65 protein-coding genes (1 of these 65 only partly in view) are annotated in these 54,309 nt (G+C 70.3%); 22 read left to right on the top strand and 43 right to left on the bottom strand.

The window, feature by feature from the left end:
* The 3 genes from aceB to ACFUTX_RS15505 form a co-directional block, all read left to right on the top strand.
* Window positions 1-520 carry the final stretch of a malate synthase A gene (gene aceB, locus ACFUTX_RS15515; RefSeq protein ID WP_378866661.1) on the top strand. Its footprint begins 1,145 nt before the window's first position, so only the last 520 of its 1,665 coding nucleotides appear in the window; its start codon lies beyond the left edge, outside the window; its stop codon occupies window positions 518-520.
* Window positions 521-739: 219 nt separating this feature from the next.
* Window positions 740-1,939, top strand: coding sequence for a pyridoxal phosphate-dependent aminotransferase (locus ACFUTX_RS15510; RefSeq protein WP_378866659.1), 1,200 nt, complete (start codon window positions 740-742; stop codon window positions 1,937-1,939).
* 250 nt (window positions 1,940-2,189) lie between these two features.
* Entirely contained in the window at window positions 2,190-3,074 is an 885-nt protein-coding gene (locus tag ACFUTX_RS15505) for an endonuclease domain-containing protein (protein ID WP_378866656.1), read from the top strand.
* Window positions 3,075-3,281: 207 nt separating this feature from the next.
* Here ACFUTX_RS15505 and ACFUTX_RS15500 read toward each other — a convergent pair whose 3' ends face one another.
* From ACFUTX_RS15500 to ACFUTX_RS15465, 8 genes are all read right to left on the bottom strand, one after another.
* Window positions 3,282-4,418: a UDP-N-acetylmuramate dehydrogenase gene (locus ACFUTX_RS15500; protein WP_378866654.1), complete on the bottom strand. Its 1,137-nt coding sequence runs from the start codon at window positions 4,416-4,418 to the stop codon at window positions 3,282-3,284.
* Window positions 4,415-4,822, bottom strand: coding sequence for a MaoC/PaaZ C-terminal domain-containing protein (locus ACFUTX_RS15495; protein ID WP_378866651.1), 408 nt, complete (start codon window positions 4,820-4,822; stop codon window positions 4,415-4,417). Before ACFUTX_RS15495 ends, ACFUTX_RS15500 begins: the two co-directional genes overlap by 4 nt.
* Window positions 4,819-5,268 (bottom strand): MaoC family dehydratase N-terminal domain-containing protein, encoded by a 450-nt coding sequence (locus tag ACFUTX_RS15490; protein WP_378866648.1) that lies wholly within the window; start codon window positions 5,266-5,268, stop codon window positions 4,819-4,821. Before ACFUTX_RS15490 ends, ACFUTX_RS15495 begins: the two co-directional genes overlap by 4 nt.
* A gap of 149 nt (window positions 5,269-5,417) precedes the next feature.
* On the bottom strand, window positions 5,418-6,212 hold the full coding sequence (locus tag ACFUTX_RS15485; RefSeq protein WP_378866645.1) for a sulfite exporter TauE/SafE family protein: 795 nt from the start codon (window positions 6,210-6,212) through the stop codon (window positions 5,418-5,420).
* Between the two features lie 4 nt (window positions 6,213-6,216).
* Window positions 6,217-7,098: a DUF2510 domain-containing protein gene (locus ACFUTX_RS15480; RefSeq protein WP_378866642.1), complete on the bottom strand. Its 882-nt coding sequence runs from the start codon at window positions 7,096-7,098 to the stop codon at window positions 6,217-6,219.
* A 112-nt stretch (window positions 7,099-7,210) separates the two neighbouring features.
* Window positions 7,211-8,212: a sugar phosphate isomerase/epimerase family protein gene (locus ACFUTX_RS15475; RefSeq protein WP_378866639.1), complete on the bottom strand. Its 1,002-nt coding sequence runs from the start codon at window positions 8,210-8,212 to the stop codon at window positions 7,211-7,213.
* 24 nt (window positions 8,213-8,236) lie between these two features.
* Window positions 8,237-9,385 carry a Gfo/Idh/MocA family protein gene (locus ACFUTX_RS15470; protein WP_378866828.1) on the bottom strand — a complete coding sequence of 383 codons (1,149 nt, stop codon included), beginning with the start codon at window positions 9,383-9,385 and terminating at the stop codon, window positions 8,237-8,239.
* 97 nt (window positions 9,386-9,482) lie between these two features.
* The gene (locus ACFUTX_RS15465) at window positions 9,483-10,523 is read right to left on the bottom strand and encodes a substrate-binding domain-containing protein (RefSeq protein ID WP_378866636.1); all 1,041 of its coding nucleotides are present in this window, start codon (window positions 10,521-10,523) and stop codon (window positions 9,483-9,485) included.
* Between the two features lie 315 nt (window positions 10,524-10,838).
* Here ACFUTX_RS15465 and ACFUTX_RS15460 point away from each other — a divergent pair, with 315 nt between their 5' ends.
* The 3 genes from ACFUTX_RS15460 (at window position 10,839) to ACFUTX_RS15450 (ending at window position 14,679) form a co-directional block, all read left to right on the top strand.
* Complete coding sequence (locus tag ACFUTX_RS15460; protein WP_378866633.1) at window positions 10,839-12,314, top strand: sugar ABC transporter ATP-binding protein; 1,476 nt, start codon at window positions 10,839-10,841, stop codon at window positions 12,312-12,314.
* Window positions 12,311-13,375: an ABC transporter permease gene (locus ACFUTX_RS15455; RefSeq protein WP_378866630.1), complete on the top strand. Its 1,065-nt coding sequence runs from the start codon at window positions 12,311-12,313 to the stop codon at window positions 13,373-13,375. Before ACFUTX_RS15460 ends, ACFUTX_RS15455 begins: the two co-directional genes overlap by 4 nt.
* 125 nt (window positions 13,376-13,500) lie before the next feature.
* Window positions 13,501-14,679 carry an ROK family protein gene (locus tag ACFUTX_RS15450; RefSeq protein WP_378866627.1) on the top strand — a complete coding sequence of 393 codons (1,179 nt, stop codon included), beginning with the start codon at window positions 13,501-13,503 and terminating at the stop codon, window positions 14,677-14,679.
* 122 nt (window positions 14,680-14,801) lie between these two features.
* On the opposite strand, the gene ACFUTX_RS15445 is transcribed toward ACFUTX_RS15450, so the two are convergent.
* Window positions 14,802-15,686 carry an SDR family oxidoreductase gene (locus tag ACFUTX_RS15445; protein ID WP_378866624.1) on the bottom strand — a complete coding sequence of 295 codons (885 nt, stop codon included), beginning with the start codon at window positions 15,684-15,686 and terminating at the stop codon, window positions 14,802-14,804.
* 122 nt (window positions 15,687-15,808) lie between these two features.
* On the opposite strand from ACFUTX_RS15445, the gene ACFUTX_RS15440 reads away from it, so the two are divergent.
* The 5 genes from ACFUTX_RS15440 to ACFUTX_RS15420 all read left to right on the top strand — a co-directional run bounded on the left by ACFUTX_RS15440 (window position 15,809) and on the right by ACFUTX_RS15420 (window position 18,646).
* Window positions 15,809-16,606, top strand: coding sequence for an SDR family oxidoreductase (locus ACFUTX_RS15440; RefSeq protein ID WP_378866621.1), 798 nt, complete (start codon window positions 15,809-15,811; stop codon window positions 16,604-16,606).
* 82 nt (window positions 16,607-16,688) lie between these two features.
* Entirely contained in the window at window positions 16,689-16,988 is a 300-nt protein-coding gene (locus tag ACFUTX_RS15435; RefSeq protein WP_378866618.1) for a hypothetical protein, read from the top strand.
* A gap of 16 nt (window positions 16,989-17,004) precedes the next feature.
* Entirely contained in the window at window positions 17,005-17,733 is a 729-nt protein-coding gene (locus tag ACFUTX_RS15430) for a DUF72 domain-containing protein (RefSeq protein WP_378866615.1), read from the top strand.
* Window positions 17,734-17,843: 110 nt separating this feature from the next.
* A complete protein-coding gene (locus tag ACFUTX_RS15425; protein WP_378866612.1) occupies window positions 17,844-17,966 on the top strand; it encodes a hypothetical protein in 123 nt (40 codons plus the stop codon).
* Between the two features lie 5 nt (window positions 17,967-17,971).
* Window positions 17,972-18,646, top strand: a complete 675-nt coding sequence (locus ACFUTX_RS15420; RefSeq protein WP_378866609.1) for a DUF6766 family protein — start codon at window positions 17,972-17,974, stop codon at window positions 18,644-18,646.
* A gap of 158 nt (window positions 18,647-18,804) precedes the next feature.
* Here ACFUTX_RS15420 and ACFUTX_RS15415 read toward each other — a convergent pair whose 3' ends face one another.
* The 8 genes from ACFUTX_RS15415 to ACFUTX_RS15380 all read right to left on the bottom strand — a co-directional run bounded on the left by ACFUTX_RS15415 (window position 18,805) and on the right by ACFUTX_RS15380 (window position 25,557).
* Complete coding sequence (locus ACFUTX_RS15415) at window positions 18,805-19,020, bottom strand: CDGSH iron-sulfur domain-containing protein (RefSeq protein ID WP_378866606.1); 216 nt, start codon at window positions 19,018-19,020, stop codon at window positions 18,805-18,807.
* Window positions 19,017-20,015, bottom strand: coding sequence for a glycosyltransferase (locus ACFUTX_RS15410; RefSeq protein ID WP_378866603.1), 999 nt, complete (start codon window positions 20,013-20,015; stop codon window positions 19,017-19,019). The genes ACFUTX_RS15415 and ACFUTX_RS15410 overlap by 4 nt, the downstream gene beginning before the upstream one ends.
* A gap of 4 nt (window positions 20,016-20,019) precedes the next feature.
* The gene (locus ACFUTX_RS15405) at window positions 20,020-21,069 is read right to left on the bottom strand and encodes an iron-containing redox enzyme family protein (RefSeq protein WP_378866600.1); all 1,050 of its coding nucleotides are present in this window, start codon (window positions 21,067-21,069) and stop codon (window positions 20,020-20,022) included.
* A gap of 53 nt (window positions 21,070-21,122) precedes the next feature.
* Window positions 21,123-21,950 (bottom strand): glycosyltransferase family A protein, encoded by an 828-nt coding sequence (locus tag ACFUTX_RS15400; RefSeq protein ID WP_378866597.1) that lies wholly within the window; start codon window positions 21,948-21,950, stop codon window positions 21,123-21,125.
* Window positions 21,951-21,976: 26 nt separating this feature from the next.
* On the bottom strand, window positions 21,977-22,945 hold the full coding sequence (locus ACFUTX_RS15395; RefSeq protein WP_378866594.1) for an LLM class F420-dependent oxidoreductase: 969 nt from the start codon (window positions 22,943-22,945) through the stop codon (window positions 21,977-21,979).
* 115 nt (window positions 22,946-23,060) lie between these two features.
* Window positions 23,061-24,044, bottom strand: coding sequence for a DUF389 domain-containing protein (locus tag ACFUTX_RS15390; protein WP_378866591.1), 984 nt, complete (start codon window positions 24,042-24,044; stop codon window positions 23,061-23,063).
* A 317-nt stretch (window positions 24,045-24,361) separates the two neighbouring features.
* On the bottom strand, window positions 24,362-24,913 hold the full coding sequence (locus tag ACFUTX_RS15385; RefSeq protein ID WP_378866588.1) for a cysteine hydrolase family protein: 552 nt from the start codon (window positions 24,911-24,913) through the stop codon (window positions 24,362-24,364).
* On the bottom strand, window positions 24,910-25,557 hold the full coding sequence (locus ACFUTX_RS15380) for a TetR/AcrR family transcriptional regulator (RefSeq protein ID WP_378866586.1): 648 nt from the start codon (window positions 25,555-25,557) through the stop codon (window positions 24,910-24,912). Before ACFUTX_RS15380 ends, ACFUTX_RS15385 begins: the two co-directional genes overlap by 4 nt.
* Window positions 25,558-25,623: 66 nt before the next feature.
* Between ACFUTX_RS15380 and ACFUTX_RS15375 the strand changes: the two genes are divergently transcribed.
* Entirely contained in the window at window positions 25,624-26,667 is a 1,044-nt protein-coding gene (locus tag ACFUTX_RS15375; RefSeq protein WP_378866583.1) for an agmatine/peptidylarginine deiminase, read from the top strand.
* A gap of 74 nt (window positions 26,668-26,741) precedes the next feature.
* Window positions 26,742-28,454 carry an amidase gene (locus ACFUTX_RS15370; RefSeq protein ID WP_378866579.1) on the top strand — a complete coding sequence of 571 codons (1,713 nt, stop codon included), beginning with the start codon at window positions 26,742-26,744 and terminating at the stop codon, window positions 28,452-28,454.
* 43 nt (window positions 28,455-28,497) lie between these two features.
* Here ACFUTX_RS15370 and ACFUTX_RS15365 read toward each other — a convergent pair whose 3' ends face one another.
* Entirely contained in the window at window positions 28,498-29,001 is a 504-nt protein-coding gene (locus ACFUTX_RS15365) for an ImmA/IrrE family metallo-endopeptidase (protein WP_378866576.1), read from the bottom strand.
* Window positions 29,002-29,011: 10 nt separating this feature from the next.
* Complete coding sequence (locus ACFUTX_RS15360) at window positions 29,012-29,548, bottom strand: helix-turn-helix domain-containing protein (RefSeq protein ID WP_378866573.1); 537 nt, start codon at window positions 29,546-29,548, stop codon at window positions 29,012-29,014.
* A 111-nt stretch (window positions 29,549-29,659) separates the two neighbouring features.
* Here ACFUTX_RS15360 and ACFUTX_RS15355 point away from each other — a divergent pair, with 111 nt between their 5' ends.
* The 4 genes from ACFUTX_RS15355 to ACFUTX_RS15340 all read left to right on the top strand — a co-directional run bounded on the left by ACFUTX_RS15355 (window position 29,660) and on the right by ACFUTX_RS15340 (window position 30,724).
* Entirely contained in the window at window positions 29,660-29,854 is a 195-nt protein-coding gene (locus ACFUTX_RS15355) for a multiprotein-bridging factor 1 family protein (RefSeq protein ID WP_378866570.1), read from the top strand.
* 29 nt (window positions 29,855-29,883) lie between these two features.
* Window positions 29,884-30,144: a hypothetical protein gene (locus ACFUTX_RS15350; RefSeq protein WP_378866568.1), complete on the top strand. Its 261-nt coding sequence runs from the start codon at window positions 29,884-29,886 to the stop codon at window positions 30,142-30,144.
* Between the two features lie 197 nt (window positions 30,145-30,341).
* Window positions 30,342-30,494, top strand: a complete 153-nt coding sequence (locus tag ACFUTX_RS15345; protein ID WP_378866567.1) for a hypothetical protein — start codon at window positions 30,342-30,344, stop codon at window positions 30,492-30,494.
* Window positions 30,495-30,568: 74 nt separating this feature from the next.
* Window positions 30,569-30,724: a hypothetical protein gene (locus ACFUTX_RS15340; RefSeq protein ID WP_378866565.1), complete on the top strand. Its 156-nt coding sequence runs from the start codon at window positions 30,569-30,571 to the stop codon at window positions 30,722-30,724.
* 3 nt (window positions 30,725-30,727) lie between these two features.
* On the opposite strand, the gene ACFUTX_RS15335 is transcribed toward ACFUTX_RS15340, so the two are convergent.
* The gene (locus ACFUTX_RS15335) at window positions 30,728-31,045 is read right to left on the bottom strand and encodes a hypothetical protein (protein WP_378866564.1); all 318 of its coding nucleotides are present in this window, start codon (window positions 31,043-31,045) and stop codon (window positions 30,728-30,730) included.
* Between the two features lie 51 nt (window positions 31,046-31,096).
* A complete protein-coding gene (locus tag ACFUTX_RS15330) occupies window positions 31,097-32,041 on the bottom strand; it encodes an SDR family oxidoreductase (protein WP_378866561.1) in 945 nt (314 codons plus the stop codon).
* Window positions 32,042-32,181: 140 nt separating this feature from the next.
* Here ACFUTX_RS15330 and ACFUTX_RS15325 point away from each other — a divergent pair, with 140 nt between their 5' ends.
* A complete protein-coding gene (locus tag ACFUTX_RS15325) occupies window positions 32,182-33,033 on the top strand; it encodes a helix-turn-helix domain-containing protein (RefSeq protein ID WP_378866558.1) in 852 nt (283 codons plus the stop codon).
* Window positions 33,034-33,517: 484 nt separating this feature from the next.
* Here the strand turns inward: ACFUTX_RS15325 and ACFUTX_RS15320 are convergent, their stop codons facing one another.
* The 7 genes from ACFUTX_RS15320 to speB form a co-directional block, all read right to left on the bottom strand.
* Window positions 33,518-33,694, bottom strand: a complete 177-nt coding sequence (locus ACFUTX_RS15320) for a hypothetical protein (RefSeq protein ID WP_378866556.1) — start codon at window positions 33,692-33,694, stop codon at window positions 33,518-33,520.
* Window positions 33,695-33,820: 126 nt separating this feature from the next.
* A complete protein-coding gene (locus tag ACFUTX_RS15315; RefSeq protein ID WP_378866553.1) occupies window positions 33,821-34,657 on the bottom strand; it encodes a DUF1206 domain-containing protein in 837 nt (278 codons plus the stop codon).
* Entirely contained in the window at window positions 34,650-35,381 is a 732-nt protein-coding gene (locus ACFUTX_RS15310) for a phosphatase PAP2 family protein (RefSeq protein WP_378866550.1), read from the bottom strand. The genes ACFUTX_RS15315 and ACFUTX_RS15310 overlap by 8 nt, the downstream gene beginning before the upstream one ends.
* Before the next feature lie 221 nt (window positions 35,382-35,602).
* Entirely contained in the window at window positions 35,603-36,268 is a 666-nt protein-coding gene (locus ACFUTX_RS15305; RefSeq protein WP_378866547.1) for a cyclase family protein, read from the bottom strand.
* Window positions 36,258-37,634 carry a purine-cytosine permease family protein gene (locus ACFUTX_RS15300; protein ID WP_378866544.1) on the bottom strand — a complete coding sequence of 459 codons (1,377 nt, stop codon included), beginning with the start codon at window positions 37,632-37,634 and terminating at the stop codon, window positions 36,258-36,260. The genes ACFUTX_RS15305 and ACFUTX_RS15300 overlap by 11 nt, the downstream gene beginning before the upstream one ends.
* A 40-nt stretch (window positions 37,635-37,674) precedes the next feature.
* Window positions 37,675-38,064, bottom strand: a complete 390-nt coding sequence (locus ACFUTX_RS15295) for a YybH family protein (RefSeq protein WP_378866541.1) — start codon at window positions 38,062-38,064, stop codon at window positions 37,675-37,677.
* An 11-nt stretch (window positions 38,065-38,075) separates the two neighbouring features.
* Window positions 38,076-39,053, bottom strand: coding sequence for an agmatinase (gene speB / locus ACFUTX_RS15290; RefSeq protein WP_378866539.1), 978 nt, complete (start codon window positions 39,051-39,053; stop codon window positions 38,076-38,078).
* 88 nt (window positions 39,054-39,141) lie between these two features.
* On the opposite strand from speB, the gene ACFUTX_RS15285 reads away from it, so the two are divergent.
* Window positions 39,142-39,726, top strand: coding sequence for a helix-turn-helix domain-containing protein (locus ACFUTX_RS15285; RefSeq protein WP_378866537.1), 585 nt, complete (start codon window positions 39,142-39,144; stop codon window positions 39,724-39,726).
* On the opposite strand, the gene ACFUTX_RS15280 is transcribed toward ACFUTX_RS15285, so the two are convergent.
* Window positions 39,723-40,067 carry a hypothetical protein gene (locus ACFUTX_RS15280; protein ID WP_378866534.1) on the bottom strand — a complete coding sequence of 115 codons (345 nt, stop codon included), beginning with the start codon at window positions 40,065-40,067 and terminating at the stop codon, window positions 39,723-39,725. The genes ACFUTX_RS15285 and ACFUTX_RS15280 overlap by 4 nt on opposite strands.
* A gap of 273 nt (window positions 40,068-40,340) precedes the next feature.
* Between ACFUTX_RS15280 and ACFUTX_RS15275 the strand changes: the two genes are divergently transcribed.
* The gene (locus ACFUTX_RS15275; protein ID WP_378866531.1) at window positions 40,341-40,685 is read left to right on the top strand and encodes a hypothetical protein; all 345 of its coding nucleotides are present in this window, start codon (window positions 40,341-40,343) and stop codon (window positions 40,683-40,685) included.
* A 54-nt stretch (window positions 40,686-40,739) separates the two neighbouring features.
* On the opposite strand, the gene ACFUTX_RS15270 is transcribed toward ACFUTX_RS15275, so the two are convergent.
* The 13 genes from ACFUTX_RS15270 to ACFUTX_RS15210 form a co-directional block, all read right to left on the bottom strand.
* Window positions 40,740-41,168 (bottom strand): nuclear transport factor 2 family protein, encoded by a 429-nt coding sequence (locus ACFUTX_RS15270; protein WP_378866528.1) that lies wholly within the window; start codon window positions 41,166-41,168, stop codon window positions 40,740-40,742.
* A gap of 32 nt (window positions 41,169-41,200) precedes the next feature.
* Entirely contained in the window at window positions 41,201-42,223 is a 1,023-nt protein-coding gene (locus ACFUTX_RS15265) for a zinc-binding dehydrogenase (RefSeq protein ID WP_378866525.1), read from the bottom strand.
* Window positions 42,220-43,137 (bottom strand): SMP-30/gluconolactonase/LRE family protein, encoded by a 918-nt coding sequence (locus ACFUTX_RS15260; RefSeq protein ID WP_378866522.1) that lies wholly within the window; start codon window positions 43,135-43,137, stop codon window positions 42,220-42,222. Before ACFUTX_RS15260 ends, ACFUTX_RS15265 begins: the two co-directional genes overlap by 4 nt.
* Window positions 43,138-43,167: 30 nt before the next feature.
* On the bottom strand, window positions 43,168-44,883 hold the full coding sequence (locus ACFUTX_RS15255) for an IlvD/Edd family dehydratase (protein ID WP_378866519.1): 1,716 nt from the start codon (window positions 44,881-44,883) through the stop codon (window positions 43,168-43,170).
* A 60-nt stretch (window positions 44,884-44,943) separates the two neighbouring features.
* The gene (locus ACFUTX_RS15250; protein ID WP_378866516.1) at window positions 44,944-45,297 is read right to left on the bottom strand and encodes a DUF2834 domain-containing protein; all 354 of its coding nucleotides are present in this window, start codon (window positions 45,295-45,297) and stop codon (window positions 44,944-44,946) included.
* A complete protein-coding gene (locus ACFUTX_RS15245) occupies window positions 45,294-46,247 on the bottom strand; it encodes a hypothetical protein (RefSeq protein ID WP_378866513.1) in 954 nt (317 codons plus the stop codon). The genes ACFUTX_RS15250 and ACFUTX_RS15245 overlap by 4 nt, the downstream gene beginning before the upstream one ends.
* Complete coding sequence (locus ACFUTX_RS15240) at window positions 46,244-46,882, bottom strand: MerR family transcriptional regulator (protein WP_378866510.1); 639 nt, start codon at window positions 46,880-46,882, stop codon at window positions 46,244-46,246. The genes ACFUTX_RS15245 and ACFUTX_RS15240 overlap by 4 nt, the downstream gene beginning before the upstream one ends.
* A 115-nt stretch (window positions 46,883-46,997) precedes the next feature.
* Window positions 46,998-47,792: an SRPBCC family protein gene (locus tag ACFUTX_RS15235; RefSeq protein WP_378866507.1), complete on the bottom strand. Its 795-nt coding sequence runs from the start codon at window positions 47,790-47,792 to the stop codon at window positions 46,998-47,000.
* Window positions 47,793-48,057: 265 nt separating this feature from the next.
* Entirely contained in the window at window positions 48,058-48,474 is a 417-nt protein-coding gene (locus ACFUTX_RS15230; RefSeq protein ID WP_378866504.1) for a hypothetical protein, read from the bottom strand.
* 41 nt (window positions 48,475-48,515) lie between these two features.
* Entirely contained in the window at window positions 48,516-48,737 is a 222-nt protein-coding gene (locus ACFUTX_RS15225) for a hypothetical protein (protein ID WP_378866501.1), read from the bottom strand.
* Between the two features lie 43 nt (window positions 48,738-48,780).
* A complete protein-coding gene (gene ppk2 / locus ACFUTX_RS15220) occupies window positions 48,781-49,608 on the bottom strand; it encodes a polyphosphate kinase 2 (protein ID WP_378866498.1) in 828 nt (275 codons plus the stop codon).
* A 57-nt stretch (window positions 49,609-49,665) separates the two neighbouring features.
* Window positions 49,666-50,187, bottom strand: a complete 522-nt coding sequence (locus ACFUTX_RS15215) for a GNAT family N-acetyltransferase (protein WP_378866495.1) — start codon at window positions 50,185-50,187, stop codon at window positions 49,666-49,668.
* 734 nt (window positions 50,188-50,921) lie between these two features.
* Complete coding sequence (locus tag ACFUTX_RS15210; RefSeq protein WP_378866492.1) at window positions 50,922-51,239, bottom strand: hypothetical protein; 318 nt, start codon at window positions 51,237-51,239, stop codon at window positions 50,922-50,924.
* A gap of 740 nt (window positions 51,240-51,979) precedes the next feature.
* Here ACFUTX_RS15210 and ACFUTX_RS15205 point away from each other — a divergent pair.
* Window positions 51,980-52,498 carry a Type 1 glutamine amidotransferase-like domain-containing protein gene (locus ACFUTX_RS15205; RefSeq protein WP_378866825.1) on the top strand — a complete coding sequence of 173 codons (519 nt, stop codon included), beginning with the start codon at window positions 51,980-51,982 and terminating at the stop codon, window positions 52,496-52,498.
* Window positions 52,499-52,697: 199 nt separating this feature from the next.
* Here ACFUTX_RS15205 and ACFUTX_RS15200 read toward each other — a convergent pair whose 3' ends face one another.
* Entirely contained in the window at window positions 52,698-53,000 is a 303-nt protein-coding gene (locus tag ACFUTX_RS15200; protein ID WP_378866822.1) for a YciI-like protein, read from the bottom strand.
* Between the two features lie 235 nt (window positions 53,001-53,235).
* Here ACFUTX_RS15200 and ACFUTX_RS15195 point away from each other — a divergent pair, with 235 nt between their 5' ends.
* Window positions 53,236-54,114: an aminoglycoside phosphotransferase family protein gene (locus ACFUTX_RS15195; RefSeq protein ID WP_378866489.1), complete on the top strand. Its 879-nt coding sequence runs from the start codon at window positions 53,236-53,238 to the stop codon at window positions 54,112-54,114.
* Window positions 54,115-54,309: the final 195 nt, after the last annotated feature.

Genomic DNA, 54,309 nt, shown 5'->3' with positions numbered 1-54,309 from the left:
CGGGTTCGACGGCACGTGGGTCGCGCACCCCGACCTGATCCCGGTGGCCCGCGCCGAGTTCGACGCGGTGCTCGGAGACCGCCCGAACCAGCTCGACCGGCAGCGGCCCGAGGTGGAGGTCGACGCCGCGCAGCTCATCGACGTGCACATCGGCCGGCCGATCACGGCAGCGGGGGTGCACGCGAACGTCTCGGTGGCGATCCGGTACCTCGAGGCATGGCTGCGGGGCCTGGGCGCCGTCGCGATCGACAACCTCATGGAAGACGCCGCCACTGCCGAGATCAGCCGCAGCCAGGTGTGGCAGTGGATCCACCAGGACCGCACCACCGAAGACGGAACGCCGATCACCCGCGGCTACGTCGAGGGGCTCATCGAGCGGGTCCTCGGCGAGGTCGACCGCCGTGACGGCGACCGGTTCGACGACGCCGCGTCGGTGTTCCGCGAGGTCGCCCTGGGCCAGGACTTCCCGGCCTTCCTGACCCTGCCGGCCTACTCGCGGTTCCTCGTCGAGACCGACTGAACGACGACGGATGCCCCGGCCCTGCCCTTCGCGGTGGGCCGGGGCACCCGTCTTCGCCACCCGTCGAGGTGAAAGCGCGGGGATGAGATGAGTGTTTCGTGGCCTGCGGCACCGCCCGAGCAGGTTTCGTCCCCGCGCTTTCACGCCCGGCACGGTCTGTCGCCGAGGTCTTCGCAATCCGGACAGTCCCCCGCGGGCGCGCGGGCTACGCTCGAAGGCGTGACAGAACGCGCCCCGCTCTCCCGCAAACTCTCCGCCATCGCCGAGTCCGCGACGCTGAAGGTCGACGCCAAGGCGAAGTCGCTCCAGGCTGCCGGCCGCCCCGTCATCTCCTATGCCGCCGGCGAGCCCGACTTCCCGACGCCGCAGTTCATCGTCGACGCCGCCGCTGCCGCCCTCACCGACCCGGCGAACTTCCGCTACACCCCGGCGGCCGGCCTCCCGGTGCTGCGCGAGGCCATCGCCGCGAAGACGCTGCGCGACTCGGGCCTCGAGGTCGACCCTTCGCAGATTATCGTCACCAACGGCGGCAAGCAGGCCGTCTACCAGGCGTTCCAGGCCGTGCTGAACCCGGGCGACGAAGTCCTGCTGCCCGCGCCGTACTGGACCACCTACCCCGAGGCCATCGCGCTGGCTGACGGCGTCCCGGTCGAGGTGTTCGCCGGCGCCGACCAGGACTACAAGGTCACGATCGAGCAGCTCGAAGCGGCCCGCACCGACCGCACGACCGCGCTGGTGTTCGTGTCGCCCTCGAACCCGACCGGCTCGGTGTACACGCCCGAAGAGACCAAGGCCATCGGCGAATGGGCGGTCGAGCACGGCATCTGGGTGATCTCCGACGAGATCTACCAGAACCTGGTCTACGAGGGCGTGCGCGCCGTGTCGATCGTCGAGGCGGTTCCGGATGCCGCGGCCCAGACGATCCTCGTCAACGGCGTCGCCAAGACCTACGCCATGACCGGGTGGCGGGTCGGCTGGATGGTCGGCCCGAAGGACGCGATCAAGGTCGCCGCCAACCTGCAGTCGCACCTCAGCAGCAACGTCAACAACATCGCGCAGCGCGCGGCGCTGGCCGCGCTGTCGGGCCCGCAGGCCGAGGCCGAGCAGATGCGCCTCGCCTTCGACCGCCGTCGGCGTCTGATCGTGTCGGAGCTGTCGAAGATCGAGGGTGTCACGGTGCCGAACCCGCTCGGCGCGTTCTACGCCTACCCCGACGTGCGGGGCCTGCTCGGTCGCGAGTGGCGCGGCAAGACGCCGACCACGACGCTCGAGCTCGCCGACCTCATCCTCGAAGAGGCAGAGGTCGCGGTCGTGCCGGGCGAGGCGTTCGGACCCAGCGGGTACCTCCGCCTGTCGTACGCGCTCGGCGACGACGCGCTCCTCGAGGGCGTGCAGCGACTGCAGCGGCTCTTCGCCTAGCGCGCGAGTCGTGGCATCCGTTCGCCTCTCGGTCCTCCTCGCTCGACCTGGCGAGTCGCCAAGACACGCCGATCGGATCGCTCCGTCTTCCTGAGTCGCCAAGACACGCCGGTCGCGTCGCTTCAGACCGGCGTGTCTTGGCGACTGGCGGTTTGGGGAGGTTCCTCCACAACGGGCATGTGCGCAGGCCTTTCCGCCGTCGGCGGCAGACCGAGACGACGGATGCCTGGGCCAGAGCAAGCTCGTACCCGTGCGCCGCAGCGAGTTGCCTCAGGACCTCGGAGACGCGTTCACCGTTGCGGCCGCCCGATCCTCCGGGGTCTCGTCGGGTCGCCTTCAGGCGCGATCTCTGTCCGCGCCCTTCCACGGCGCCCGCACGACGCGCCGTCTGACGCAGCACGAGCAGCTGCAACTGCTCATCGACACACTGCCGGACCATGCGTTCGCCTGCGGTCCCACCGCCGCGGTGCTCCACGATCTCCCACTGCCTGCTCCGCTCCAGCTCACAGCCTTCACGGAACCGACCATCGGCGTTCCTCTGCCCCACAACCGCATACGTCGCCCCGCGGTGACGGGCCGCGCGCTCCGAGTGACCCCACAGCAGCTCACCGAAGTCCGCGGCATCCGCTGCACCGGCCTCACTCGCACGTCGGTTGATCTCGCGCCCGCGCTCGATCTCGCGCGGCTCGTTGCGGTCACGGACCACCTCATCGCCCGGCGAGGCGGCCGGCTGACGCTCGGCGCGCTGCACGAGGCGCACCGGCAAGCCGGGTCCGGACGCGGTTCACGCACGCGGGCCGACGCGTTGGCCCTGTGCGTCGGTGGCTCGGAGTCGCCTCGAGAGTCGGAGACGCGGGTCGCACTCGTTCTCGCCGGACTTCCCACTCCCGAAACGAACGTCGAGATCTGGGACGGCGGTCGCTTCGTCGCGCGCGTAGACATGCTCTATCGCGACCGCAAGATCGTGATCGAGTACGACGGCGAGTACCACTTCACCCACGCCCAATGGCAGAGAGACCGATCCCGACGCGCTGCCCTGGCGGAACTGGGTTATCACATCGTCGTCGTCGCCTCCGCCGATCTGGCGGACCCCGCATCGTTGACCGCTCGCATCCGGCGGCTTCTCGGCGGGTGACTCCCGGCACGCAAGACCGACTCGCCAAGACACGCTGGTCCGCGGGCGGATCGTCGGCGTGTCTTGGCGACTCGCGGTGTCCGCGTCGCGGTGCTGCGTCCATGCAAGACCGACTCGCCAAGACACGCCGGTCCGCGGGCGGATCGTCGGCGTGTCTTGGCGACTCGCGGGCAGACGGCGGAACGAAGGGCGAGCGGATGCCTCGGGCTACAGCTCGACGTTGACCAGCACGGGTTCGGGCTGCAGCACGAGGCCGAACTCGGCCTGCACCCGACCCTGGATGTAGCGGGCGAGCTCGGCGAGCTCGGCCGCGGTCGCGCCGCCGCGGTTCGTCAGCGCGAGGGCGTGCTTCGACGACAGCGCGGCGCGGGAACGCGGCAGCTTGAACCCCTTGCGCACGCCGGCGTGCTCGATCAGCCACGCCGCGCTGACCTTGACGTCGGACTCGACCGACGCCGGCGGCGGGACGTTCCCGTCGTACGCGGCGAGCGGGATCACGAGCACCGGGTCGAGGTCGGGGGCGACCGGCCAGCGCGGGCAGGCGGCCGGGAGGGTCCGCGCGAAGGCGGCCGACACCACGGCGTTCTGGAAGAACGAGCCCGCGCTCCACGTGTCGCGGTCGTCGTCGTCGAGCACCATGCCCTTGCGCGCGCGCGTCTCGAGCACGTGCTCACGCACCCAGGCGACCGAGACGGTGTCGTCGACGCCGAGTCCGAGCGCGTTGCGCAGCTGCTCTCCGCCGATCCGGCGCTGGTCGTGGCCGACCTCCGCGAGCTCGAGCGTGACCGAGAGGATCACGGCTCGCCGCGCGGGCACCGACCCGTAGTGATGCTTGAGCGCCGACGTGCGGAAGCCCAGCCCGAGATCGGCGGCGGCGACCGTCGAGACCTCGCCGGTCGACTCGTCGATGAGGTCGATCTCGACGAGCGTCTGCACGATCTCCTGCCCGTAGGCGCCGACGTTCTGCACCGGCGCGGCACCGACCGTGCCCGGGATGCCCGACATCGCCTCGATGCCGGCGAGACCCTCCGACACCGCGTAGGCGACGAGGTCGTCCCAGCCGTGGCCCGCCTGGACCCGCAACCGCGTGAATCCCGGGCGGGGGGACGGCAGGCGCTCGATGCCCCGGGTGAGGATGCGGACGACGGTGCCGTCGAAGGGCTCGTCGCCGACGAACAGGTTCGATCCTCCGCCGAGCACGAACCAGGGTTCGCCGTCGGCCCACACGTCGCGGAGCGCCGCAACGAGCTCATCGGCGCTGGCGGCCTCGATCATCCGGGCGGGCGCGCCGCCGGTGCGGAGGGTCGTCAGCCGGGAGAGCGGAACGGGAGCGACCTCGGTCATGCCAGCCGCACGCGCACCTGCGCCTTGCCGAGCACCGTGGTGTCGCCGTGCGACACGGTGAGGTCGATGCGGGCGTTTCCGTCGTCGATCGCCCCGACCTTGGCGACCACGGTCACCTCGGCGCCGGTCTCGGCGTCGACGACCACGGGCCGCGTGAAGCGCACGCCGTACTCGACGATCCGCCCCGCATCGCCGAGCCACGGCACGATCGTCTCGACCGCGAGCCCCATCGTCAGCATGCCGTGGGCGAGCACCCCGGGCAGTCCGACGGCGGCGGCGACGTCGTCGCGATAGTGGATGGGATTGAAGTCGCCGGATGCCCCGGCATACCGCACCAGCGACTCACGAGTCAGGTGCACCGTGCGTTCGGCGACGACGTCGCCGACGGTCAGCGTCTCGCTCATGCGGCGCCCTCTCCCACCAGCAGGACGGACGTCGCGGTGACGACGTGGTCACCCGCGGCATCCGTGATCTCGGCATCGCTGGTGACCATCGCGTTGCCGCCGAGGGTGCGGATGCCTGTCACCGAGAGCCGGGCGGTCAGCTCGTCGCCCGCGACGATCGGACGCGTGTAGCGGAAGCGCTGCTCGGCGTGCAGCACGTTCTGCAGCACGATGCCGGAGTCGGGCTCGCCCAGCAGCTGCTGGAGCGTCAGGTCTTGGACGACCATCGCGAAGGTCGGCGGGGCGACGACGTCGGCGTAGCCGAGCGCCTGGGCGGCGGCGGGGTCGGTGTGCTGGGGGTCGGTCGCGAACACGGCGCGGGAGAACTCGCGCACCTTCTCGCGACCCACGAGGTAGGGGGCCGTCGGCGGGAAGTCGCGGCCGACGAGCTCGGGGTTCACTGGCACCGTGCCATCCTACCGAGCGGCCCGACCGCCTACTCTCGTGCACTCATTCGCCAAGACACGCCGGGCCGGAGACGGCGCGTCCGGCGTGTCTTGGCGACTCGACGCCGCGGCGAACCCGCGCTACGCCCGGCGGCCCCGGCGCACCCGCGCTAAGCCCGGCGGCCGCGGACGGCCCGGATCGCCATCTGGATCGCGATGAAGACGAGGAACCCGGCGAACAGCACGTTCCCGAGGAACGGGTCGACGAGCGTGGCGATCCACGCGCCGAGCGCCGTCGTCGTGCACGCGGCGATGCCGATCGTGGCCGCGGCGACGAGGTCGACGTTGGCGCGGCGGAGGTTGCCGATCGTGCCCGAGACGGCCGTCGGGATCATCATGAGCAGCGACGTGCCCTTGGCGATGAGGTCGCTGGTGCCGAAGAGCAGCATGAGCGCGGGCACCACGATGATGCCGCCGCCGACGCCGATGAGTCCCGCGACGACTCCCGTCACGAGCCCGAGCACGACGAGGCCGATCCCGGTCAGCCACGTGAGGTCGAGGTCGGCGTCTCGCGAGGGGATGACGATGAAGAGGCTCACGATCACGGCGACGAGGAAGCCCACGAACGCCCACCGCAGGAAGGTGATCGACACCCTCGGCAGCAGCCAGGTGCCGAACTGCGCGCCGACGACCGCGCCCGCGGCGAGGAGCAGCGCCGGGATCCAGGCCACGGCGTCGTTCAGCGCGTACGACACCACGCCGACGGTCGCCGTCGGGATGATCGCGGCGAGGGAGGTGCCCGAGGCGAGCCGCTGATCGTACGCGAGTGCGAGCACGAGCAGCGGCACGATCACGGTGCCGCCGCCGACGCCGAACAGCCCCGACATCAGACCGGCGAGGAGGCCGACGACAGCGCACGTCAGAAAGAAGCGCGCGTCTCTCTCGCGCGCGATGGCGGACGTCACGGAGTTACTCGAGGTCGTCGATCGCCCAGCCGCCGTCGACCGGGACCACCGTGTAGGAGTACTCGTATTCCTGCGGTTCCGGCTCGTCGAGCGGCTCGCCGCTCTCGTCGAGGAGCGCGTCGTACGTCTCGACGGTCGACACGGTGATGGCGTCGCCGTCGGGCTCGATCCCGGTCACCGTGAGGACGTAGTCCTCCGCGCCGGCCATGAATTCGATCGCGCTCTCCTCGAAGTCCGCGCAGTCCTCGAACCCGTAGTAGCCGACGCGGAAGTCCTCGGTCGTCGTCGCCTCGAACGCCTCGCAGTCGGCGCTCTGCCACGCGTCGTCGAACAGCTCGACCGCAGCGACGGCAGCCTGCTGGTCGGCGCCCTGCGGCTGGACCGCGTCCGCGCCGGCGGCCCCGCCCGCACCTCGGGCCAGGTTCAGGAACAGCAGCGGGATGACGATGGCCGCCGCGATGACGATGCCGAGCAGGACGACGCCGAGCACGACCCACAGGATCCAGAGCTTCGACCGGCGCGGCTCGGTCGCGGCGGCGAAGGCGCCGGGCGCGGCATCCGGTCCCGGGTATCCCGCCGGATATCCTGCCTGCTCGGGCGCGACCGCCTGAGCCGTCGGCACGCCGTAGGGCTGCCCGGCGGAGTACTGCGGGAACTCGGGGCCACCGGCCGCCGGCGGCACACCGATTCCCAGCGCGACCGCCGGATCCACCTCTGCCCGCTCGGCGTCCGCCGCCTCGTTCGCTGCCACGATGTCGGCCTCGCTCGGCGCGGACGCGTCGGGCACGGGGTCGGGGGTCGCGACGTGCTCGGTCCAGCTCGTGCCGTCCCACCAGCGCATGGCGCCGTGTCCGTCGTCGTACCAGCCGGGAGGTGTCGTCGCCATGGTGAAACCCTATCCCCGGGGATCGCGAGCGGAAGTCCCCGTCGCGGCCGCGCGAGCACACGACAAGGGGACGGATGCCTCGGGCCGAGGCATCCGTCCCCTCATGGTCTGGTCAGCGCGTGCTGAAGGCCGCGTCGAACGCCGCCTCGGGCGGCGTGATGGCGTTCAGCTTGCGGACGAAGGCGAGCGCCTCGGGGGCGCCGTGGAGGCGGTCCATGCCGGCGTCCTCCCACTCGACCGAGGTCGGACCGCTGTAGCCGATCGCGTTCAGCGCGCGGAACAGCGGCTCCCACGGCACGGCGCCGTGCCCGGTCGACACGAAGGTCCAGCCGCGACGGGGGTTGGCCCACGGCAGGTGCGAGCCGAGCACGCCGTTGCGGCCGTCGAGGGCCGTCACCGACTCCTTGACGTGCACGTGGAAGATGTGGTCGGCGAAGTCCAGCACGAAGGCCACCGGATCGAGCTGCTGCCACATGAAGTGCGACGGGTCGAAGTTCAGCCCGAAGGACTCCCGGTGGCCGATGGCCTCGAGCGTGCGCTTGGCGGTCCAGTAGTCGTACGCGATCTCGGACGGGTGCACCTCGAGGGCGAACCGCACCCCGACCTCTTCGAACACGTCGAGGATGGGGTTCCAGCGGTCGGCGAAGTCCCGGTACCCGGCGTCGATCCATTCGTCCGACGCCGGCGGGAACATCGCCACCGCCTTCCAGATGGACGACCCGGTGAAGCCGTTGACCGTCTTCACGCCGAGCTTCGCGGCGATCCGGGCGGTGTTCTTCAGGTCTTCGGCGGCGCGCTGACGCACGCCCTCCGGGTCGCCGTCGCCCCACACCCGGTCCGAGAGGATGTCGCGGTGACGGGCATCGATCGGGTCGTCGCACACCGCCTGGCCGGTGAGGTGATTCGAGATCGCCCACACCTTCAGGTTGTTGCGCTCGAGAATGTCGAGGCGGGACTGGACGTACTCCTCGTCGTCCCATCGCGACACGTCGAGGTGGTCGCCCCAGCAGGCGATCTCGAGGCCGTCGTAGCCCCACTCGCCCGCCAGCCGCGCGACTTCCTCGAACGGCAGATCGGCCCACTGGCCTGTGAAGAGAGTGATCGGTCGCGCCATCGCGCCATCCTTTCCGTGAGAGGTTTATCCGTCGACGGCCGAGACCCAGGCGCTCCCGCTGGCGGAGCTGCGCTCGACCGCTTCGAGCACGCGCTGCACGTGCAGGCCGTCCTCGAACGAGGGACGCGGCTGCGCACCCTCGTCGATCGCCGTGACGAAGTCGAACACCTGGTGGCTGAACCCGTGCTCGTAGCCGAGCATGTGCCCGGCGGGCCACCAGGGGGCGAGGTAGGGGTGGTCGCTCTCGGTGACGAGGATGCGCCGGAAGCCCTGCTCCGTCGCGGGGAGCGTGGCGTCGTAGTACTCGAGTTCGTTCAGGCGCTCGAGGTCGAACGCGATCGCGCCCTTCGAGCCCGACACCTCGATGCGGAGGGCGTTCTTGCGCCCGGTGCGGAAGCGGGACGCCTCGAACGAGGCCAGTGCGCCCGACTCCAGGCGCCCGGTGAACAGGGCGATGTCGTCGACCGTGACCTCGCCGCGCTCGGCGGTCGCGGTGCCCGAGAGCCCGGAGCCCTGGCCCAGCAGCGGCCGCTCCGAGACGAGCGTCTCGATGATGCCCGACACGCCGGTGACGCGCTGGCCGGTGATGTACTCGGTGAGGTCGACGGCGTGCGCACCGATGTCGCCGAGCGAACCCGAGCCCGCGCGGTCCTTCTGCAGACGCCAGGTGAGCGGCGCCTCGGCGTCCATGAGCCAGTCCTGGAGGTACTCCGCGCGCACCTGGCGGATCTCGCCGAGGCGACCGGCAGCGACGAGATCGCGCGCAAAGGTCGTGGCGGGCACGCGCCGGTACGTGAAGCCGACCATCGAGCGGATGCCGCGCTCCGCCGCGCGGGCGGCTGCGGCCGCCATCTGCTCGGCCTCGGCGACGGTGTTCGCGAGGGGCTTCTCGCAGAGCACGTGCTTGCCGGCCTCGAGCGCCGAGATGGCGATCTCGGCGTGGGTGTCACCCGGCGTGACGACGTCGACCACGTCGATGTCGTCACGGGCGATGACCTCGCGCCAGTCCGAGGCGGACTCGGCCCAGCCCCATTTGCGGGCGGATGCCTCGGTCGCGGCCTGGTCGCGGCCGACGACGACGGTCATCTCGGGCGCGAGCGGGAGGTCGAAGAATCGGGGGGCGACACGCCAGCCCTGCGAGTGGGCGGCACCCATGAATCCGTGGCCGATCATGGCGACGCGGAGCTTGTCGGTCAACGCGGTCTCCTCTCTGGGAGGGTCGGCGCGGGGCGCCCGCCGTGCGACGGGCGCCCCGCGGTGATCGTGAGGCTTACTCGAACGAGAGGTCGATGTACTGGTCGACGTTCTCCTTCGTGACGACCGGCGCATCGAGCACGATGCGGTTCGGCACGCTGGGGGTCACGATGTCGCCGAGCGTCTTCGACTGGGCGATGAGGCGTGCCAGCGCCACACCGTCGGCGGCCTGCGTCGACGGGTAGATGACCGTCGCCTTGAGCACCGAGTCGTCGGCCTCGATGGCCTCCATCGCGGACTTACTGCCCGCGCCGCCCATCATGAAGAACTCGTCGCGACCGGCGGCCTCGATCGCGGCCAGCACACCGATGCCCTGGTCGTCGTCGTGGTTCCAGATGGCGTCGATCTGCGGGTTCGCGGCGAGCAGCTGCGATGCGGCTGCCTCGCCGCCGGCGACGGTGAAGTCGGCGGCGACACGGGCGTTCACTTCGAGACCGCAGTCCTCGAGGGCGTCGGCGAAGCCCTGCGAGCGGTCCTGGGTGAGGGGCAGCGAGTCGATGCCGGCGATCTCGGCGACGAAGCCCTCACCGCCGAGCTGCTCGCAGATGTAGGTGCCGGCGCTGACGCCCATGCCGTAGTTGTCGCCCAGGATCGTGGTGCGGGCGGCGAAGGGGCTCGAGAACTCGCGGTCGACGTTGATGACCGGGATGCCGGCCTCCATCGCGGCGATGGCCGCTTCGGTGAGGGCCGCGCCGTCCGTCGGCAGCAGCACGATCGCGTCCACGCCGTCGTTGACGAAGGTCTCGACCGCGGCGATCTGGGCGATCGGGTCGTTGGTGCCTTCGGCCACGCGCAGCTCGACGTCGTCGAAGCTGTCCGCGGCGGCCTGGGCGCCCGAGTTGATCGCGCCGAGCCAGCCGTGGTCGGCCGCGGGGCCCGAGAAGCCGATGACGACCGTGTCGCCGGACTCGGCGTTCTCCTCGGTGGTGGTGCCCTGGTCGACGACGCTGTCTTCGTCGGCTCCCGAGCCCGTACATCCCGCGAGAAGTCCGATGGCTGCGACGACCGCGGTGCCGGTGAGCACGAGTCGGGTACGCGCCTTCAGGTGTGAGCGCATTGTTTTCCTCCTTGAATGTGATGCAGCTTCGACAGCGCGGTTCCGAGAGGGAAGCTGCCCGCACTCGAGGAGTCCACGCTGACGGGGATCACCGTAGCAGAACCATGCGCAGATTTGTCATCTTTTGATTTTCGACCGACAGAAGTCCTTACAACGATGAAGATCCGCGCTTTCCTGCGGAGATAGAGGAAACTGCGGGAAAGACAACATTTCGCGGGGCGCGGCAAGAGGGGCTCGGCAAGCCCTGGAGGATCGTGTTATGTTCACCCCGTGATCAAAGTTGACCATGGATCGGCATTACTCGACGTCAGAGGCGTGACGAAGTCCTTCGCGGGGGTGAAGGCCCTGCGCGGTGTCGACCTGCAGGTGCTCCCCGGCGAGGTGCACTGCATCCTCGGGCAGAACGGGGCGGGCAAGTCCACGCTCATCAAGACCCTCGCCGGCGTCCACCGCCCCGACGACGGCGAGATCTCCTGGCTGGGCGAGCCGGTGGTCATCCCCGATCCGGATGCCGCCATCGAGCTGGGCATCGCGACGATGTACCAGGAGCTCGACGTCGTCGACGGCCTGACCATCGCCGAGAACATCTTCCTCGGCCACGAGCTCTCCCGCGGCGGCTTCACCCGCCGCTCCGAGGCCGCGAAGCAGACGCGCGAACTGCTGCGCCGGCTGGGGCATCCGGGGCTCTCCCCGCACGCCGAGGTCGGCAGCCTCAGCGCCGCGAACAAGCAGATCGTGAGCATGGCGCGGGCGCTGTCGCACGACATCAAGCTCATCATCATGGACGAGCCGTCGGCCGTGCTCGACACCGAGGAGGTCAAGAACCTCTTCCACGTCGTGAACGAGCTGACCTCGCAGGGGATCGCGGTCGTCTACATCACCCACCGTCTCGAGGAGATCCGCCAGATCGGCGACCGAATCACCGTGCTGAAGGACGGCCGCACGACCGCGGTGGGCCTCCCCGTCGCCGACACCCCGACCTCGGAGCTGATCCGCCTCATGACCGGTCGCGAGATCGCCAACGTCTTCCCGCCGCCCGTCCCTATCCCGGCGGACGCGCCCACCGTCCTCGAGGTGCAAGGGCTGGGAGTCGCGGGCCTGTTCGAGGACGTCTCCTTCACGGTGCGCGCGGGCGAGATCGTCGGCCTCGCCGGACTCGTCGGCTCGGGCCGGTCGGAGATCCTCGAGACCGTGTACGGCGCGCGGCGATCGACGTCGGGCTCGGTCTCGGTGGGCGGAGACGTCCTCCCCCGCGGATCCGTCGTCAAGGCCGTGTCCGCCGGCATCGGCCTCTCTCCCGAAGAGCGGAAGAGCCAGGGCCTCGTCCTCGACGAGCCGGTCTCCTTCAACGTCACGCTCGCCTCGATGAAGCGGTTCGCGAAGGCCGGCTTCCTCGACGACCGCGCGGCCCGCGCCGCGACCCGGTCGCAGATCGAGTCCCTCGAGCTGCGCCCCGCCGACCCGGATCGGCCGACGATCACCCTCTCGGGCGGCAATCAGCAGAAGATCCTCCTGGCCCGCTGGCTCGTGCACGGCACCAGGGTGCTGCTGCTGGACGAGCCCACCCGCGGCGTCGACGTCGGCGCACGCGCCGAGATCTACGCCCTCATCCGAGAGCTCGCCGCCGCCGGCAACGCGATCGTCGTCGTCTCCAGCGAGATCGAGGAAGTGCTCGGCCTCGCCGACACCGTCCTCGTCATCGCCGACGGGCGCGTGCTCGAAACCCTTCCCGCCTCCCAGATCGACGAGCACGGCGTGCTCGATCTCGTTATGAAAGGAACCGCCGCGTGAGCGAGCAGACCACTCAAGGAACGGCAGGTGTCCCCACCGCCAGCGAGGCACCGCCGCCCACCGGCTCGCTGGACACCACACAGCCGACCGGCATCCGGCGTGTGCTCTCGGGGTCCGTGGGGCGCAATCTCGGGCTCGTCGTCGCCCTGCTGCTGCTCGTGATCGTCGGGGCGGTGACCGCGCCCGACACGTTCCTGAGCGTGAGCAACACCCTCACGATCCTGCGTCAGGCCTCGATCCTCGGCGTGGTCGCGGTCGGCATGACGCTCGTCATCACGGCCGGCGGCATCGACCTCTCGGTCGGCTCCGTGCTCGGTCTGGCCTCCGTCGTCGCGACGATCGCCGCCGTGCAGGACCTCGCCGACCAGCTGCACTGGAGCATCATGATCCTCATGGCGCTGCTCGTCGGCGTCGGGGCCGGGCTCATCAACGGCATCGTCATCGCGTACGGCAAGGTGGTCGCCTTCATGGCCACCCTCGCCATGCTGATCGCGGCGCGAGGACTGGCCGAGGTGCTCGCCGAGCGGCGCACGCTGCAGGTCGGCGACCGCGACTTCATCGTCTTCCTCAACCAGGACATCATCGGCGTCGACATCCTCATCTGGATCTTCGCGATCGTCGCCGTGATCGGGTGGGTCGTGCTCAATCGCACGACGTTCGGCCGCCGCACCGTCGCGATCGGCGGCAACCGCGAGGCCGCGCGTCTCGCCGGCATCAACGTGAGGCGTCACACCATGTGGCTGTACGCCATCTCGGGTCTGTGCGCCGGCATCGCGGCCATCATGTACCTGGGTCGCACGACCGCGGGCACGTCCACGCACGGAACGCTCCTCGAGCTCGACGCGATCGCGGCGGTGGTGGTGGGCGGCACGCTGCTCGTGGGCGGCCGCGGGACGATCACGGGAACCGTGTTCGGCGTCCTCATCTTCACGACGCTCACGAACGTGTTCGTCCAGAACAACCTCAACTCGTCGATCCAGGCCGTCGTGAAGGGCGTCATCATCGTGATCGCCGTGCTGCTGCAGCAGCGGTTCGCGAAGCCGACCGGACGAGCGACCTGATCGGATGCCGCGGCCCGGCCGCGCGCGGACTAACGACGATCCGCGGGCGCCGGGCCGCAGCATCCCGTCAAAAGTTCTTGGACTTCGGCACACTTCTCCCGCCGATACACTGAAATGTGGCGAAAATGAGCATCGAGACGTCGACGAACGTGTCGGGAGTGGGTCAGCTCTTCCAGCTTCTCCGTGACGGCGTGCCCCGCACGCGCGCCGAACTGGCGAAGTCGACCGGGCTCGCGCGGTCGACGATCGCGGCCCGGGTGGACGAGCTCATGCGCATGGGGCTGGTCACGCCGATCGCAGAGACGGTCTCGACCGGGGGCCGTCCGCCGTCGCAGTTCGCGCTGAACCCTAGCGCACGCCTCGTGCTCGCCGTCGACATCGGCGCGTCGCACGCCACCATCGCCGTGACCGACCTCGCCGGCAGCATCATCGCGCAGCACAGCGAACCCCTCGATGTGACCCTCGGCCCCGAGCCGGTGCTCACGTGGCTGGTCGAGAACGCCGCCGCCCTGCTGGAGCGGATCGGACGGTCACGGGCCGACCTCGCCGCCATCGGCGTCGGCATCCCCGGGCCCGTCGAGCACTCCACGGGCCAGCCGGTCAATCCCCCGATCATGCCCGGATGGGACAGGTTCGACGTGCCCGGCTGGGTGCAGCAGCACCTCGACGTGCCGGTGCTCGTCGACAACGACGTGAACATCATGGCCCTCGGCGAGCGCGCGACGGCCTACCCCGGCGTCGACCACCTGATGTTCGTGAAGGTCGCGACCGGCATCGGCGCGGGCGTCATTTCGGGCGGTGCGCTGCAGCGGGGCGCGCAGGGCATCGCGGGCGACATCGGTCACGTGCGGGTCGCCCGCGGCGCCGGGGTGCCGTGCCACTGCGGCAACCAGGGTTGCCTCGAAGCGCTGGCGTCGGGTCCGGCGATCGCCCGCGCCCTGCGCGCTCAAGGGGTCGCGGCCGAGAACGGCAACGACGTCATCGACCTCGTCAAGCGGGGCAACATCGACGCCATCCAGGCCGTCCGCCAGGCCGGCCGCGACATCGGCGAAGTGCTCACGACGTGCGTGAGCCTCGTCAATCCGTCGGTGATCGCGATCGGGGGGTCGATGGCCCGCGTCGGCGAGCACCTCATCGCCGGCGTGCGCGAAGTGGTCTACACGCGCTCGATCCCGCTCGCCACCGAGCACCTGTCGATCGTGCAGTCCACGGCGGCCCACAACGCGGCCGTGCTGGGGGCGAGCATGCTCGCGATCGAGTACGCCCTCTCCCCCGAGACCCTCACCTCGTTCGTCTCCGCCTGACCGCGTTGTCCGTCCGCAGGCGCGGGCGTGAACGACGGAGACGTGCAAGATGACGGATGCCTCGGCCCCGAAGCATCCGTCATCGCGCACATCCCCGTCATCAGCTGTTCGCGGCACGCGGCTCAGAGCGGCTTGCCTCCCGTGACGGGCAGCACCGCCCCCGACACGTACGACGCCGCCTCGGACGCGAGGTACACGTACGCGCCGGCCAGCTCGGCTGGCTGGCCCGGCCGGCCCAGCGGCGTGTCCTTGCCGAAGGTCGCGAGACGCTCCTCGTCCCATCCGGTCGCCGGGATGAGCGGGGTCCAGATCGGGCCCGGTGCCACCGCGTTCACGCGGACGCCCTTCTCGCCCAGCTCCTCGGCCAGCGCCTTCACGAAGGCGACCTGGGCCGCCTTCGTCATGGCGTAGTCGATGAGACCCGGCGAGGGGTTGAACGCCTGCACCGACGAGGTGACGATGATCGACGCGCCCGGCTCGAGGTGGGGCACGGCCTGCCGGGCCGTCCACAGCATGCCGTAGAGGTTGGTCTTGAAGACGCGGTCGAACTCGGCGGTCTCGAGGTTCTCGATCCCCTGCCGATCCTTCTGGTAGGCGGCGTTCAGCACGACGATGTCGAGTCCTCCGAGCGCCTCGATCGCATCGTCGACGACCGAGGTCGCGAACGACTCCTCGCGCACATCGCCGGCGAAGGCGACCCCGGTGCGCCCCGCCTCGGTGACCTGCGCGATGGTGTCGTCGGCGTCCTCCTTCTCCTCCGGCAGGTGCACGAAGGCGACGTCCGCCCCCTCGCGGGCGAACGCGATCGCCACCGCGCGGCCGATGCCGGAGTCCCCGCCCGTGATGAGCGCGCGGCGCCCCGTCAGGCGACCCGCCCCGACGTAGGTGTCCTCCCCGTGGTCGGGTTCGGGCATCGTCTCGTCGGTGAGGCCCGGCTGCTCCTGCTCCTGCGCGGGGAAGCCGCCCTCGTCGTGCTTGTCTCGCGGGTCCTTCTGGGTATCCGACATCGTGTCGCTCCTTTCGCTCTGCCTCGACGGTAGGAACGGCGCGATCGTGGCGGACAGGGGGTTGACGGCATTCCCCTGTCAACCCCGTTCCGGATGCCTCGACCGCCGGTCAGGGTCGAGACATGACCTTCACACCCACGCGCGCCATCGTCACCGGTTCCGACTCCGGGATCGGGAAAGCCACCGCCGTCGCCCTCGCAGAAGCGGGCATGGACGTCGGCATCACCTGGAACTCCGACGAAGCCGGAGCCCAGGACACGGCCGAGCAGGTGCGCAGGCTCGGCCGCACCGCCGTCGTCGAGCGGCTCGACCTCACCGACGTCCCGGCCTGCGGGGACGTCGTCGACAGTCTCATCTCGCAGCTCGGCGGCGTCGACGTGTTCGTCAACAACGCCGGCACGGGAGACAACGCCCCATTCCTCGAGCTCACCCTGGACCAGTGGCGCCACACCGTGACCGTCGACCTCGAGGCGGCGTTCGTGTGCCTCCAGCGGGCCGCGTCGCACATGGTGGATCGCGGCCAGGAGGGTCGTCTCATCGCCATCACCAGCGTGCACGAGCACCAGCCGCGCGTCGGCTCCGCCGCATACGACGCCGCCAAGCACGGACTCGGCGGGCTCATGAAGACCCTCGCGCTCGAGCTCGGATCGGACGGCATCACGGCGAACTCGGTCGCGCCGGGCGAGATCGCCACCCCGATGACCGACCAGGACGACGTCGATCCGCACGGCGTGAAGCGGCCGGGCGTGCCGCTCGGCCGACCGGGCCACGCGCGCGAGATCGCAGCCGTCGTCGCCTTCCTCGCCTCCCCCGCGGCCTCGTACGTGACCGGCGCGTCGTGGGCGGTCGACGGCGGCATGCTCCAGATGGGCCCGCAGGCGGGCTCGCACCTCACCTCCGACGACTGGCGAACGCCCTAAACCCGACGGCGGGGGATGTCAAGGGTGTGGGAAAGGGCCTGCACCGCGACGCATGCTGAGGGGGCCGCTCGAAGAGGAGTTGATGACGGTGAACACGCTCGAACTGCGCAAGATCGCACCCTTGGAATGGATCATCCAGGATCTGACGTATCCGATCGACGACTCGCGCAACGTCGTGGCCCACATCACCGAGACGGAGGACGACCTCGTCGAGGTGGTCTGGCTGCAGAACCTGGCGCTGCCCACGCTGTACCTCTTCGCGACGGACGTGCTCGAGGACGTGGTGCGTCACCGCACGGCCGGAGGCCGTTCGCGGCGGCCGTCCGAGATCCCCCACTTGCCGCCCCTCAGCGCCCGCCGCGAGCGGCCCCAGGTCGTCTGACGGCGCGACGGACGGTATGGCGTACCGCATCGGCACATCCGGCTGGAGCTACGACCACTGGAAAGGGGTTCTCTACCGCCCGGGTCTCCCGGTCGGCGAACGTCTGCCCCGGTACGTCGAGGAGTTCGACACCGTTGAGCTGAACGCCAGCTTCTACCGATGGCCGGGTGCGGCACGGTTCCGGTCGTGGCACGACCGGTTGCCGCCCGGCTTCGCGATGGTGGTCAAAGCTCCGCGCGGCCTCACCCACGCCAAGCGCCTGTACGCGCCCGAGGCCTGGATCGAGCGCATCGCCGAGGGCTGGCGCGCTCTCGGAGACCGGCACGCGGGGCTGCTCGTGCAGCTGCCGCCCACCCTCGCCCGCGACGATGCCCGCCTCGACTACTTCCTCGCCGCCCTTCCCGACGGGATGCGGGTCGCGGTCGAGTTCCGGCATCCGTCGTGGAACGACGAAGAGGTCTTCCACCTGCTCGAGCGGCACGGTGCCGCCTACGTCGTGATGAGCGGCGCGGGCCTCGACTGCATCCTGCGGGCGACGGCCGACTTCGTCTACGTGCGGCTGCACGGGCCGAGCGGCGAGCACCTGTACGCCGGCTCGTACTCCGACGACGACCTCGCCTGGTGGGCGGACCGCTTCCGCGAGTGGGATGCACAGGGGCGCGACGTGCTCGCCTACTTCAACAACGACGGCGAGGGCCATGCCGTGCGCAACGCCTGGACGCTGCGCTCGATGCTCGGCCTGTGAGGATCGCTCGCTCGACGCAGGCGATTGTCAAGGCTCTTCATGCGGGCGCGGGCACGCGCCGAGGATGTGTCCGTGGACGCGCTCCTCGCGCGCGTCGGAAGGAGGGGGACGTGGACTTCACACCCGAAGAGGAAGGCGCCCGCCGCGGTGAGGCCGCCGTCTTCTGGAGCTGGATCTTCGTGCTGACCGCGGGACTCGCCTACATGATCGCCATCCCGCTCGTGGGGAGGTGATCGCCGTGCGCCCGATTCGCGACAATGCTCTCAGCCTGCTGTTCGGCGCCCTGTTCGTCGTCACGCTCTGCGGGCAGTCCGTGGCGGGATACCTCGAGAACAACGAACGGCTCACCGAGCACGGGCAGCCCCCCGAGGCCTTCCTCGCGTTTATCACCTCGTCGGACTTCGTGGTCGACGTGGCCGAGAACTGGCAGTCCGAGTTCCTGCAGTTCTTCCTTTTCATCATCGCGACGATCTGGCTCGTCCAGCGCGGATCGCCCGAGTCGAAGAAGCCGGGCGACGAAGGCGTCGGCACCGATGAGGAGCAGCTCGTCGGCGAGCACGCGAAGCCGGACTCTCCCGAGTGGGCGCGGGCTCGCGGCATCCGTCAGGTGATCTTCTCGAACTCGCTGCTGCTCGTCATGGGAACCGTGTTCGTGCTGTCGTGGTTCGCGCAGTCGCTGGCGGGTCTCGTCGTGATGAACGAGGACAACGCCGACCACGGGCAGCCGCTCATGTCGTGGGTGGGATACGTGGCGTCGCCGGACTTCTGGAATCGCACGCTGCAGAACTGGCAGTCCGAGTTTCTCGCCGTCGGGGCCATGATCGCGCTGTCGATCTTCCTGCGGCAGCGGGGGTCGAGCGAGTCCAAGCCGGTCGGCGCACCGCACCACGCGACGGCCGTCGAGGGCGAGTGACCCGGGGCCGGTTGCGTACGGTCGCTCGCTGAGCACAACGTCGGCGATCCGGTCGGCGTCGAGTTCACCAGGGCGCCCCCGGCCTGCGGACCGCCTCGATCGCCGACGTTGTGCACACCGCGCCGGCGGTACCGGATGCCTCGGCCGGCGGCATCCGGTCAGTCCGCCGCCGCAGGCGCCTCGGTGGTGAACCGGGTCAGCTTGTGCGTGCCGTCGCACCACGGCTTGATCGCCGACGCCCCGCACCGGCACAGCGCGACGGTGCGGCGCGGGTTGTGGAGCGGCTTTCCGTCATCGCCGAGGATCTCGACGTGCCCGCGCACGAGCAGGGGTCCGTTCGGGCAGGCAGTCACCCGCGCGATCTGTTCGGTCATGAGGTTCTTCCTCCCGTCGCCAGGCGCCGCCGCAGCAGCGACTGCGGTGTGGCCGCCGCGTAGATTCTGCGGCCGGCATACGGCATGCCGCCCCGCACCCGGTACACCACGGCGACCCACGCCGTGACGGCACGCTCCGCCGCCCAGGCCGGTGCCCACACCGCAGCGGATGCCGGGATCGCGCCGCGCGCGGCGCCCCGCCGTCGTCCGACCTCGGCGACCGCCACGGCCGCGGCGGCCACCGCACCGAGCACACGCCACGCCCGCAGCGCGATAGCGGTCACCGCGATCGGCAGCAGCGCCAGCTCGACCGCGAGGCGCGCGGGCTGGGCGAAGTCGTCGTAGGCCTGGCGCACCCGCTGCCCCACGAAGTGCCGCAAGGTCGGCGGGATGCGCGGCACCAGCACATCCTGCGCGACCACCACCCTGCCTCCGGCCAGCCGGATGGTGCGCTCGAGTTCGAGGTTCTCGAACAGCACGTCGGTGCTGTATCCGCCGGCGCGGAGGAGCACGGACCGCCGCACCGCGACCGTGCCGCCGAAGTCCCCGCCGAAAGCGCGTCCGACGAGGCTGCGGGCGGTGTCCCACCGGGCCCACCACGGGTGAGCGGAGTAGGCGTTCTGCAGCCGCACGAAGTCGGCGTCGGCCAGGAGGCGAGCGGCGTGCTCGAGGCTGCGAGGGCCGTAGCGCACGTCGTCATCGGCGATCACGACGTTGTCGTGGCGGGCGAGGCGAACCCCGGTCATCGCGCCGCGCGCCTTGCCGTTGAGCCCGCCCACGGTGGGGCGCACGTGACGCACCGACACGGGCAGCCGGTCCGACAGTGCGTCGAAGAGCGCCCGCTCGGACCCGTCGACGACCGTCACGTCGACGCGCGCGACGAGGTCGCCGAGATAGCGCACCAGCTCGTCCTCGCCCTCACGGTCGTGCCGCCGCAGGGGCAGCACGTACTCGAGCGCGAGTCGCTCCGCCGTCGTTGCGACGGCGTCAGGCACCGGATCAGTCACCGGACACCCGCAGCGACGTGCGCCCCGCCTCGAAGGCGGTGCGCATGTGGTCGGCGCTGCGGTCGTCGAGCGCGAGGCAGGCCGCCGCGCCGAACAGGATGTCGGGCAGGAGCTCGGGCCGGTCCTCGCCGAGCCCGCCGGCGAGATCGTGCGCCGCGATCTGCTCGTGGACGGCGTCGGCCTCGACGTGCTCGTCGAAGTAGTCGGTGACCTCCTCCCCGAAGCCGAGCCGCCGGAATGCGTCGCCGTACGACCGGTTCGGCAGCGACGAGGTCATCTCGAACGCCGCGAGGTGGCCGACGACCGCGCCGACCAGACGCCGGTTCAGGCCGAACATCGTCATCGCGTTCTGGGACGCGAGCGTCACGCCCGGCACGACATCGACGTACGCGCCGTAGGTGGAGTCGAGCCCGACGCCGCGCATGGTGCGAGCGAAGATCTCGGCGTGCATCCGCTCGGGGCGCCCCGCGCCGTACTCGTCGGACTGGATCTCGACCAGAGCCGCCTTCGCCCGGCCGGTCAGGCGCGGGATCGCCCACGAGTGCGGGTCGGCCTCGCGCAGCGTGTAGATGCTCCGCTGGATGAGGAACTCCTTGGCCTGCTCGAGGGTCGCCGACTTCGCGAGGAAGCGCGACAGCGAGGGGCCGGGCGTCGGAGCCGTCAGCTCGAACAGGGCCGCGGCGATCTGCGGCGCCTGCGGCTCGGGAAGGGCCGGAACCGTCACCTGCCGACGGAGGGCGGCCTCGAAGGCTGCCTCGAGGATGCCTCGCGCCTCGATGAGCACCGGATGCCACTCCCAGCCCGGGTCGATCCAGTCGAGCGAGCCGTAGGCGGTGGCGTACAGCAGGAAGAGCGTGAACTGGATGTCTTCGTCGGCGGCGACATCATCGCTGGCGAGCACGGCGTCGCGCGCGGCGCCGACAAGGGCGTCGCGACGGTGCGCGAAGTCGGCGTGCATGAGGATCGCGAGCGTCGTCGCGCTCAACGGTCCTCGGGGCGACAGCCCGTGCGCCGTGGTGATGTCGGTGTCGGCGATGGTCATGCGTCCTCCTCGGCGCGCGGCGATCACCCGCGATTCGCGGTGATCCGACCCTTTCAGCGACGTGCGGCGGTGTCGCGGGGGTTGACGGCCGTTGCCCTCGCGGCTACGCCCCGGCGCGTCCACAGGCGCAGCCAGCGACGGGGTGGGAAGTCGTGCGGCCAGTGCACGGTGACGGTGCGGATGCCTCGCCGCATGCGCTGCCCGAAGGCCGCGGCATCCTGGAACGGCCTCATCGAGATGCCCATCGCCAGGCCTCTCCGGTAGCGGATGCGATGCCGATCGCCGATGTGGAAGGCGAGGTCGAGGTCGTCGTGGACCTCGGGGTCGTGGCGGTGGACAGCGTCGCGGACATCGAGCCAGACGGAGCGGCGCAACGCGAGGTTCGAGCCGAACAGCGGCGCGTGGCCGAGCGCGAGGCTCGTCGTGCCCGCGTACGCCCCCAGATACAGCACGGCGAGCGGGATCCGCAGCGGCCGAGGACCGTCGACGAAGCGGGCGCCGCCCGTGATCGCGCCGACGTGCGGCGAGCGGGCGAAGGCGCTCTCGATGCGTTCGACCCAGTCCGGCGCGGGCCGGCAGTCGGCGTCGAGCCGAAGCAGCAGTTCTCCTCGCGCCGCGTCGTAGCCCTCCGCCGACGCCGCCGGGATCCCCGGCTCGAGGCAGGGCACGACCCGCGCGCCCGCGGCGAGCGCCACCCGGCTCGTCTCGTCGCGGGAACCGTTGTCGACCACGACGACCTCGTCGGGGGGACGCGTCTGCGCCGCGAGCGCCCGCAGGCACTCGGCGAGGTCGCCGGCGTCGTCCTTCACCGGCACGACCACCGACACCCGCACGCCCAGCGCGGGGTCGGCTGATCGCGTCGATTCCTCGGCGGATGGCATGACTCCTCCGTAGCGAGCCCAGCCGGTCAGGACAGCGCGCGCAGGCGCTCGAGGAGGGGCTCCGCCACCTCGGCGAGGAACCGGTCCTGCTGCTCGTCGCCGACCTGCACGATCGCGATGTCGGTGAATCCGGCGTCGAGGTACGGCTGGACGCTCGCCGCGAGCTCGTCGAGGTCGGGCCCGCAGGCGATCGACTCGGCGACGTCATCCGTGCGGACGAACTGGCTCGCCGCCTCGAAGCCCGCCGGCGTCGGCAGGTCGGCGTTGACCGCCCACCCGCCGCCGAACCACCGGAACTGGTCGTGCGCCCGCTCGACGGCCGTCTCGAGGTCCGGGTCCCACGAGATCGGAATCTGCCCGATCTTGCGCGACGCGCCGTCATGGGCGGCATCCCATCCCTCCACCAGCTTCGCCTCGGGCTGGACCGCGATCATGTGGTCGCCCAGCGGCGCGAAGCGCTCGATCGACTCCTCGCCCGACACGGCGACGCCGATCGGCACACCGCCCTCGGGCACATCCCACACGCGGGCCGAGTCCACTCGGAAGTACTCGCCGTCGTACGTGACGAGCTCGCCGGTGTGCAGCTCGCGGATGATCTCGACCGCCTCCTGCAGCATCGCCTGGCGGGTCGCGACGGCCGGCCAGCCGTCGCCGACGACGTGCTCGTTGAGGTTCTCGCCCGAGCCGACGCCGAGCAGGAACCGGCCCTCCGACAGCAGACTCATCGTGGCCGCCTTCTGGGCGACGACGGCCGGGTGGTACCGCATCGTGGGGCACGTGACGTACGTCATCAGCTCGACCCGCGAGGTCGCCTGCGCCACGGCGCCGAGCACGCTCCACGCGTAGGGCGCGTGACCCTGGCTCACCAGCCACGGGGAGTAATGGTCGCTCGAGACCTCGAAGTCGAAGCCGGCGTCCTCGGCGGCCTGCGCGTAGCGCACGAGGTCGCGGGGTCCGCTCTGCTCGGTCATCAGGGTGTAGCCGAATCGCGCCATGCTCATCCTCTCTCCGGTGCCGCCCCGTTCGCGGCACCGTAACGAGCCTGCGCGAGACCCCACCCCCGTGCGAAGGGGTTGACAGTGCCGACGGCCCTGCCTATCCCGCCGACGCCTAGGGCGCCGAGTCGAGCTGGACCGTGTACGCGGGCACGAACTGCGCCGTCACGGTGGACGGGTCCACCCCGGCGTCCTCGAGAGCGGAGGCGAGCCCGGCGGTGTCCGGTTCCGACGATGCGCCCGTGAAGACGATCTGCGCGGTGTCGTCGCCGATCGCGACCTCGGCGATGTCCCAGCCGTTGTCGGCGGCCCACGGCGCGGCGGCCGTCCGCACCTGGGACTCGAGCACGGTGTCCTGCGTCGACTCCAGCGACGAGAAGGTCAGCGGCACCGCGATGATGAGCACCGTCGCCGCGACGAACACGAGCGGCCGCCGGGCTGAGCGCGGTGGCTGATCCGGGCGAGCGGATGCCGCGGCATCCGCTCTCGCACGCACCCGGTAGACCGACAGCACCACCAGACCCGAGGCGAGGATCGCGGCGACGTTCGTCGCGAAGAGCAGCAGCGCCCCCAGCGACTCCTGCCACGCCTGCGACTCGAGCGTCAGCCCGACCACGGTGAGGGGCGGGACGAGCGAGATCGCGATCGCCACGCCCGGCAGCGTGTCGGAGATGTCGGTCCGCACGAGAGCGATGACACCCACGGCACCCGTCGCCAGCGCCGCGAGGAGGTCGATGAGATCGGGCGAGACCCGCTGCGCCACCTGCGGGTTCGTCGACGCCACAACGGGAGCGGCGACCAGCAGCCCCACCCCGTAACCGACCCCGATCGCGGTCGCGGCGCCCGCCAGCACCATCCCCCACGACCGCAGGACGTTCACGCGGTCGCCCAGGACCGTCGCGAGAACGATGCCGAGGATCGGGGTCATCAGCGGAGCGACGATCATGGCGCCGATGACGGTGGCGTCCGAATCGGCCACGACGCCCGCGGCCGCGATGACGCTCGACAGCACCAGCAGCAGCCAGAACCGGCTGAACCGGCGCGGGGCGTCCTCCCCCTCGAAGAAGACGGCGTCCCGCATGTGTGCGACGGTGTTCATCGGACCCCCGACCCGCGACAGGCGCCCCGATCCGCACGCGGCGCGACAGCCACAACCTAGTGGCGGGAGCGCCGACGAGCATCCCCCGTCACGGGTGGCACGCGGGCGCATCCCGGCGATCTGCGTCGAGATAACAGGAGACACGCCGCGCGGCGCAGGTCTGGCAGAGCCCCGCTCCGCGTTTCTCCTTCATTCCCGACGGTGTCGAAACGATCTCGCGTGAAAGCGCGGGGCGAAATCGCCGGACCGGCGCGGTCCCAGGGCGCCGAGCCCCGGTTTCGCCCCGCCGTTCGACGCGTGGCCGTGTCACCGCGCTCTTACGCGGAGACCTCGAGCAGCTCCGCCGCCGGGACGACCTTCGCGTACGCCGAGGCGAGGGCCGCCATGAAGGCGGCGTGCACCTCGGCGCCGCCGACCCGCACGCCGCCGAACTCGAGGTCGGGCGCCGCGCACGCGTCGGCGGCGACGGTGACGTCGAACCCGAGATCGGATGCCGCGCGCACGGTCGCGTCGACGCACATGCTGCTCATCATCCCGACGATCACGAGGGCGGATGCCTCGGCCTCGCGCAGCACGTCCTCCAGCGGCGTCGCGCGGAACGAGTTCGGGAACGTCTTCGTGACGACCGTCTCGCCGTCGCGCGGTGCGACGCGGGGGTCGATCTCGCCGCCCGGCGTGCCGGGCACGAGCATGCTCGCGCCGGGCTCACGGCTCTCGTGCCGGACGTGGATCACCGGCAGGCCGCTCGCCCGCCACTGCGCCAGCAGCTCCGCGGCCCGGTCGGCGGCGTCGTCCGCTCCGACGAGCGGATACGCGCCGCCGGGGAAGTAGTCGCGCTGGATGTCGACGATGACGAGGGCCGAGGTCATGCGAGGGCTCCAGGGAGGTCGGCGGCGTCGGGGATGAGGGCGATCAGGCGACCGGGCGGCAGCTCGAGCATCGCCTCGACCGACCGGAGCAGCAGGTGGGTGCGCTCCGAGGCATCCTGCCAGCCGACGAGGGAGTGAGCGTTGAGCCCGTCGACCATCCCGAGGATCTGGCCCGCGATCGCCGCCGGCTCGTCGCACCGGAACTCGCCCGCCCGCGCACCGCGGTCGAGCACGCCGGCGAGGAAGGTGCGCCACGTATCCATCTGGTCGCGGACGGATGCGGCGAGCGCCTCGCTGCGCCGGCCCAGCGACCAGCTCTGCACCCACACGAGGGTGACCTCCGCGCGGCGGTCGTCGAGGAGGCTCGCCAGCACAGCGGCGAGCGCGGAGGCGGCCGAGTCCCGCCGCGAGATCTGCTCGACCTCGGCCAGCTCCTCGCCCACGATGGCGGCGAAGGTGTCGGCCACCAGCACGTCCATGCTGGGCACATAATGCGCGACCAGCGCCGGGGCGACGCCGATCTCGGTGGCGACCGCGCGGAGGGTGACCGCGCCCAGGCCGGCTTCGAGGGCGAGGGAGCGGGCGGCGGCGGTGATCTGCGCGATCCGCTCCGGAGCGGATCTTCGCGTGGCTGTTGACGGCATCACCGACGATTCTGTACCGTGATCCCGAATTGATCAAGTGATCAACAACGCGAGAGAGGACCCCCGATGGCCTGGCGGATGCCTTCCGAGACAGCCACCCACGACAGGACCTGGATGGCGTTCCCGGTGGCCGGGCAGACGCTCGGCGAGACCCCGGCCGAGCAGGAGGAGTGCTACACCGCCTGGACGGCGACCGCGCACGCCATCGCCGAGTTCGAGCCGGTGACGATGGTCGTCGACCCGAGCGAGACCGCCCGCGCGCGACGCATGCTGGGCGGTGATATCGAGATCGTCGAGGCGCCGCTCGACGAGTTCTGGATGCGCGACTTCGGGCCCACGTTCGTCGTCGACGAGGAACGCCCCGGTGTGCTGGGCGCCGTCGACTGGACCTTCAACGGCTGGGGCGCCCCCGACTGGGCGGACTGGAAGCTCTCCGCCGAGATCGGCCGCTTCGTGACCGCCGAGGTGGGCGCCGAGCTCATCAGCTCGGTGCTCGTCAACGAGGGCGGCGGCATCCACGTCGACGGCGAGGGCACGGTGCTGCTCACCGAGACGGTGCAGCTCGACCCGCGCCGCAACCCGTACGCCGACCGCGCCCGCGTCGAGGCGGAGCTCGCCCGCACGATCGGCAGCACCCGCGCCATCTGGCTCCCCCGCGGCCTCACCCGCGACTACGACGACTTCGGCACCAACGGGCACGTCGACATCGTCGCCACCATCCCGTCGCCCGGACGCCTGCTGCTGCACCGGCAGAACGACCCCGCTCACCCCGACCACGCGGTCACGCGCGAGCTGCGCGCCCTGCTCGAGGGAGAGACGGATGCCGCGGGCCGCGCCTTCGAGATCGTCGACGTCCCGGCACCGGCGACCCTCCGCGACGACGAGGGCTTCGTGGACTGGAGCTACATCAACCACCTCGTCGTCAACGGCGGCGTGATCGCCTGCGGATTCGGTGAGGAGCAGGCGGATGCCACGGCCCGCAGCATCCTGTCGGAGGAGTACCCGGGGCGCCGCGTCGTGACCGTCGACGCCCGGCCGATCTTCGCCCGCGGTGGCGGCATCCACTGCATCACGCAGCAGCAGCCCCGGCTCGAGGCCGCCGATGTTTGACGTCGTTGCCCTTCGATACGGCCGCTGCGCGGCCTACTCAGGAACCGGCTCGGCGAAGGTGGATGGGACGTTCGATGTTTGACGTGGTCGAAGTGACGATCGCCGAGTTGCGCGCGGCGCTGGAGGCGGGCCGGACGACCTCCGTCGAGCTGGTCCGGGCGTACCTGGCGCGGATCGAGGCGTACGACGGGCCCGACACCCAGACGGCGCTCAACGCGGTGGTCGTGCGCAATCCCGACGCGATCGCCGAGGCCGAGGCATCCGATTCCCGGCGCGCCGCCGGCGCCGTTCTCGGACCGCTCGACGGCATCCCGTACACGGCGAAGGACAGCTACCTCGTTCGGGGGCTCACGGCGGCATCGGGCAGCCCCGCTTTCGCCGATCTGGTGGCGCAGCGGGACGCGTTCACGATCGAGCGGCTGCGGGCGGGCGGGGCGATCTGCCTCGGCTTGACGAACATGCCGCCGATGGCCAACGGCGGCATGCAGCGCGGCCTCTACGGGCGGGCGGAGAGCCCGTACAACGCGGACTTCCTGACGGCGCCGTTCGCGTCGGGGTCGTCGAACGGCTCGGGGACCGCGACGGCGGCGAGCTTCGGGGCCTTCGGTCTCGGCGAGGAGACGTGGTCGAGCGGTCGCGGCCCGGCGTCGAACAACGGACTCTGCGCCTACACGCCGTCGCGCGGGGTGATCTCGGTGCGCGGGAACTGGCCGCTGGTGCCGACGATGGACGTCGTTGTGCCGCACACGCGAACGATGGCGGATCTGCTGGAGGTGCTCGACGTCATCGTCGCCGACGATGACGAGACCCGCGGCGACTTCTGGCGCGCTCAGCCGTGGGTGACGCTGCCCGCCGCGTCTGCCGTGCGGCCCCGGTCGTACCCCGCACTCGCCGCTGCGACGCCCGGTGCGCTGGCGGGGCGCCGGATCGGCGTGCCCCGGATGTACATCAACGCCGATCCCGAGGCCGGCACCGGCGAGAACCCGGGGATCGGCGGCCCGACCGGGCAGCGCATCGAGACGCGGGAGTCGGTCGTCGATCTGTGGGAGGCGGCGCGGCGCGACCTCGAAGCCCACGGCGCGACGGTGGTCGAGGTCGACTTCCCGGTCGTGTCGAACTACGAGGGCGATCGGCCGGGAGCCCCGACGATCGCGACGCGGGGTCTGGTGACGCCGGAGTTCCTTCATCGCGAGATCGTGGACCTGTCGGCGTGGGCGTGGGATGACTTCCTGAAGGCCAACGGCGACCCCGCCTTCCCGTCGCTGGCGCAGATCGACGGTTCGCGGATCTTCCCGCACCCCGAGGGAGCGCTGCCCGATCGCTACACGGGCTTCGACGACGACATCGCGGAGTATCCCGCACACGTCCGCGAGCACCCGGTCGCGGGCTTCGAGGACATCCCGGAGCTGGACGGCGGGCTGCGGGGCCTGGAGCGGACCCGCGCCCTCGACCTCGAGCAGTGGATGGACGCGCAGGCCCTCGACGCCGTCGTGTTCCCCGCGGTGGCGGACGTCGGCCCTGCCGACATGGACGTGAACCCGGCGTCGGCCGACCTCGGGTGGCGCAACGGCGTGTGGATCGCGAACGGGAACCTCGCCATGCGTCACCTCGGGATCCCGTCGGTGACGGTGCCGATGGGAGTGATGGCCGACATCAGCATGCCGGTGGGTCTGACCTTCATCGGGCGCGCGTACGACGACTCCCGGCTTCTGTCGCTGGCGGCGGCGTTCGAGGCCACGGGCCGTCGCCGGGTCGCGCCGCCTCGCACGCCCCGGCTGCCCGGCTGACCGATGCGGTTCCGGATGCCTCGGCCCCCGGCATCCGGAATCATCACGCGGTTCGGCGAAGCAGACCTTCGTGCACCATGTCGATGTGGGCCCGCATGATGCGCTCGGTGACGTGCAGTTCGAAGGCGACGACGGCGGGATCTTCGGTCAGCGCTTCGAGTGCGAGGAGCCGGCGCGGCCTGATCAGTCGTCGCGCGGCGATGCGGTCGGCACGACGCTCCTGAAGGATGCTGGTGCCGACGTCGCCGTGCTCGTAGTGGACGATCTCGTGGGCGATCGCGCAGCGCTCGACCGCGCGGTGGAGCGTGGGGCGGACGAAGATCGCGGCGTGCTCTTCGGAGTAGCACGCGACCATGCCCGGGTCTGGGAGGTCGTCGCGGAAGACGATGGGAACGCCGAGCATCGCGGCGTGCTCCCACGGGTCGTAGTCGCGGGCGTGCGGCTGGTCGTGGAACGTGCCGACGCCGTACATCGGCGCGGCCGCGTGCGACGCGAGGTGGCCACGGGTTCGGGCGGCGTGGCGCACGCCGCCGCGGGTCTTGCTCATGTGGCCGTTCCTAGCTCTCCGCGCGGTCGGGGTCGACGAACGTGGCGTCGTTCGACGCCGCGACCTTGGCGCCGATGAGGGATACCGTTTGCAGATCATCCCTCTCACCGCCGACATCGCGACGGGGGAACGCCGTCACCCGTGCGAGGTGTGCGCGGTCGGGATGCGTGACCGCCGCGTCGGAGAGGATGCCGATCGCCTCGGACACCGCCACGGCCCGGTAGTCGGGGTCGATCCGGCGGATGACCGGGGCGAGCATCTTCGTGTAAGGGCGGACATCGAGGTCTTCGCCGCCGTCGACGTCGACCCCGAGCGCGATCAGGAGAGAGATGATCTTGTCTGCCTGGGGTGCGCTCTTGCCCTGGATGATGTTGCGGATCGTCCGCGCGGTGACACCCGCGGCTTCGGCGAGCTGCTTCTGCTGCAGGTCGCTGCGCGCGATGTACTCCGCGAGGAGCGGGCCGTACTCCATGCGCTGCTGATGCGATGCCTTCTCGATGGCATATCGAGTGAGAGGCAGATCTTTCCGCTCGCCGGTATCTGTCATGGTCGCAACGGTAGCAGTCTTTCCGTCAGCGATTCGCTCGAAGAAAAGTTATCCACAGGTCTTCCGTGGCGGGCGGAACCCGCCAAGAAAGATCGATACGATTTTTCCACGATGAACCACACTGCAGGAACCGTCCTCCGCACGCTCCGGCTAAGAACGGGCCTCAGTTCGGCCGAGGTCGCGCAACGGGCAAAGGTTCCGGAGTTCTACCTCCTCCAGGTCGAACGGGGCCAGGCGACGCCCACCGATGCGTGGCTCGGCCACGTCGCCGAGATCCTCGCCGACGCGCTCGTCGAGAGGAACTGATCGACCCACACCGCACGGGAGTCGCACACATGCAACAGGTGATAGTCGCCCGGAGAGACTTCACGACCGACGATGGAATCCTGACCTTGCAGATCCTTACCGGTGCAGGCGAACCGCCATCGTTCGAGTATCAGTTCCTCAACGAGGACGGCACTGTGGCGGCCGAGCTGGAAACATTCGGGGCGGACTCCTTGCAGGCGCTCTTGTTCTGCATGACCGCCGCCGGCGATTATCTTGACCACTTCGTCCCTCCGCCTCGTTCGCAGAGCTCGGAGTTCCGGGTTTGCTGAAAACGGACGCGTCGTTGACGGACGCGTGGAGCGCTCACGTCTCTGTGCCCCTCTCACCGCCGGACGACGACGCGCGATCATGCGAATCGAGCCCGGGTTAGTCGGAACCTGCGCCGCTGAGGGGTCTCGTGCCCGCTGTCAAGCCGGTGGGAGACGAGGCACCGCGCGAGCAGGCTGGAGCGACGAAGGAGGTCGACATGAGCGATCAGCCCCACACCCACCACTCCGACGATGCGGTAGCAGACGACGCGCCCCCCACCGATGCGGTGAGCGACGAGGTGAAGGAAGACGCCGCGACTGCCGAGGAGGAGGGCGGCGGACTGGACCGCCCCGCGCAGACGCACCCCTGAGCCAAGGGGCCCGCTTATCCACATGATCCGCAGAGTTCCCCGGCTGATCTGACCTCCGGCCATAGGCTCGGCTCATGGTTCAAGGCCTCACCGGGTGGCACTTCGTCATCATCTTCTACGTCGTCGTGCTCGCCGTCCTCGCAGTGGCGCTGTATTGGACGATCCGGCTCGCCGTGACCCACGCCCTCCGGGCACACCGCCGCTGGCTCGACCAGCGCCCCGCCGACTAAGCGCTACGTCGCTTGACGGTAGTGGCGCACCCGCTCGTCCCGCTCCACGAGAAACCGGTCATCTTCCGGGTAGAACACCGCGCGTTCGATGTCGTCACCGGCGAAGCCCACGATCGACTCCAGGTCGCGCCACCGTGACACGGTGGTGATCTCGGTGCGACCGTCACCGAGGTCGCGGGTCAGCAGCCAGGCGTCGAGATTGCCCGGGGTGGAGCGGTACTCCCCCATGCCGGTGCGTTCGACATACGCGGCATACTCGTCCCGGTCGTCGGTGCGCACCACGCCGCTCCACATCCGCACCACCGCTTCGTGCTCGCTCATGACACCAGCCTGCCCGGGGGCGCCGACACTCGGAAGGCACCGAGCACGACATCAGCTCACCGGGAACGGCACCCGTGTCAGCCTCTCCGACTGCGCCCAGACCCGCGAGGCGTCCTCGCGACTCGTCAGCCGCGAGTACAGCTTCTGCTCCGCCGGCGCGCCACCCAGGTGCCCGAGCCCCCGAGGTCCGTAGAAGCGCCCGCCCGCGGCATCCGGAGCCGTCGCCGCATACAGGGCGGGCAGCGCCGCCGTCTGCGGCGTGCCGACGACGAGGCCGTGCCGCGACAACCACCGGATCACCCTCACCGCGCGCGTGTCCTCGTCGCGCCCCATCCCGGGCTGCGCCGACAGCAGGTTCGTCGGCGCGATGCCCGGGTGCGACAGGTTGCTGCTGATACCCCACCCGTCCGCGCGACTGCGGCGGTCGAGCTCCAGCCCGAACAAGCCGAGCGCGATCTTCGACTGGCTGTACGCCCGCATCGCGTCGTACGACTGCTCCCAGTTCAGGTCATCCCAGTTGATCGCGCCCTCGTTCGCCGCGACGCTGACCTGCGTGGTCACGCGGGCGCGGCCCTCCCGCAGCAGCGGAAGAAGGTGCGCCACCAGCGCGAAATGGGCGAGATGGTTCGTGGCGAACTGCACCTCGATGCCGTCCGCGCTGGTCTGGCGGGTCGGGGGCGTCATAACGCCCGCATTGTTGATGAGGAGGTGGATGGGTGCGCCTTCGCTCCGCAGCGCCTCGGCGAGAGACGCCACCGAGTCCAGCGACGACAGGTCCAGCTCGCGCAGCGACACGAGGGCGCCGGGCGCGGCGGCGCGGACCGCACCGATCGCATGCTCCCCCTTGGCACGACTGCGAACGGGAAGGATCACCTCGGCCCCGGCGTACGCGAGTCGCGTGGCGATCTGCAGCCCGATCCCGTCGCTACCGCCCGTGAGCAGGGCACGCGTGCCGGCGAGGCTGGGGATGCTGATGTCGATGTTCTTCCGTCGCATGTCCACTCCGATCGTTGACTGCTTCGACCCTCCGCCGGATCTCGAGGATCAACCAGGGCGCGCATAGCCACTGATCGGCGATCCGTGGATACGTGCCGGCCCGACCGGTAGAACGGAGAGAAGTGCCGGAAGGAGGCCGCATGGACATGGACCGCAGCGGAGTCGCGGACTTCCTGCGCCGCCGTCGCGAGGCGCTGCAGCCCGAAGACGTCGGCTTGCCGCGCGGACCCCGACGCCGCACCGACGGCCTGCGCCGTGAAGAGGTCGCGCTGCTGTGCCACATGTCCACGGACTACTACGCGCGCTTGGAGCGCGGAACCGGGCCGCAGCCGTCGACCCAGATGCTGGCGTCGATCGCGCTCGGCCTGCACCTCTCGATCGAGGAGCGCGACCACCTCTTCCTCCTCGCCGGCCACCAGGCGCCGGTCCGCGGTGCGTCGACCGAGCACATCGGCCCCGGCATGCTGCGCATCTTCGATCGCCTCGACGACACCCCCGCCGAGATCGTCACCGAGCTCGGCGAAACGCTCAAGCAGACCCGCCTCGGCGTCGCCCTCACCGGCGACACCGCCAGCCTCACAGGGCTGGAGCGGTCGATCGGCTACCGCTGGTTCACTCGACCCGCGACGCGGGCGCTCTACGCCCCGCGCGATCACGAGTACCTCTCACGCCTCTGGGTGTCGGGCCTCCGAGGCGTCGCGACGTTGCGCGGTTCCGAATCCCGCGCCGCGCGCATGGCCGAGGACCTGCGCACCCGCAGCCCGGAGTTCCGGGAGATCTGGGACCTCCACGAGGTGGGCCTGAGGCCGCGCGAAGTGAAGCATTTCGTCCACCCCGAACTCGGCGAGCTCGAGCTCTCCTGCCAGACGCTCGTCGACCCGACGCAGTCGCACTCCCTGCTGGTCTACACCGCGAAGCCGGGCAGCGAGAGCCACGAGAAGCTGCAGCTGCTGGCCGTGATCGGCGCCGGGGCGAAGCATCCGGTCTCGTGAGCGGGAGCGGCGCGAAACCTCGCCGTTACCGGGCTTGCGAAGAAATTCACACAATCTCGCGATTCGGGGCTGTCCCCCATTAGGGGGACACGCTACATTTGTTCTCAGGGGCACGCGGGGCACTGGGGAGATCTGGGGATCTCGCTTCGCAGGCCTTCTGGGGACACTGGGGAACACTGAGCGTGGACTCTGGGCATGTCACAGCCCCCTCGAGCCGTGCTCTTTCCCACGAGCGGCCCGAGGGGGCCGGACGCCCGGCTTGCCGTCTGTTGGGGACAGTTCCGGCGCGCCCACCGCTGGGGACAGCGAGCACCCGTATGGCCGCTGGGGACGACCTGGGTTGTGCCGGTGCGTCGCTCCCACCATAAGCACCAGAACGTCCTCTTCGCCACGATTACGAGGAATCAACGCAATCCCACAGGTTCGGGCTCCGTCGCCTCATCGGGTGAACGGAACCGCCGACCGCCGTCAGCGGGCGTGTGCGTCACTCCTCGGGCGGCCCCTGATCCGACTTCTGGTCGGGGATCTCGTCGCTGCGCGGACCCACGACGTCGCTCGTGATGGTGTGCTCGCGCTCGACGTCCTTGATGACATCCGTCTTCAGGTCACTGGCGGGGTTGCTGTCCTCGGGTGAGATGCGCGGGATGGGTGAATCGGTCATGGCGTGCTCCCTTCTGAACACGCGAGCGTACGTCGCCGCAGCCGTACAGGTACGGGCGTTGCGCGCCGCGCGGTCGAGGTGTAATCCGCGGCCGCACCCGGCGGCGCGCGGCCGCGGAGCCCGCGGTCACATCCGGGCGTAGCGTGCCCGAGCGAAGCAGAACAGCCCGTACACGACGAGCCCGCCACCGACCACCCACAGGATCAGCGGGCCGAAGGGCAGCCCCGCGAGCGTGTGCAGGGCAGCATCCAAGCCACCCGCAGTCTCGGGGTCGTGGGTGATCGCGGCGACGATGAACAGCACGCCGGTCACGGCGACGGCGATGCCCTTGGCCACGTAACCCACCACGCCGAAGACCACGATGCCCTGGCGAGCGGTCCCGGCGGGCAGGGCCAGGTGCTTCTCGAACGCGCGGGTGAAGCCGCGCACGACGAAGGCCACGCCGATGCCCAGCACGAGCAGACCGATCGCGACGAGCAGCGCCACCCCGCCCGGCGTCGCCATGAGCTGCGCGCTCAGCGAGGACGACGACTGCGACGAGTCCGACTGCCCGCCCAGCGCGTACACCAGGGCGGTGATCGCGATCGCGATGTAGGCCACGGCCGTGCCGATGTACTTGGCCCGGTGCCCCCACTTCTTCTTCGTGTCGGGGTCGCGCTCGACGACCGCCTCGGCGATCTGCCACACCGCCAGCGCCGCGAGACCGAGGGCAATCACCCAGAGCAGCAGCACGCCGAGCGGGATCTGCCGGATCTGCTCCATCGCCCCGCCCTGGTCGGCGTCCTGCCCGCCCCCCGTGGTGATCGAGATGGCGAGCGCCCCGATCACGATGTGCACGATGCCGAGGACGACGTAGCCGATGCGGGCGATGGTGCGGAACACCGTCGAATCCTGCACGGCCTCCGCCGCCGACTTCGCGCTGTCGACCGGAGAGCCCCCGGCGCGTGTGCTGCTGTCACCCATTGCTGTCTCCCTCTGTTTCCGCGGCGGTCGTCCTCGCCCGCCGATCACGGAATGCCTCCACGGCGGTCCACACGAGAGTCGCCACGGCGATCCCCTCCAGCAGACCGGCGACCACATCGCTGGCCCAGTGGGCGTGCAGATACGTCCGGCTCCACATCATGAGCACCACCCACGCGGCGCCCGCCGCCCACACCCACCACCGGCGCAGCAGCAGCCCGAGGATGACCACGACGGTCGTCGCGACCGCGGTGTGACCCGACGGGAAGGATGTGGCCATCTTCTCGGCCATCGAGTTCTCGGGCCGCAGCCGGGCGATGACGGCCGCCATCGGGGCTCCGATCGCGACCACGGTGACGATCCCGATCGCCATGGTCGCGGCATCCCATCGCCCTCTCCGCCACCACAGCAGCAGCACCAGGAGAAGGCCGATCAGGATCATGCCGATCGTGCCTCCGACGATGGCGGGCACCCACGCGATGACGACGCCGACGTCGGTCAGCGTGGCGAGCATGAGGTCGTTCCACCACAGATCGATCGGAAGCGGGTCGTGGCCGCCGAGCGCGACGACGGTTCTCAGCACGACGAAGGCTACCGTTGCCGCCACGCCGACGACGAGCGCGATCGCGCGACGCTCGTCGACCTCGGCGTCGGCTTTGCGCTGCTCCTCGGCGACGGCGCTCGCGGGCGCGTCCGTGCGCGCCGGTCCGTCCGGCCCCTCTCCCATACGACGATCGTCCCAGAGCCGCCGGAGCGGAGGAAAGGGGCGGATGCCGCGGCTCCGAGTGTGTAAAATCTTCTGCCCGAGCGCGGCCGCAACTCAGGCTCCGCTTGTACTCCGCCGATCGGGTTCGGCGGATTTCGGGGTTGAACGCCGTCGGGTCGGCGGCGCCTAGCCTGAGTTACGGCCACGCGGTTCGTGGAACCGAGGCCCCAGCGGGCCGGGCCTCAGATGCCGGCGACCGCGCGCACGGGCGAGCCGTCGCCGCCGAGCCGGAGCGGGAAGAACCCTACGCGAATCCGGTGGGGCAGCTGCTCGAGCCCGCGCAGGTTCTCGACGATGAGCCCGTCCGCCCCCAGCACCGCCTCGTGCACCGGGAACGCGTCGTCGTCCGCACCGGTGGGGTCGGGGCTCAGCATGTCGACGCCCAGCACGTGCATCCCTCGCGCGACGAGCTCGCGGGCCGCATCGGCGGCGAGGGACGGATGCCGCGCCCGCCGCTCGTCGTCGGGGAACCACCGCGCCCACCCGCTATTCACCAGCACGATCGGCGGCACCGATTCGGGCAGGCCGCCGGCCGCGTCGTCGAGCCGGTGCCAGTCGCAGACCTCTCGTCCTCCGAGGCCGCCGACGTGGATCACGAGCGCTTCGCCGACGAGCTCGTCGAGGCGGACGTCGGCCATGGTGCGTCCGCCCGCGACCGTATGGCTCGGGGCGTCGACGTGCGTTCCGGTGTGGGTGCCGAACTGCAGCTCGTCGACCGCGACGCCGTCCGAGGCGAGCGCGAGCGCGTGCCGGATGTGCACCGCGGGATCACCGGGGTACACCGGCATCCCGTCCTCGATCCGGTGGCTGAGGTCGATCAGGCCGCGGCCTTCGACGTCAGCGGGCATCGACGGTGTCGCTGAGGTTGCGCGCCTCGGCGAAGCGGTCCCGCGTGCGGCCGGGGAGCGACAGCAGCAGGTACAGCACGAACGTCACGAGGAACGACGGCACCGTCGCGCCGAACGGCAGCGGCCAGACGTACGCCCACACGTACGCGAGGATCGCGCCCACCGCCCACGAGCCGACGGCGATCCAGTTGACCCCGCCGGTGTACCAGTACCGCCCGCCGGTGGGGCGCAGGATGTCGGGCTCGTAGGCGCCGCGCTTGACGAGGTAGTAGTCGACGATCATGATCGCGAAGATCGGCGCGAACAGGGCGCTGATGGTGACGAGGAACGTGGTGAACGCGGCGAGCAGACCGAAGAACGTCGCGCCGATGATCGAGATCGCACCGAGGATGAGCGCCGTGGCGAGGAAGGGCACGCGTCGGCCGGGGATCGCGTTCACCACCGTCGTGACCATGCCGTACACGACCATCGTGTTGGTCGCCATGACCGACAGGAAGATCGCGACGGCGAACAGGGCGCCGAAGGGCTCGATGATCGTGACCGGGTCGAAGGGGATCGCCTCTCCGCCGCTGAGCACGACGTAGCCGATCGCCGTGGCGCCGAGCGACATCGAGATCACGGTCGACAGGGTGTACCCGATGCCCGAGCCGATCGCCCCGCCGCGGGTCGTGCGGGCGAAGCGGTTGAAGTCGGCGGCGAGCACCGTCCACGAGATCGCCGTCGCGAGCACGACGTCGAACACGAGACCGGGCGAGTAGAACGGCTCGGGGTTCGGCGTGATGGCGGCGAAGTCCGCCGGCGAGAAGGTCGTGAACGACACGACGAAGATGTACGCGGCTATGGCGAGGATGACGGCCGCGAACCACGGCTCGACCCGCGCGACGCCCGCGTGGCCGAAGATCGCGAGGATCACGACGATCGTCTGGCAGATCACGGCGAAGAGCACCGGGCTCGAGAAACCGGTGAGCGACGCCACGATGTAGTCGAGCGAGATGCCGGCGAGCATCGCCTGCACCCAGCTCCACCCCATGAGGATGACGACGTTCGCGGCGACCGGCAGGAGGCTGCCGCGGGTGCCGAAGGGACCGCGTGTGAGCGCCATGGTCGGCAGTCCGGTGCGCGTGCCGATGGCTCCGACGGCGACGAGCACGGCGGCACCGACGATGGTGCCGCCGACGATCAGCGCGATCACGAGACCGTACGGCACATCGGGCACGAAGAGCGTGCCGGTGAGCAGAGTGGTCACCACGAGGTTCGCGGCGAGCCAGATCATCAGCATGCGGCCGGACGAGTAGGTGCCGCGCACGGCTCCGGCATCGTCGGACTGTTCCTCGAGGCGGCGTTCGAGGCGGGTGTAGAGCGACATCTTCGGGCTCCTCAGGGTCGGGTAGGGAGAGAAAGGCAGATCAGGTCAGCGGGGAGAGGTGTTCGTGCACGGCAACCAGGCCGTCGCCCTCGAAGGCGAAGACGATGGTCTCGCGCTCGCGATACGACTCGCGTCCGTCCGCGGTCTCGACGGTGGTGTCGACGGTGTGGGTGAAGACGGCGGCGCCCGGCAACACCTGCACGCGGCGGTCGCTCGAGGTGCATTCCACGACGCGCCACCCGCTCGCGACCCACTCATCCCACAGGCGCTCGTATGTGGCGCGGTCGTCGAGCCGCGCGGGCTCGGTGTGGAACACGAAGGTGGCGTCGGGTGCGAATGCGGCGAAGTACCGGTCGCGGTCGGTGGCGGCGAAGGCGTCGACGATGGCGGATGCCGCGGCCTCGACATCCGCCTGATTCGGGGTGGTCATGGGGTTCTCCTTCACGGGCGCGGCGCCATGGCGCTCAGCAGTTCGTAGACCACGTGGCTCGCGGCGACGGCGGTGACCTGGGCGTGGTCGTAGGCGGGCGCGACCTCGACCACGTCGGCGCCGACGATCCGCAGGTCGGACAGGGCACGAAGCATCCGGAGCAGTTCCCTGCTCGTGAGGCCGCCGGCCTCGGGGGTTCCGGTTCCCGGGGCGTGCGCGGGGTCGAGCACGTCGATGTCGATCGAGATGTACAGCGGCGCGTCGCCGACGCGGGCGCGCACGCGATCGATCGCGGCCTCGACACCCTCCTTCTCGATGAACTCGCTCGACACGATCGCGAAGCCGAGGCGCGCGTCGTCGTCGAGATCGCTCTTGGCGTAGAGCGGACCGCGGATGCCGACGTGCATGCTCGCGGTCAGATCGATGAGGCCCTCCTCGGAGGCGCGGCGGAACGGCGTGCCGTGGGTGATCGGTGCTCCGAAGTAGGTGTCCCACGTGTCGAGGTGCGCGTCGAAGTGCAGGACGGCGACGGGTCCGTGCTCGGCCGCGACCGCGCGCAGCAGCGGAAGGGCGACGGTGTGATCGCCGCCGATGACGACGAGCCGATCGGCCCGTTCGCGGAGTGCGCGGGCGCCCGCCTCGATCTCGGCGACTGCGGCGTCGAGATCGAACGGGTTGGCGACGAGGTCACCTGCGTCGGCGACCTGCTGCGACGCGAAGGGGAAGACCTCTTGCGCCGGGTTGTACGGACGCAGCAGCCTCGACGCCTCTCGCACGTGCGCCGGGCCGAACCGGGCGCCGGGGCGGTAGCTGACTCCGCTGTCGAACGGGATCCCCGCGACCGCGATGTCGGCCCGCTCCACCTCGTCGAGCCGGGGCAGCCGCGCAAAGGTCGCGATGCCGGCGAACCGGGGCACGACGCTCGCGTCCACGGGACCGAGAGGGGCGGATGCCGCCGGGCCGGGGTTCTCTCCGTCGAGAGGTTGCATATTTGACAACTTTCGATACTCTGGGTGCAACGCTTGCGGCAAAGGTACGCCGCAGAGGGAGGCGCGTCAAGCGCGGAGAGGGGCTGCCGTGCGCGCGATCCATCCCGATGCCGAGCAGACCGCGACGCCGATCGGCGCGAAACTCCGAGCGGCGCGCACCCTGCAGGGCATGTCTCTCGCCCAGGTCGCGGAGACGACGGGCCTGTCGAAGGGCTTCCTCAGCCGCGTGGAGCGGGACGAGACCTCCCCCAGCGTGGCGACGCTCGTGCAGCTGTGTCAGGTGCTGTCGCTGCCGGTCGGCGCGCTCTTCGCGGAGCCCGAGGTGCAGCACATCGCGTTCGAGGACGCACCGCGCATCAACCTCGGCGGATTCGGGGCGGATGAGCGCCTGATGTCGCCCCGCGGAGAGCAGCGCGTGCAACTGCTGCGGTCCGAGCTCGACGCCGACGCGCACGGGGGTCACGAGCTGTACACGATCAATTGCGACGTGGAGGTGCTGCACATCGTGTCGGGCGCCGTGTCGGTGAGATTCGCCGACCGCACGGTGCTGCTCCGCGCGGGCGACGCGCTCACCTTCCCCGGGCGGGAGCCGCATACGTGGAAGGTCGAGGGCGGAGAGCCGGCGGTCGCTCTCTGGGTGATCGCGCCCGCACCCTGGAGCGGCTCGTCCTAGACCGGCGGCATGCCGCGTAGGCGGTCGCCCCCGGCGCGGACGCGCGACCACGGCCGTACGCGGGGCGCCTGGCGGACTCCCCCGACGAGAATGGCGTCGTCGATGGCGTCGAGGGCCTCGCGCAGCGTGGCGAACTCGCGCACCTCTCCGGCGTCGCGGATCCATTCGAGGCGCACGACCGTGTTACGGCACTCGAGGAAGGCGAGGACCCGCAGAGGGTCGTGGACGTCGGCCGTCGGGTCGACGGCGACCCATCCACCGTCGCCCACCCAGACCAGTTGCGGGCGGGACTGCGACTCGACGCGACGCTGCGCTCGATCGACGGGATGCTGCATGGTCATCTTGCTGAACTCCTCTGTCGGCTGTCTGGAACCGGCCGACGATCCACCATGCGTCGCCGCGTCCATCTGCGGGCGGGGCTTGACATTCGGGAAGCCATTGCCGCACGCGTGGGCGCGGTCGCGTTTGGGGCGGAGTCTGGCGTTCGGGGCGCGGTCGGGCGCGCCCCGAACGGGAGAGCGCGCCCCCAAACGCTCGAGAAACCGCCGCGTGCACGGACGGCCGGGGATGTCAACGACCTTCGACCGGGCGGGGTCATGCGCGACGCTTGCCGCATGAAGCATCTGTCCTTCGCTGACAAGTCGCTGTTCCTCGACGACGAGTCCGCCGATCTGCTGCTGGAGTACGCCGGACTCCTCGCGTCCGAGCGGAGCGGTGACACGGTCACCGTGCGCGCGGTCGGACCCGACGGCAACGAGGTCGATGCCACTTTCGTTCTCAACTCGGCGACGAATCTCATCGCCGAGTCCACGAACTCCGACCTCCAGCCGCCCTCGAATCCCGAGGCCGCCGACTACATGCGGCAGCGCATCGAGCTGCTTCGCAACCCTCCGAGCGTCACTCCGGAGGAGAATGCCGGCGAACTGTCGAGCGACGCGGCGTTCGGCGACCAGATCTAGCCGCTCGCGCCGCCGTGCCGTCGCCGCTCCGGCCGTTCGGCCGCGAGCCGGTCGCTAACCGTCGAGGCGGGGACCGGCGTGCCCGGCCAGGCACTGCCAGCCGCCGGGAGTGTGGACCCACGTCTGGGTGACCGGCATCCGGAACTCGGCACGTCCTGCCGGGGTGGTGACGTCGTCGACGACGGTAGCCGAGAGCACCGCCGTCGCCCCGACCACGGTCACGTCGACATCCTCGAGGCGCTGGCCGTGCCACTGCACCGGGCCCGCGGTGTTTCGCTCGATGTACGCGCGCCGGGCGAAGCGATCCCCCACGTGCGAGGTCCAGGTGAAGAGCGGATGCAGCAGCCGTTCGAGTCCCGGGACGTCACCGGTCGCGAGGGCCGCCGCCCGCTCGCGCGCTGCCGCGAGCACCTCGGCCTCCGCCCGCCGGTCGGCGTCGGCGGGCACGTCGGCGGGGGCATCCGGCTCGCCCTCGTCGGCCATCTCTCCCCTCGCCCCCGACACTCGCCGCCCACTCAGGCTCGCGGGTCGCTCAGGTCGACGTGGATCTTGGGGCCGGGTCCGGCGTCTGCCGGGCGGGCGCCGGCGAGCACCGCCGGCAGCTCCTCCAGCGAGATGGTCGCAGCGACGAGCCCGCGAGGATCGACGGCGCCGCTCGCGTACGCCGCGATGGTTCCGGCGAGCCCGGGTGAGGCGCTCAGCACCCCCACGGCGGTGACGTCCTTCAGCGCCAGGTCACGGGTGTCGATCATCGAGGGCGCGCCGGCGAGCCCCACGTAGACGACCCGCCGGCCCGGCTCGACGAGTTCCAGAGCGCGCGCCGGCAGATGCGTCGCATTCGAGGCGTCGATGACCGCATCCCACGGGCCCGCGGGAAGGTCGTCGTCGGTCCACACACCCTCGAAGCCGAGCGAGCGCGCGAAGTCGAGCGACCGTGCGCTGCGACCGAGGAGATGGACCTGGGCGCCCCGCGCGCGCGCGAACAGCGCGCACAGCAGTCCGATGGTGCCCGGCCCCAGGATCAGGCACCGCTCCCCCGGCGCGAGCGCCGCGGCCTCCACCGACCGGTACGCGTTGCCGCCCGGCTCGACGAGGGCCCCGGCGACGTCGTCGACACCGTCGGGGAGCCGGTGGAGGGCGTGGGCCGGCACGGCGAGCTGTTCGGCGAGTGCTCCCGGACGCCCGTTGCGGATGCCGATCTCGTCGCGGACCTCGCACACGTGCTGACGGCCGCTCGTGCATCGGCGGCACCGGCCGCAGCCGAGCATCGTGTCGCCGGTGACGCGCGCACCCAGCCATGCCGGGTCGACCCCTGCCCCGAGCGCCGTGACGGTTCCCATCCACTCGTGGCCGATACGGATCGGATAGGCGGCATCGCCGCTGCGCAGATAGGCCATCTCCCCCGTGAAGAACTCGACATCGGTGCCGCAGATGCCGGCGCGGGACACGTCGACGACCACTTCTCCGACCGCGGGTTCCGGGGGCGCGACATCCTGCACCTCCGCATGGTCTGGGCCGGTGATGACGAGCGCCCTCATCGCGGCGGCACCGCGGCCGACGCGGGGGCGACGCCGTTCCAGTAGTGCGGCGCGAGCCCTCGGACCCCCGGCCGGATGGTGAACAGGCGGCCCGACAGCGGGTGCTTCTCGAGATCGCCCGGCGACAGGTTCTCGCGGGCGGTGGTGATCACGAGCACGTCCAGGTCGGGACCGGCGAACACCGGGCAGGAGGTGTGCGGCGCCGGCACATCCACGCGCGACACGATCTCGCCTCGGGGCGAAACGCGGAGCACGCAGCCCCCACCCCACACCGCGACCCAGAGGTGCCCCTCCTCGTCGATGGTCATGCCATCCGGATGCCCCTCCTCGAGCTGCAGGAACAGCTGGCGCTCTCCCACCACACCGTCACCCGGGTCGTAGTCGCGCACGAAGATGCGGCGGGCGGAGGTGTCGACGGTGTACAGGCGCCGACCATCGGCGGTCCAGGCGAGGCCGTTGGCGAGGGTGAGGTCGTCGTCGAGGACGCCGACCTCGTCGCCGTCGATCCGGAGGAGCAGCTCGTTCCCCGGGCCCATGGTTCCGACGACGAAGCGGCCGGCGGGGTCGGGCTTGCCGTCGTTGAAGCGGCGCTCATCGCCGCCGATCAGGGCCGGTCCTGACGTGATGACGCCGTCCGGGCCGCGACGGTGAAGCCGGTGCACGCCCGCCACGAGAAGCTCGCCGTCCTGCGAGACCGCCACGGCGCCGGCCGTGTCGGGGAAGTCGTAGCGGTCCTCGGGGGTGATCGACCCGTCGAGACTCAGAAGTCCGGTGTGCACGGCCCCGAGCATGATGTCGACCCACAGCATCCGGTCCCGGATCGGATCCCACACCGGTCCCTCCCCGAGGAAGTGGACGGTCTCGGTGGCGACCCGCGCGGTGCCGAGGGACGGAACGTCCGCGTACGCCGTCATCGCGCACCGCCCCGGGGTGGCGCCACCGTGTCAGTGGGATTCACGCGACACCCTCGATCCGGACGAGCCGACGAGGAAGTCGAGGTCGGCGCCGCGGTCGGCCTGCAGCACGTGGTCGACGTAGAGGCGCTCCCACCCACGGCGGGGCCTGGCGAAGCCGTCGACCGTCGCCTGGTTCGGGGTGCGAGCCGCGAGCTCGTCGGCGGGGACGTCGAGTTCGAGCCGGCCGGCGCGCACGTCCAGCGAGATCCAGTCCCCGGTCTGCACGAGCGCGAGCGGTCCGCCGGCCGCCGCCTCGGGAGTGACGTGCAGCACCACTGTGCCGTACGCCGTGCCCGACATCCGTCCGTCGCAGATGCGGACCATGTCGCGCACTCCGCGCTCGAGCAGCTTCGTGGGCAGCGGCATGTTCGACACTTCCGGCATCCCGGGGTAGCCCTTGGGGCCGCAGCCGCGGAGCACCATGACGCTGTTCTCGTCGACGTCGAGCTCGGGGTCGTCGATGCGGGCGTGGAAGTCTTCGATGGAGTCGAACACCACCGCCCTGCCGCGGTGCTTGAGCAGGTGCGGCGAGGCCGCGGCGGGCTTGATGATCGCGCCGCCGGGAGCCAGCGATCCGCGCAGCACCGTGATGCCCGCGGCCGGGCTGAGCGGGCTGTCGCGCGAGGCGATGACGTCGGGGTCCCAGATCTGCGCCTCGTCGAGGTAGTCGACGAAGGGATGACCGGTGATGGTCAGAGCCGTGGGATCGAGGAGGTCCTTCACCTCTTTCATCACGGCGAGGAAGCCGCCGGCTCGGAAGAGGTCGTCCATCAGGTACCGGCCCGCCGGCTGCAGGTTCACCAGCAGCGGCACCTCGGCGCCGATCCGGTCGAAGTCGTCGATCGAGAGGTCGATGCCGAGCCTGCCGGCGATCGCGAGAAGATGCACGACGGCGTTGGTCGATCCGCCGATCGCGGCGAGCGCCACGATCGCGTTGTGGAAGTTCGCCTTCGTCAGGAACGTCGAAGGACGCCGGTCTTCGGCGACCAGCCGCACCGCGAGCTCCCCGGTGAGGTGGGCCGCTTCCAGCAGTCGCGCGTCGGGGGCGGGGGTTCCGGCGAGACCGGGGATCACGGTGCCGAGCGCCTCGGCCACGAGCGCCATCGTCGAGGCGGTGCCCATCGTGTTGCAGTGCCCCTTGGAGCGGATCATCGACGACTCGCTCTTGAGGAACATGGTCTGGCTGAGCGTGCCCGCCCGCACCTCTTCCGACAGCCGCCACACGTCGGTGCCGCATCCGAGGGCCTCGTTGCGGAAGTGCCCGGTGAGCATCGGGCCGCCGGGAACGACGACAGCGGGAAGATCGACGGATGCCGCAGCCATCAGCAGCGACGGGATGGTCTTGTCGCAGCCGCCCAGCAGCACCACGCCGTCGATCGGGTTGGCGCGCAGCATCTCCTCGGTGGCCATCGCCGCCATGTTGCGCCAGAGCATCGCGGTGGGACGCACCTGCGTCTCGCCGAGCGACACCACCGGGAGCTCCAGCGGGATGCCGCCGGCCTCGTAGATGCCGTTCTTCACCGACTGCGCCACCTCCGTGAGGTGCGCGTTGCACGGCGTCAGGTCGGAGGCGGTGTTGGCGATGGCGATCTGGGGGCGGCCCGTGAAGGCCGACTCGGGTGCGCCGCGACGCATCCAGGCCCGGTGGATGTACGCGTTCCGGTCTTCGCCGGCGTACCACTCCGAGCTGCGCAACTCTGCCACAGCGCTCCCACTTTCTGCCCGTGCGATCCGTCTGGAGGGAATGCTGGGTAGCGTAGCGCGTCAGCCGCGAAGCGCGCCGTCCTCCGCGTCGAGGCGGGCGAGTCGCCGCTCCCGGAGGGCGAGGAAGAGCGGGACGGTGAAGGCCGCCGCGGTGAGGAGCGAGAGCGGGATCAGCACCCAGGCCCACGGCATCCGGAGCCGTCGTCCCTCGACGACGATGAAGATGCTCGCGGCAGCCACCACGACGACCAGGTCCCACTGCAGCGACTGCGTCGCCGCGCCGTTGGTGAACCACTCGCCGAACCAGGCGCTGTTCTCGCCGATGGCGATGAGGTTGAACGTCCACGTGACCGCGAGGCCGGCGATCGCGAGCCCCAGGTAGACGACCGCGAGCGGCGTCCAGTGCCGCGTCATCGCCGGGCTCCCGCGACGACGGCGACGGCGGCGACGGGTGCGGCGACGAGCACGCCGACCAGCGCGATCAGCACCGGTCCGGCCGGTGCGATCACCGGCTGGCCGATCAGCGCCTGCCACGTGAGGATGCCGAGCACGGCCGCGAACGCGAGCGAGACGACCAGCATGATGCGCCATCTCACTCGCACATCTCGCAGCACGGGCACCCGCCGGCTGAGCAGCTCGAGGGCGAGCAGCGTCAGCGGCAGCACCTGGAGCGCGTGCATGCCGACGAAGTGGGGCACCCGCAGGTCGCCGCCTTCCGTGCTCCACCCGAGGAAGGGCAGGCCCGCGCCCCCGTCGGGCACGCCGACCGCGTGCGCCCCCGCGATCCCCTGGAAGTCGTCCAGCTGGTCGGCGTTCGGCCCCGTCATGAGAAAGGCGACGGCCATGCCGGCCAGCCCCAGCACCACGCCGGCGCGGATCGCGAGGTTGCGCGCGGCATCCGGTGTGGGACTGACGAAGAGGGCGATGCCGATGAGGAGGGTGACGATCCAGACGACCGCGATCGACGAGGCCATGATCGACCACAGGGTCGTGTTGAGCGGCGTGGTCACGTTGAAGTGGCTCGTCGTCCCGGCAGCGGCGGCCCAGACGATGATCACGATCTCGGCGACGAGCGCGATGACGACGATCGTGCCCGCCACGGCGGCCGCCCGTTGCCACCGTCGCAGCTGTCCGATGAGCCAGGCGAGGGTGACCGCGTAGATCGCGATCGACACCGCGAACTTCAGCGGCTTGAACCACGCGTTCTGGCCCAGGATCTCGCGGGGGTCGACGAGGGCGAGCACGCCGCAGACGACGGCGAGCGCGGTCATCCCGACGGCGAGGGCCAGAAGCGGGCGATGCCATCGCTCGGGCATCGGCACGGGTTCGAGCGATACCGGCTGTCGGTCGAGCGTTGCGGTCATGACTTCTTCTCCTCGTTCTCGGGAGTGCCGTACCTGCGGTGGGTCTCGGCCTGCTGGGCGAGCCTTCGCAGGCCCGCGAACAGGCTGTCGCCGAGCACCGTGCCCACGACGACGGTCTCGGCCATCGCCTCGCGCGAACCGCTGCGGTCGAGCGCGTCGAGGTCGGCGGCGGCGACCAGCTCGGCGGCCGCGGCGTACTGCGGGAGCGTGGTGGTCAGGTCGTGCCGGCCGATGACCTCGTAGGCGTCGAGCACGCCCGCGGCGAGCTCGACGCCGGGGTTGTCGGTCGAGACGCACCAGCCGCGTTCGGCGGCGGCGGCGACGACCCGCTGGACGGATTCGGCCCGCGCGGGTGTGGAGCGCTTCGGGATGGCGTGCTGTGCCTCACCCAGGACGTGGGGCAGCGGCATCCGCTCGTCGTCGATCGCCCGGAGCACGTCGCGCGCCGCCGCGACGGAGAGTCCGCCGACCTCGATGAGGGCGCGGATCAGGCGCAGCCTGTCGACGTGTGCCTGCGTGTAGTCGGTCTGGTTGTAGCCCGTCCGCTCGCCGGCGGGCAGGAGCTCCTCGCGCGTGTAGAACTTGATCGAGGCCGGACTCACACCGGCGTGCGCACTGAGCTCGGAGATCCTCACGTCGACAGTATGACTATCGATAGCGCAAATATCAATAGGTAGAGATCACATGACGAAGCGGCCGGCCAGCAGCGCGAACGCCGCGGACCGACCGCTTCCGGTCTGATGGGACGTGTCAGCGGGTGAGCGGGTCACCGTCGTCGTCGAGGGCGGACGCCGCCGTTCCCGTCTGCCGGACGTCGGCGTCGACGGACTCGCCGTAGAGGGGACGCCCGGTCGCGCCCGCGTCGACCACGGTCACGTCGGGCTCCGGAACGACAGCGACCGTGACGTCGGTCTCGGTCTCGGTCTCGGGCTTCTTGCCCGACCCGGAGACCGCCGCCGCGACCCCGGCTGCGGTTGCTGCGGCTGCCGCGAGGCCCACACCGGCCGCGACCTTGCCGGAGATGCCGGCCTTGCCGCTGTCGCCGCGGGACTCTGCGGCCGCACCGATTCCCGGCTCCTCGAGGTCGGTGTCCGCGCCGACCGACCCGCGCCAGGCACCCGTGGCATAGCCTTCGGCCTCGATGAACTCCTTGAAGCGCTGGAGGTCGCCCTCCGCCTGCTTCTCGACCACGTGGAGCTTGTCGCCGATCTTCTCCACCACGCCTTCGGGCTCGTACTCCAGCACGAGATGCACCTGGGTCTGGCCGCCGCCGACGTCTTCGAACGTCACGGCACCGGCGTTCGTGGCGCCCTCGGTCGCGGCCCACGAGACCTTCTTGTCGGGCGTCTGCTCGAGGATCGTCGCCTTCCACTGGCGACGGATGCCGCCGATCTCAGCGACCCACTCGAGGTTCTGGTCGTCGAGCTGCTTCACCGACTTCACCCCGCCCATGAAGTGCGGGAACTCCTCGAACTGCGTCCACTGGTTGTACGCAACGCTGATCGGAACGTTGACGAGAATCCTCTTCTCCACCTTCGTGCTCATGCGTCTCCTCCTCCGGTGTTGACTCGCGCATGTACGCGTCCAGCGACGGTACGTCGTGGTCGCCCGGCGCCCTACCCCCTTGCATCCGGCGCCCATCCGAACGATGATCCGGGCCCGGCGGGCTCGCCCGGTGGGTTGATCGGCCGGCGGCGTGCACAACGTCGGCGATCCGTCGCGCCACGGCGTGCCGAGGCATCCGCCCCGGCCATACCGGCGGCCTCCGCCGACGTTGTGCACGCCCGGCGGCCGAGACCCCGCGCGGGATTTACCCACAGGGAGTCGAGCGCACATCTCCCGTCGGCGACACCCAGTCGCCCTCGGCCAGTCCGTCATCAGGGATCGTGAAGGACGCGCTGTAGTACGGGGAGGGAACGTCGTTGATGCCGATGTTGTACCGCACTCCCGGACCAGGGTCGGGGGCGACCATCCTCGAGTTCACCAGGCCGGGATTGGAGCCTGACACCACCAACCACTCTCCTGCCGAAAGGCTCGCCTCCCCCCTCGCCTCCCAGATCCTCTCGCTTTCGACGGATCCTCCCGTGCGCGTGGCCTGAGACATGAAAAGGCGGTCGACAACCCGGTCCTCGCAGACGGCCACCAGCACGTTCTCACCGTCGAATCCCAGAGCATAGGGCCCGAGCAACTCGTAGTTGCGGTTGCACCCCGCGAGAACGAGCACCACGGAGACAACGGTGAGCGCACCGGCCGCCGCACGCGCGCGCCTCACGGCTGCCCGAGCTTCTCGCGAGCTGCCGCCACGATGTCGACGTAGTTCAGATCGAACGGCTCGGTCAGCACTCGCTCCAGTGCCGCCGACAGAGCCCATAGCGCCGCGCGCTCCGCCCGGTCGACGGGGAGGCCGCTACGCGGGTCGTCCCACCGGCGGAGCATGTCGAACAGAACCAGCGCCTCGTCGGCACTCAACGTAATCTCGCGATCGGCCACATCGCCACGTTACAAACCTCGACGACCCGAGAGGACCGACGACCTACTTCTTGGTCAGCTCGGCGGCGATGTCGGGGACGTAGGTGAACTGCTCAACCGGCGGGCGCTCGTAGTCGTCCGCTTTGGGCCGATCGGGGATGTCGATCTCCTCGTGCTCGAGATGGCGGTACGGGATGCTGCTCAACAGGTGGCTGATGGCGTTCAGGCGGGCCGTGCGCTTGTCGTCGCTCTCGACCACCCACCACGGCGAACCCGGCGTGTCGGTCGCGGCGAACATGGCGTCCTTCGCGCGGGAGTAATCCTCCCAACGACGGATGGACTCGAGGTCGGTCGGTGACAGCTTCCAGAGCTTGATCGGGTCCTCCCGCCGCGCGAGGAAACGCGCCTGCTGCTCTTCGTCCGACACCGAGAACCAGTACTTGATCAGGATGATCCCGTCGTCGATGAGCATCTGCTCGACAAGCGGCGCCTGCCGCAGGAACCGGTGGTACTGCTCATCCGTGCAGTACCCCATGACCCGCTCGACGCCGGCGCGGTTGTACCACGACCGGTCCATGAGCACGATCTCGCCCTTCGTGGGCAGGCGCTCGATGTAGCGCTGGAAGTACCACTGCCCTTTCTCCCGCTTCGAGGGCTTGTCGAGCGCGACGACGCGCGCGTGGCGGGGGTTGAGATACTCGGTGACCCGCTTGATCGCACCGCCCTTGCCCGCGGCATCCCTGCCCTCGAAGATCACGACCACTCGCGTGCCGGTCTCGGCGACCCACCGCTGCATCTCGACCAGTTCGACCTGCAGTCGCTTGAGCTCTTTCTTGTAGACCGATTTGGGCACCCGCGTCACGGGTGTCCCGTCTGCCTGCTTCTTCGCCACTGCTCCCCCTCAGTTCGTTTCCCGCCGCACCGCGGCGGCCGTTCGTCATCCCATGCGTCAGCCGTCGCGCGGTGCGATCAGCGCGGACCGCGCCCACGCGTCGCGGGCGAGCCGATAGCGCCGGAAGCGCACTCCGTCGAACTCGCCGTCTTCGACGGGATCAAACCCCCACCTCGCCATCACGTCGCCGGGCGTGCGCGAGTACGGCAGCGCCACGGAGATCTCGTCGAAGCCCAGTTCGTCGAATCCGGCAGCGAAGGCGGCTCGGGCGATGTCGGCGCCGGCACCCCAGAACGCGGGGAAGAGCACGAGCCCGAAGTCGGGTCCGGCATCCTCCCGCTGAAACCCGCCCCAACCCGCGAACTCACCGTCGAGGAACACCGCCCACGGCCCGTACCCGTTCTCTTCCCACTGCGCGTCCTTCGCGCGGACCCACTCCGCGGTCTGGGCGTCGTCGAAGCGTCCGGCCAACGGCATGTGGCGCGCATTGCGCGGCTCGTTGAGCAATTCGCGGACGGCGGATGTCGCGACCTCGGTGAGACGCCGGAAGCGGATCTCCGGCTCCGGTGCAGCGGCCACCTGATCCCCTCCCCCTGCGCTTCGCGCCTCGAGAACTCCGCCCTGGTCAGCGCCCGCCGTCTTCGTCGAGAGCGATCGGCGGCGGCGCGACGAAAAGGATAGGGCGCGTGGGGCACCGGCACCAGCGATTGCGCGGAGGGCGTGGTGTGTGCGTGTTGCGCGTCCGCGTGTTCGGTCCGGTTCGGGAATGGCAGGGACACATCGCGCAGTCATTGCCGGTGCGAGCCCAGCCGGGTTGCTAGGGTGCTTACGGGTGTCCCCAGCACCCACGCGGAGACGATCCCCCCGTGCAGTTTCCGCCGACCGATTCACCCTTCAGGGAGGGGGAAGGTCGACCGGGTCCGGGCTCCCCAAGCGCCCGGGCCCGGCTTATTCGTTGGGCGCCGTCCTCCCGTTCGTCTCTTCTCCACGAGCGATGCGACGAGTTATCCACAGATGCACGGAAACGGCCGGAATGGCATGACCGGTTCTGCGTAACCTACCGGGGACCGGGACCCCGCTCCGTCGACGGGCGGAGTCGTGCGGCCGGTCAGGTCGCCCCGCCACGGCCCCCCAGTCCGCGGCGGGGCGACCGCCATCCGGTGCGTGCGGGGGTGCGGCTTCGGGTCGGTCGAGCGCTGCAGTTTCCGGCGTCCGCTGCGTTTCAGCTGCCCGCGCGCTGCAGTTTCCGGGATCCGCTGCGCATCAAATCAGGGGCGGATGCCGCAAACTGGCGCGCCTGCGGGGGAGCCCCGTCAGGGAAGGTCGTAGAAACCACCGAAGGGCTCGGCGATGTCACCGGTGTCGCGGACGTCGAGAAGCACGGTCGCTACCGTCATGATGATCGACTGCGACCCGTTCACGAGCACGCTGACCTCTCGGTTACCGACGACGACGACGCTGACGAAACCGCCCCCACGTTGGATCGCGGCCTCGATCCGATCACGGAGCTCGGGGAGGTTCTGCGCCTGAGCAAGGACGAACCGGCGTTCATCGATCTCGATCGTCGTCTGCACCATTGTTCCGACGCCGTCCGTTGTCTCAACAACGTCGGGGATCTGCGCGTCGCTCATCGCCTCCCCCGTACGTCCGGCAAACCCCCGGGTCTACCCATGCGACGACTACCGGCCAACGGTCTCGCTTGCTGTCTTCTCGGCTCGGGGCGCCTGGCGCTGCAGTTCCCGGCATCCGCTGCGTCGCAAGGCATAGGCGGATGCCGCAAAGTGGCGCCCGCGCGGCCTACTGCCCGCGCAGCGGGACCGCCCGCCCGTGATGGCGTCAGGAACAACTCCCCGTCGCCGTGAAGCCGACAATCCCTAGATCACAGTCGCCATCGGCTGCTGCGAACCGCTGTGCGAATGAAGATGAGTATCGCTGCGAGGACCGCCGAAAGTCCGCCGTAAAAGAATCCTGTGTAGCCCCACGAGAATGCGGCTCGACCCGGGTCGTCCTCGACCGCTGTAAGACACCGAGCTTCTAATGGCCACATCGAGAACTCGCGAGCGTCGTTCGCTGCCGACATCCACTGGTCATACGAACTGACGCACATCCCGCCCACCGCCGCGGACATCAGTGCGCAAAACGCACAGAACGCTCCGGCCAAGAGTAGCGACCAGCCCCACGTCAAGCTCCTGGATCGATCGGCCTTGCGTCGCCTCACCTCCGCAGCGGACGGGTAGACCTGCTCGATCACACGAGAAGGCTACGCTGCTCGGATTCATCTTGATCTTGGGTAGAAGATTTCGGGAGCGAGCCCCAAGCGGAAGAGAAGGCCGCCGCACTCGGCGAACTTCTCGTCCACGCCGCAGCGGGAATCCCGATCGAGCTGCACCTGACGGCGGGAGCGCCGGTCGGACTCGAGGCGATCGACGACCTCGACGGGGTCGCAGTGGGCGGCGGGGTCGTTGAGGACGTGCGCGCTGGGCTCGAGCCGGTGTTCGGCGAGCTGCGCCGCCTGGTTGCCCAGGGAGTGCCCTACCTCGGGATCTCCGCGGGCGCGATGATCGCAGCGGAAGGCTCACTCAACGGCGGCTCCCGCATCGGCGGCGTGCCCGTCTCACCCGGAGACCCCGGCGAGTCGGATGACGAGTTGGAGATCGAGGCCGGCATCGGACTCGTCGACGTGGCCATCGAGGTGCACGTCGCTCAGCGCGGCGTGCTGTCCAGACTCGTCGCCGCGACCGAATCCGGGATGATTGCGGGCGCGCTCGGCATCGATGGGCGTACGGCACTCATCGTCGGCGACGGAGGTCTGCGGGTCGAGGGCGAAGGCAGTGTCTGGCGCGTGTTGCCCGCCGAGGGCGGCGTGCTGGTCTCCACGATCGGAGCATGAGCCGGCTTCGGGCAGCCCCGGACACCTCACGGAAGGATCGTCGGACTCTTGGGCAGTTCCCGCGACGATCCTTCCCCCGTTCGGGTCGTGTCCTGATGAAGGCGGACGCGGTGTGCGGGCGGGTCGTGGTTGCCCGCGTCACAGTCAGACTCGAACTCAGTCGTCGGCGGGGCGAGTCGATCCACTGAGTGTCGGGCTGCTACGGATGAACAGGCGTCGCTGCGTCCTTGCCGACGACCGTGGTCCACGGTCGGACGGTCCAAGACTTGACGATGCCCGACGTCACGTACGGATCGGCAACCGCGAAGGTGGAGGCGAGCTCCACAGCGTCCTCGCCCTTGAAGACGAGCAGGCCTTCATAGGGGCCGGTACCCACCGCGCCGCCGAGAACGAGCTCGCCGCGTTCGACAGCTGCCCAGGCGAGTTCGAGATGCGCCGACCGATGCTGCTCCCGGGATTCGAGGTAGTCGTCGCCGTAGGTGTACTGGAGGACCGCGTGCATCATGAATCGAACCTATCGACAACTCCTGGCGTGCCCGGTCACAGGGCGGGAATCGACGAGGCTGATCAGAAGCGGGGCATCCGGGTACGACCACGCCCGCACTCTCACGGACCGTCGGGCGTCGTTCGGGGCATCCCTGCGAAGCACTCCCCATCGACTCTCGGGGCCGCGTCAGTCCATCGGCGTTCGGCGGTTCAGAGCTACGCGGAGCCCGACTGTCGGGGAGGCTGAAGGAGTGGAGATCGATGCGAAGCTCGTGCGGCGGCTGGTCGACGCGCAGTTTCCGCAATGGCGCGGATTGAGTATTCGTCAAGTCATCCCCGGTGGCTGGGACAACCGCACGTTTCGGCTGGGCGAGGAACTGCTGGTGCGCCTGCCGAGCGCGGATGGTTACGCGGCCGCCGTCGCGAAGGAACAGCGCTGGCTGCCCGTGATCGCGCCTGCCGTGCCGCTCGCCGTGCCGGTGCCGGTTGCGCTGGGCACGCCCACAAGGGAGTTCCGCCGGCCGTGGTCGGTTTATCGCTGGATCGAGGGGACCCCCGCGCTTGACGTTCCCGACCTCGACCTCACGGCACTCGCCGCCGACCTCGCGCAGTTCCTGACGGCGCTCGCCCAAGTGGACACGCGGGATGCGCCGACGGCCGGTCCGCACAGCTTCTGGCGCGGTGCGCATCCGCAGGTCTACGACGCGGACGTGCAACGATGCCTCGCTGAGCTCGACGGCCGGATCGACACCACGGCGGCGCAAGCGATCTGGGATGCCGCGGGGGACGCCGGCATCACATCGGCACCCGTCTGGTTTCACGGCGACATTGCTCCTGGCAACCTCCTGATACGCGACGGACGCCTCAGCGCCGTGATCGACTTCGGCACGTCAGGTGTGGGCGATCCCGCGTGCGATCTGGCTATCGCATGGACGGTGCTCGACGATCCGGCGCGCGCGGTGTTCCGGGAGCGGATGCCGTGGGACGAGGCGACGTGGATCCGAGGCCGTGCATGGGCGCTGTGGAAGACGATGCTCACCCTGGCCGACGCCTCCGGCACGCACGATCCCGCCGAGGAATCCCGCAAGTCTCGCGCCGTGATCGAGCGCATCCTCGTGGACACGCGGTAGCGATTCCGCCGTCGGCACAGCGCCGTCCATGCCTCGGCCCTCTGTCGCGGGAGGCCTTGGTATGGCGGTCTTCGGAACGCTGCTGCCACTGGGTGGCGGGCTAGCTGTTCTTCCCCGACACGTTGTGAACACCTGAGGTAGGCGAAGACCTCCGGGACGATGTGGGTACCACCCTCACATCCGCTCCACGGAGGT

The organism is Microbacterium sp. NPDC057407 (assembly GCF_042803895.1).
Taxonomy (GTDB): domain Bacteria; phylum Actinomycetota; class Actinomycetes; order Actinomycetales; family Microbacteriaceae; genus Microbacterium.
This window is presented reverse-complemented; position numbering and strand designations above follow the sequence as displayed.

Coding starts and splice junctions, on each gene's coding strand:
- ACFUTX_RS15500 (WP_378866654.1), bottom strand. CDS start 4,418: ATGACCGAGGTCGCTCCCGTTCCGCTCTCCCGGCTGACGACCCTCCGC.
- ACFUTX_RS15495 (WP_378866651.1), bottom strand. CDS start 4,822: ATGAGCGAGACGCTGACCGTCGGCGACGTCGTCGCCGAACGCACGGTG.
- ACFUTX_RS15480 (WP_378866642.1), bottom strand. CDS start 7,098: ATGGCGACGACACCTCCCGGCTGGTACGACGACGGACACGGCGCCATG.
- ACFUTX_RS15475 (WP_378866639.1), bottom strand. CDS start 8,212: ATGGCGCGACCGATCACTCTCTTCACAGGCCAGTGGGCCGATCTGCCG.
- ACFUTX_RS15470 (WP_378866828.1), bottom strand. CDS start 9,385: ATGATCGGCCACGGATTCATGGGTGCCGCCCACTCGCAGGGCTGGCGT.
- ACFUTX_RS15465 (WP_378866636.1), bottom strand. CDS start 10,523: ATGCGCTCACACCTGAAGGCGCGTACCCGACTCGTGCTCACCGGCACC.
- ACFUTX_RS15450 (WP_378866627.1), top strand. CDS start 13,501: ATGAGCATCGAGACGTCGACGAACGTGTCGGGAGTGGGTCAGCTCTTC.
- ACFUTX_RS15445 (WP_378866624.1), bottom strand. CDS start 15,686: ATGTCGGATACCCAGAAGGACCCGCGAGACAAGCACGACGAGGGCGGC.
- ACFUTX_RS15440 (WP_378866621.1), top strand. CDS start 15,809: ATGACCTTCACACCCACGCGCGCCATCGTCACCGGTTCCGACTCCGGG.
- ACFUTX_RS15435 (WP_378866618.1), top strand. CDS start 16,689: ATGACGGTGAACACGCTCGAACTGCGCAAGATCGCACCCTTGGAATGG.
- ACFUTX_RS15430 (WP_378866615.1), top strand. CDS start 17,005: ATGGCGTACCGCATCGGCACATCCGGCTGGAGCTACGACCACTGGAAA.
- ACFUTX_RS15415 (WP_378866606.1), bottom strand. CDS start 19,020: ATGACCGAACAGATCGCGCGGGTGACTGCCTGCCCGAACGGACCCCTG.
- ACFUTX_RS15405 (WP_378866600.1), bottom strand. CDS start 21,069: ATGACCATCGCCGACACCGACATCACCACGGCGCACGGGCTGTCGCCC.
- ACFUTX_RS15400 (WP_378866597.1), bottom strand. CDS start 21,950: ATGCCATCCGCCGAGGAATCGACGCGATCAGCCGACCCCGCGCTGGGC.
- ACFUTX_RS15395 (WP_378866594.1), bottom strand. CDS start 22,945: ATGGCGCGATTCGGCTACACCCTGATGACCGAGCAGAGCGGACCCCGC.
- ACFUTX_RS15390 (WP_378866591.1), bottom strand. CDS start 24,044: ATGAACACCGTCGCACACATGCGGGACGCCGTCTTCTTCGAGGGGGAG.
- ACFUTX_RS15385 (WP_378866588.1), bottom strand. CDS start 24,913: ATGACCTCGGCCCTCGTCATCGTCGACATCCAGCGCGACTACTTCCCC.
- ACFUTX_RS15380 (WP_378866586.1), bottom strand. CDS start 25,557: ATGCCGTCAACAGCCACGCGAAGATCCGCTCCGGAGCGGATCGCGCAG.
- ACFUTX_RS15375 (WP_378866583.1), top strand. CDS start 25,624: ATGGCCTGGCGGATGCCTTCCGAGACAGCCACCCACGACAGGACCTGG.
- ACFUTX_RS15370 (WP_378866579.1), top strand. CDS start 26,742: ATGTTTGACGTGGTCGAAGTGACGATCGCCGAGTTGCGCGCGGCGCTG.
- ACFUTX_RS15365 (WP_378866576.1), bottom strand. CDS start 29,001: ATGAGCAAGACCCGCGGCGGCGTGCGCCACGCCGCCCGAACCCGTGGC.
- ACFUTX_RS15360 (WP_378866573.1), bottom strand. CDS start 29,548: ATGACAGATACCGGCGAGCGGAAAGATCTGCCTCTCACTCGATATGCC.
- ACFUTX_RS15355 (WP_378866570.1), top strand. CDS start 29,660: ATGAACCACACTGCAGGAACCGTCCTCCGCACGCTCCGGCTAAGAACG.
- ACFUTX_RS15350 (WP_378866568.1), top strand. CDS start 29,884: ATGCAACAGGTGATAGTCGCCCGGAGAGACTTCACGACCGACGATGGA.
- ACFUTX_RS15345 (WP_378866567.1), top strand. CDS start 30,342: ATGAGCGATCAGCCCCACACCCACCACTCCGACGATGCGGTAGCAGAC.
- ACFUTX_RS15340 (WP_378866565.1), top strand. CDS start 30,569: ATGGTTCAAGGCCTCACCGGGTGGCACTTCGTCATCATCTTCTACGTC.
- ACFUTX_RS15335 (WP_378866564.1), bottom strand. CDS start 31,045: ATGAGCGAGCACGAAGCGGTGGTGCGGATGTGGAGCGGCGTGGTGCGC.
- ACFUTX_RS15330 (WP_378866561.1), bottom strand. CDS start 32,041: ATGCGACGGAAGAACATCGACATCAGCATCCCCAGCCTCGCCGGCACG.
- ACFUTX_RS15325 (WP_378866558.1), top strand. CDS start 32,182: ATGGACATGGACCGCAGCGGAGTCGCGGACTTCCTGCGCCGCCGTCGC.
- ACFUTX_RS15320 (WP_378866556.1), bottom strand. CDS start 33,694: ATGACCGATTCACCCATCCCGCGCATCTCACCCGAGGACAGCAACCCC.
- ACFUTX_RS15315 (WP_378866553.1), bottom strand. CDS start 34,657: ATGGGTGACAGCAGCACACGCGCCGGGGGCTCTCCGGTCGACAGCGCG.
- ACFUTX_RS15310 (WP_378866550.1), bottom strand. CDS start 35,381: ATGGGAGAGGGGCCGGACGGACCGGCGCGCACGGACGCGCCCGCGAGC.
- ACFUTX_RS15305 (WP_378866547.1), bottom strand. CDS start 36,268: ATGCCCGCTGACGTCGAAGGCCGCGGCCTGATCGACCTCAGCCACCGG.
- ACFUTX_RS15300 (WP_378866544.1), bottom strand. CDS start 37,634: ATGTCGCTCTACACCCGCCTCGAACGCCGCCTCGAGGAACAGTCCGAC.
- ACFUTX_RS15295 (WP_378866541.1), bottom strand. CDS start 38,064: ATGACCACCCCGAATCAGGCGGATGTCGAGGCCGCGGCATCCGCCATC.
- speB (WP_378866539.1), bottom strand. CDS start 39,053: ATGCAACCTCTCGACGGAGAGAACCCCGGCCCGGCGGCATCCGCCCCT.
- ACFUTX_RS15280 (WP_378866534.1), bottom strand. CDS start 40,067: ATGACCATGCAGCATCCCGTCGATCGAGCGCAGCGTCGCGTCGAGTCG.
- ACFUTX_RS15275 (WP_378866531.1), top strand. CDS start 40,341: ATGAAGCATCTGTCCTTCGCTGACAAGTCGCTGTTCCTCGACGACGAG.
- ACFUTX_RS15270 (WP_378866528.1), bottom strand. CDS start 41,168: ATGGCCGACGAGGGCGAGCCGGATGCCCCCGCCGACGTGCCCGCCGAC.
- ACFUTX_RS15265 (WP_378866525.1), bottom strand. CDS start 42,223: ATGAGGGCGCTCGTCATCACCGGCCCAGACCATGCGGAGGTGCAGGAT.
- ACFUTX_RS15260 (WP_378866522.1), bottom strand. CDS start 43,137: ATGACGGCGTACGCGGACGTTCCGTCCCTCGGCACCGCGCGGGTCGCC.
- ACFUTX_RS15250 (WP_378866516.1), bottom strand. CDS start 45,297: ATGACGCGGCACTGGACGCCGCTCGCGGTCGTCTACCTGGGGCTCGCG.
- ACFUTX_RS15245 (WP_378866513.1), bottom strand. CDS start 46,247: ATGACCGCAACGCTCGACCGACAGCCGGTATCGCTCGAACCCGTGCCG.
- ACFUTX_RS15235 (WP_378866507.1), bottom strand. CDS start 47,792: ATGAGCACGAAGGTGGAGAAGAGGATTCTCGTCAACGTTCCGATCAGC.
- ACFUTX_RS15210 (WP_378866492.1), bottom strand. CDS start 51,239: ATGAGCGACGCGCAGATCCCCGACGTTGTTGAGACAACGGACGGCGTC.
- ACFUTX_RS15200 (WP_378866822.1), bottom strand. CDS start 53,000: ATGCACGCGGTCCTCCAGTACACCTACGGCGACGACTACCTCGAATCC.